55 protein-coding genes, 1 tRNA gene, 1 pseudogene and 1 riboswitch are annotated in these 56,180 nt (G+C 69.6%); of the genes and pseudogenes, 40 read left to right on the top strand and 17 right to left on the bottom strand.

What is annotated here, in order from left to right; translation table 11 throughout:
* Positions 1-93: 93 nt before the first annotated feature.
* The 3 genes from NMN56_RS14840 (at position 94) to NMN56_RS14850 (ending at position 3,647) form a co-directional block, all read left to right on the top strand.
* Entirely contained in the window at positions 94-1,893 is a 1,800-nt protein-coding gene (locus NMN56_RS14840) for a DEAD/DEAH box helicase (protein WP_274043718.1), read from the top strand.
* Between the two features lie 223 nt (positions 1,894-2,116).
* Positions 2,117-2,764: an IclR family transcriptional regulator gene (locus NMN56_RS14845; protein WP_274043719.1), complete on the top strand. Its 648-nt coding sequence runs from the start codon at positions 2,117-2,119 to the stop codon at positions 2,762-2,764.
* Between the two features lie 76 nt (positions 2,765-2,840).
* Positions 2,841-3,647, top strand: coding sequence for a S16 family serine protease (locus tag NMN56_RS14850; RefSeq protein WP_274043720.1), 807 nt, complete (start codon positions 2,841-2,843; stop codon positions 3,645-3,647).
* Between the two features lie 71 nt (positions 3,648-3,718).
* Here the strand turns inward: NMN56_RS14850 and NMN56_RS14855 are convergent, their stop codons facing one another.
* Complete coding sequence (locus tag NMN56_RS14855; protein ID WP_274043721.1) at positions 3,719-4,189, bottom strand: Lrp/AsnC family transcriptional regulator; 471 nt, start codon at positions 4,187-4,189, stop codon at positions 3,719-3,721.
* A 149-nt stretch (positions 4,190-4,338) separates the two neighbouring features.
* On the opposite strand from NMN56_RS14855, the gene hppD reads away from it, so the two are divergent.
* Both hppD and NMN56_RS14865 read left to right on the top strand, forming a co-directional pair.
* Entirely contained in the window at positions 4,339-5,487 is a 1,149-nt protein-coding gene (gene hppD, locus NMN56_RS14860; protein ID WP_274043722.1) for a 4-hydroxyphenylpyruvate dioxygenase, read from the top strand.
* A gap of 92 nt (positions 5,488-5,579) precedes the next feature.
* Positions 5,580-6,947 (top strand): FAD-binding oxidoreductase, encoded by a 1,368-nt coding sequence (locus NMN56_RS14865; RefSeq protein ID WP_274043723.1) that lies wholly within the window; start codon positions 5,580-5,582, stop codon positions 6,945-6,947.
* A gap of 91 nt (positions 6,948-7,038) precedes the next feature.
* On the opposite strand, the gene NMN56_RS14870 is transcribed toward NMN56_RS14865, so the two are convergent.
* Positions 7,039-7,569, bottom strand: coding sequence for a winged helix-turn-helix transcriptional regulator (locus NMN56_RS14870; RefSeq protein WP_274043724.1), 531 nt, complete (start codon positions 7,567-7,569; stop codon positions 7,039-7,041).
* Between the two features lie 132 nt (positions 7,570-7,701).
* On the opposite strand from NMN56_RS14870, the gene NMN56_RS14875 reads away from it, so the two are divergent.
* Positions 7,702-9,159: an MFS transporter gene (locus NMN56_RS14875; RefSeq protein ID WP_274043974.1), complete on the top strand. Its 1,458-nt coding sequence runs from the start codon at positions 7,702-7,704 to the stop codon at positions 9,157-9,159.
* Here NMN56_RS14875 and NMN56_RS14880 read toward each other — a convergent pair.
* The gene (locus tag NMN56_RS14880; protein WP_274043725.1) at positions 9,077-9,430 is read right to left on the bottom strand and encodes a hypothetical protein; all 354 of its coding nucleotides are present in this window, start codon (positions 9,428-9,430) and stop codon (positions 9,077-9,079) included. The two genes, NMN56_RS14875 and NMN56_RS14880, sit on opposite strands and share 83 nt — an antisense overlap.
* 92 nt (positions 9,431-9,522) lie before the next feature.
* Positions 9,523-10,080, bottom strand: a complete 558-nt coding sequence (locus NMN56_RS14885) for an SsgA family sporulation/cell division regulator (RefSeq protein ID WP_274043726.1) — start codon at positions 10,078-10,080, stop codon at positions 9,523-9,525.
* Between the two features lie 289 nt (positions 10,081-10,369).
* Between NMN56_RS14885 and NMN56_RS14890 the strand changes: the two genes are divergently transcribed.
* Positions 10,370-12,214, top strand: a complete 1,845-nt coding sequence (locus NMN56_RS14890; RefSeq protein WP_274043727.1) for an RDD family protein — start codon at positions 10,370-10,372, stop codon at positions 12,212-12,214.
* Between the two features lie 115 nt (positions 12,215-12,329).
* Positions 12,330-12,995, top strand: coding sequence for an RDD family protein (locus tag NMN56_RS14895; RefSeq protein WP_274043728.1), 666 nt, complete (start codon positions 12,330-12,332; stop codon positions 12,993-12,995).
* A 58-nt stretch (positions 12,996-13,053) separates the two neighbouring features.
* Here NMN56_RS14895 and NMN56_RS14900 read toward each other — a convergent pair whose 3' ends face one another.
* Positions 13,054-13,380 (bottom strand): hypothetical protein, encoded by a 327-nt coding sequence (locus NMN56_RS14900; RefSeq protein ID WP_274043729.1) that lies wholly within the window; start codon positions 13,378-13,380, stop codon positions 13,054-13,056.
* Between the two features lie 856 nt (positions 13,381-14,236).
* Between NMN56_RS14900 and NMN56_RS14905 the strand changes: the two genes are divergently transcribed.
* Positions 14,237-14,548 (top strand): hypothetical protein, encoded by a 312-nt coding sequence (locus tag NMN56_RS14905; RefSeq protein WP_430542588.1) that lies wholly within the window; start codon positions 14,237-14,239, stop codon positions 14,546-14,548.
* A 73-nt stretch (positions 14,549-14,621) separates the two neighbouring features.
* Here NMN56_RS14905 and NMN56_RS14910 read toward each other — a convergent pair whose 3' ends face one another.
* The gene (locus NMN56_RS14910) at positions 14,622-15,215 is read right to left on the bottom strand and encodes an isochorismatase family protein (protein ID WP_274043730.1); all 594 of its coding nucleotides are present in this window, start codon (positions 15,213-15,215) and stop codon (positions 14,622-14,624) included.
* 139 nt (positions 15,216-15,354) lie between these two features.
* Positions 15,355-16,728, bottom strand: coding sequence for a nicotinate phosphoribosyltransferase (locus NMN56_RS14915; protein ID WP_274043731.1), 1,374 nt, complete (start codon positions 16,726-16,728; stop codon positions 15,355-15,357).
* Positions 16,729-16,854: 126 nt separating this feature from the next.
* On the opposite strand from NMN56_RS14915, the gene clpS reads away from it, so the two are divergent.
* From clpS to NMN56_RS14955, 8 genes are all read left to right on the top strand, one after another.
* Positions 16,855-17,166 carry an ATP-dependent Clp protease adapter ClpS gene (gene clpS / locus NMN56_RS14920; protein ID WP_274043732.1) on the top strand — a complete coding sequence of 104 codons (312 nt, stop codon included), beginning with the start codon at positions 16,855-16,857 and terminating at the stop codon, positions 17,164-17,166.
* Positions 17,166-17,882 (top strand): DUF2017 domain-containing protein, encoded by a 717-nt coding sequence (locus tag NMN56_RS14925; protein ID WP_274043976.1) that lies wholly within the window; start codon positions 17,166-17,168, stop codon positions 17,880-17,882. Before clpS ends, NMN56_RS14925 begins: the two co-directional genes overlap by 1 nt.
* Positions 17,883-18,115: 233 nt before the next feature.
* Complete coding sequence (locus NMN56_RS14930) at positions 18,116-19,723, top strand: alanine/glycine:cation symporter family protein (RefSeq protein ID WP_274043733.1); 1,608 nt, start codon at positions 18,116-18,118, stop codon at positions 19,721-19,723.
* A gap of 262 nt (positions 19,724-19,985) precedes the next feature.
* Positions 19,986-21,506: an amino acid permease gene (locus NMN56_RS14935; protein WP_274043734.1), complete on the top strand. Its 1,521-nt coding sequence runs from the start codon at positions 19,986-19,988 to the stop codon at positions 21,504-21,506.
* 152 nt (positions 21,507-21,658) lie between these two features.
* Positions 21,659-22,084: a M67 family metallopeptidase gene (locus NMN56_RS14940; protein WP_274043735.1), complete on the top strand. Its 426-nt coding sequence runs from the start codon at positions 21,659-21,661 to the stop codon at positions 22,082-22,084.
* A 92-nt stretch (positions 22,085-22,176) separates the two neighbouring features.
* The gene (locus NMN56_RS14945) at positions 22,177-22,305 is read left to right on the top strand and encodes a putative leader peptide (RefSeq protein WP_280842780.1); all 129 of its coding nucleotides are present in this window, start codon (positions 22,177-22,179) and stop codon (positions 22,303-22,305) included.
* Between the two features lie 136 nt (positions 22,306-22,441).
* Positions 22,442-22,771, top strand: a complete 330-nt coding sequence (locus tag NMN56_RS14950) for a MoaD/ThiS family protein (protein ID WP_274043737.1) — start codon at positions 22,442-22,444, stop codon at positions 22,769-22,771.
* Positions 22,771-23,721 (top strand): PLP-dependent cysteine synthase family protein, encoded by a 951-nt coding sequence (locus NMN56_RS14955; RefSeq protein WP_274043738.1) that lies wholly within the window; start codon positions 22,771-22,773, stop codon positions 23,719-23,721. Before NMN56_RS14950 ends, NMN56_RS14955 begins: the two co-directional genes overlap by 1 nt.
* Positions 23,722-23,997: 276 nt before the next feature.
* Here the strand turns inward: NMN56_RS14955 and NMN56_RS14960 are convergent, their stop codons facing one another.
* The gene (locus NMN56_RS14960; RefSeq protein ID WP_274043739.1) at positions 23,998-24,438 is read right to left on the bottom strand and encodes a type II toxin-antitoxin system PemK/MazF family toxin; all 441 of its coding nucleotides are present in this window, start codon (positions 24,436-24,438) and stop codon (positions 23,998-24,000) included.
* Positions 24,439-24,633: 195 nt separating this feature from the next.
* Here NMN56_RS14960 and NMN56_RS14965 point away from each other — a divergent pair, with 195 nt between their 5' ends.
* Both NMN56_RS14965 and NMN56_RS14970 read left to right on the top strand, forming a co-directional pair.
* Positions 24,634-25,395: an MBL fold metallo-hydrolase gene (locus NMN56_RS14965; protein ID WP_274043978.1), complete on the top strand. Its 762-nt coding sequence runs from the start codon at positions 24,634-24,636 to the stop codon at positions 25,393-25,395.
* A gap of 111 nt (positions 25,396-25,506) precedes the next feature.
* Positions 25,507-25,989, top strand: a complete 483-nt coding sequence (locus NMN56_RS14970) for a hypothetical protein (RefSeq protein WP_274043740.1) — start codon at positions 25,507-25,509, stop codon at positions 25,987-25,989.
* Positions 25,990-26,219: 230 nt separating this feature from the next.
* Here the strand turns inward: NMN56_RS14970 and NMN56_RS14975 are convergent, their stop codons facing one another.
* Together NMN56_RS14975 and NMN56_RS14980 are read right to left on the bottom strand one after the other, a co-directional pair.
* Entirely contained in the window at positions 26,220-27,461 is a 1,242-nt protein-coding gene (locus NMN56_RS14975; RefSeq protein ID WP_274043741.1) for a PTS transporter subunit EIIC, read from the bottom strand.
* Between the two features lie 533 nt (positions 27,462-27,994).
* Positions 27,995-29,299 carry a PTS transporter subunit EIIC gene (locus NMN56_RS14980; protein ID WP_274043742.1) on the bottom strand — a complete coding sequence of 435 codons (1,305 nt, stop codon included), beginning with the start codon at positions 29,297-29,299 and terminating at the stop codon, positions 27,995-27,997.
* A 227-nt stretch (positions 29,300-29,526) separates the two neighbouring features.
* On the opposite strand from NMN56_RS14980, the gene NMN56_RS14985 reads away from it, so the two are divergent.
* From NMN56_RS14985 to NMN56_RS15015, 7 genes are all read left to right on the top strand, one after another.
* Entirely contained in the window at positions 29,527-29,760 is a 234-nt protein-coding gene (locus NMN56_RS14985; protein WP_274043743.1) for a PTS sugar transporter subunit IIB, read from the top strand.
* Between the two features lie 109 nt (positions 29,761-29,869).
* Positions 29,870-30,595: a ribonuclease PH gene (rph, locus tag NMN56_RS14990; RefSeq protein ID WP_274043744.1), complete on the top strand. Its 726-nt coding sequence runs from the start codon at positions 29,870-29,872 to the stop codon at positions 30,593-30,595.
* A gap of 118 nt (positions 30,596-30,713) precedes the next feature.
* Positions 30,714-31,094, top strand: coding sequence for a hypothetical protein (locus tag NMN56_RS14995; RefSeq protein WP_274043745.1), 381 nt, complete (start codon positions 30,714-30,716; stop codon positions 31,092-31,094).
* Between the two features lie 44 nt (positions 31,095-31,138).
* Positions 31,139-31,753, top strand: coding sequence for an RdgB/HAM1 family non-canonical purine NTP pyrophosphatase (gene rdgB, locus NMN56_RS15000; protein WP_274043746.1), 615 nt, complete (start codon positions 31,139-31,141; stop codon positions 31,751-31,753).
* Between the two features lie 350 nt (positions 31,754-32,103).
* Positions 32,104-32,535: a WXG100 family type VII secretion target gene (locus NMN56_RS15005; protein WP_274043747.1), complete on the top strand. Its 432-nt coding sequence runs from the start codon at positions 32,104-32,106 to the stop codon at positions 32,533-32,535.
* Between the two features lie 42 nt (positions 32,536-32,577).
* Positions 32,578-33,717 carry a hypothetical protein gene (locus NMN56_RS15010; RefSeq protein ID WP_274043748.1) on the top strand — a complete coding sequence of 380 codons (1,140 nt, stop codon included), beginning with the start codon at positions 32,578-32,580 and terminating at the stop codon, positions 33,715-33,717.
* 5 nt (positions 33,718-33,722) lie between these two features.
* Positions 33,723-34,223, top strand: a complete 501-nt coding sequence (locus NMN56_RS15015; protein ID WP_274043749.1) for a hypothetical protein — start codon at positions 33,723-33,725, stop codon at positions 34,221-34,223.
* A gap of 34 nt (positions 34,224-34,257) precedes the next feature.
* Here the strand turns inward: NMN56_RS15015 and NMN56_RS15020 are convergent.
* The 3 genes from NMN56_RS15020 to bcp all read right to left on the bottom strand — a co-directional run bounded on the left by NMN56_RS15020 (position 34,258) and on the right by bcp (position 36,439).
* A tRNA-Leu gene (locus NMN56_RS15020) sits at positions 34,258-34,342 on the bottom strand.
* A gap of 50 nt (positions 34,343-34,392) precedes the next feature.
* Positions 34,393-35,898: an MFS transporter gene (locus NMN56_RS15025; RefSeq protein WP_274043750.1), complete on the bottom strand. Its 1,506-nt coding sequence runs from the start codon at positions 35,896-35,898 to the stop codon at positions 34,393-34,395.
* A 58-nt stretch (positions 35,899-35,956) separates the two neighbouring features.
* Entirely contained in the window at positions 35,957-36,439 is a 483-nt protein-coding gene (bcp, locus tag NMN56_RS15030) for a thioredoxin-dependent thiol peroxidase (RefSeq protein WP_274043751.1), read from the bottom strand.
* A gap of 170 nt (positions 36,440-36,609) precedes the next feature.
* On the opposite strand from bcp, the gene NMN56_RS15035 reads away from it, so the two are divergent.
* Together NMN56_RS15035 and NMN56_RS15040 are read left to right on the top strand one after the other, a co-directional pair.
* A complete protein-coding gene (locus NMN56_RS15035; RefSeq protein ID WP_274043752.1) occupies positions 36,610-36,933 on the top strand; it encodes a DUF3618 domain-containing protein in 324 nt (107 codons plus the stop codon).
* A gap of 79 nt (positions 36,934-37,012) precedes the next feature.
* Positions 37,013-37,315, top strand: a complete 303-nt coding sequence (locus NMN56_RS15040) for a GroES family chaperonin (RefSeq protein WP_274043979.1) — start codon at positions 37,013-37,015, stop codon at positions 37,313-37,315.
* A gap of 108 nt (positions 37,316-37,423) precedes the next feature.
* On the opposite strand, the gene sugE is transcribed toward NMN56_RS15040, so the two are convergent.
* The gene (gene sugE, locus NMN56_RS15045; RefSeq protein WP_274043753.1) at positions 37,424-37,744 is read right to left on the bottom strand and encodes a quaternary ammonium compound efflux SMR transporter SugE; all 321 of its coding nucleotides are present in this window, start codon (positions 37,742-37,744) and stop codon (positions 37,424-37,426) included.
* Between the two features lie 30 nt (positions 37,745-37,774).
* Positions 37,775-37,843: riboswitch (guanidine-III (ykkC-III) riboswitch) on the bottom strand.
* Between the two features lie 113 nt (positions 37,844-37,956).
* Positions 37,957-40,302 (bottom strand): annotated as a pseudogene (locus tag NMN56_RS15050) (transglycosylase domain-containing protein).
* Positions 40,303-40,551: 249 nt separating this feature from the next.
* Between NMN56_RS15050 and NMN56_RS15055 the strand changes: the two are divergent.
* Genes NMN56_RS15055 through NMN56_RS15065 form a run of 3 tightly spaced genes read left to right on the top strand, consistent with a single transcriptional unit; the run spans position 40,552 to position 43,169 of the window.
* Positions 40,552-41,364: an ABC transporter permease gene (locus NMN56_RS15055; RefSeq protein WP_274043755.1), complete on the top strand. Its 813-nt coding sequence runs from the start codon at positions 40,552-40,554 to the stop codon at positions 41,362-41,364.
* Between the two features lie 55 nt (positions 41,365-41,419).
* Positions 41,420-42,184, top strand: coding sequence for an ABC transporter permease (locus NMN56_RS15060; protein ID WP_274043980.1), 765 nt, complete (start codon positions 41,420-41,422; stop codon positions 42,182-42,184).
* 7 nt (positions 42,185-42,191) lie between these two features.
* Positions 42,192-43,169, top strand: coding sequence for an ABC transporter ATP-binding protein (locus tag NMN56_RS15065; RefSeq protein WP_274043757.1), 978 nt, complete (start codon positions 42,192-42,194; stop codon positions 43,167-43,169).
* Between the two features lie 225 nt (positions 43,170-43,394).
* Here the strand turns inward: NMN56_RS15065 and NMN56_RS15070 are convergent, their stop codons facing one another.
* Positions 43,395-44,705, bottom strand: a complete 1,311-nt coding sequence (locus NMN56_RS15070; protein ID WP_274043758.1) for an SGNH/GDSL hydrolase family protein — start codon at positions 44,703-44,705, stop codon at positions 43,395-43,397.
* A 353-nt stretch (positions 44,706-45,058) separates the two neighbouring features.
* Between NMN56_RS15070 and NMN56_RS15075 the strand changes: the two genes are divergently transcribed.
* A complete protein-coding gene (locus NMN56_RS15075) occupies positions 45,059-46,639 on the top strand; it encodes a DUF445 domain-containing protein (RefSeq protein WP_274043759.1) in 1,581 nt (526 codons plus the stop codon).
* Positions 46,640-46,737: 98 nt separating this feature from the next.
* Positions 46,738-47,619 (top strand): fumarylacetoacetate hydrolase family protein, encoded by an 882-nt coding sequence (locus NMN56_RS15080; protein WP_274043760.1) that lies wholly within the window; start codon positions 46,738-46,740, stop codon positions 47,617-47,619.
* On the opposite strand, the gene NMN56_RS15085 is transcribed toward NMN56_RS15080, so the two are convergent.
* Positions 47,603-48,670, bottom strand: a complete 1,068-nt coding sequence (locus NMN56_RS15085; RefSeq protein ID WP_274043761.1) for a Gfo/Idh/MocA family oxidoreductase — start codon at positions 48,668-48,670, stop codon at positions 47,603-47,605. The two genes, NMN56_RS15080 and NMN56_RS15085, sit on opposite strands and share 17 nt — an antisense overlap.
* A gap of 114 nt (positions 48,671-48,784) precedes the next feature.
* Here NMN56_RS15085 and NMN56_RS15090 point away from each other — a divergent pair, with 114 nt between their 5' ends.
* The 7 genes from NMN56_RS15090 (at position 48,785) to NMN56_RS15120 (ending at position 56,163) form a co-directional block, all read left to right on the top strand.
* Positions 48,785-49,567, top strand: coding sequence for a GntR family transcriptional regulator (locus tag NMN56_RS15090; protein WP_274043762.1), 783 nt, complete (start codon positions 48,785-48,787; stop codon positions 49,565-49,567).
* A gap of 383 nt (positions 49,568-49,950) precedes the next feature.
* Positions 49,951-51,090, top strand: a complete 1,140-nt coding sequence (locus NMN56_RS15095) for a TIGR03364 family FAD-dependent oxidoreductase (protein ID WP_274043763.1) — start codon at positions 49,951-49,953, stop codon at positions 51,088-51,090.
* A gap of 5 nt (positions 51,091-51,095) precedes the next feature.
* The gene (locus NMN56_RS15100) at positions 51,096-51,809 is read left to right on the top strand and encodes a phosphonatase-like hydrolase (RefSeq protein ID WP_274043764.1); all 714 of its coding nucleotides are present in this window, start codon (positions 51,096-51,098) and stop codon (positions 51,807-51,809) included.
* A 254-nt stretch (positions 51,810-52,063) separates the two neighbouring features.
* Positions 52,064-53,089: an ABC transporter ATP-binding protein gene (locus NMN56_RS15105; protein WP_274043982.1), complete on the top strand. Its 1,026-nt coding sequence runs from the start codon at positions 52,064-52,066 to the stop codon at positions 53,087-53,089.
* Positions 53,082-54,209, top strand: a complete 1,128-nt coding sequence (locus NMN56_RS15110) for a 2-aminoethylphosphonate ABC transporter permease subunit (protein WP_274043765.1) — start codon at positions 53,082-53,084, stop codon at positions 54,207-54,209. Before NMN56_RS15105 ends, NMN56_RS15110 begins: the two co-directional genes overlap by 8 nt.
* Positions 54,190-54,987, top strand: coding sequence for an ABC transporter permease (locus NMN56_RS15115; protein WP_274043766.1), 798 nt, complete (start codon positions 54,190-54,192; stop codon positions 54,985-54,987). The genes NMN56_RS15110 and NMN56_RS15115 overlap by 20 nt, the downstream gene beginning before the upstream one ends.
* A 99-nt stretch (positions 54,988-55,086) precedes the next feature.
* Complete coding sequence (locus tag NMN56_RS15120) at positions 55,087-56,163, top strand: 2-aminoethylphosphonate ABC transporter substrate-binding protein (RefSeq protein ID WP_274043767.1); 1,077 nt, start codon at positions 55,087-55,089, stop codon at positions 56,161-56,163.
* Positions 56,164-56,180 lie beyond the last annotated feature (17 nt).

Consider the following 56,180-nt stretch of genomic DNA (forward strand, 5'->3'; position numbering starts at 1 on the left):
CTCTGGGGGTGGGGGCTTTTAGGGGTGGGGGTGGTGGGGTTAGGGGCACAGGTAGGCTGACGCGTTGCGTTGACCCCGACTGGTCCGGAGACCGTGACTACTACTCCCACAACCCCCAGCAACAACACCCACCTGTCACCCGCCTTCCCGGGCCGTGCCCCCTGGGGTACGGCCAACAAGCTGCGTGCTTGGCAGCAGGCGGCGATGGACGCGTATCTGGAGAGGCAGCCGAGAGACTTTCTTGCGGTGGCGACGCCGGGTGCTGGTAAGACGACGTTCGCGCTGACGCTGGCTTCCTGGCTGCTGCACCACCATGTCGTGCAGCAGGTGACGGTCGTGGCGCCTACGGAGCACCTGAAGAAGCAGTGGGCCGAGGCGGCTGCGCGGGTGGGGATCAAGCTGGATCCGGAGTACAGCGCGGGTCCGCTCAGCAAGGAGTACCACGGGATCGCGGTCACGTACGCGGGTGTGGGCGTACGGCCGATGCTGCACCGGAACCGTGTCGAGCAGCGCAAGACGCTGGTGATCCTGGACGAGATCCATCACGCGGGAGACAGCCGGTCGTGGGGCGAGGCTTGTCAGGAGGCGTTCGAGCCTGCCACCAAGCGGCTGGCGCTGACGGGGACGCCGTTCCGGTCGGATACGAATCCGATTCCGTTCGTGGAGTACGCGGAGGACTCGGAGGGGGTTCGCCGGTCGGTCGCGGACTATACGTACGGGTATGGGGACGCGCTCGCCAACGGCGTGGTGCGGCCCGTCATATTCCTCTCGTACAGCGGCAACATGCGCTGGCGTACCAAGGCGGGGGACGAGATCGAGGCACGGCTCGGGGAGCCGATGACCAAGGACGCGATCTCTCAGGCGTGGCGTACGGCGCTGGACCCGCGGGGGGAGTGGATGCCCGCGGTGCTGCGGGCCGCCGACCGGCGGCTGGTGGAGGTGCGCAAAGCCGTTCCGGATGCGGGTGGGCTGGTTATCGCGGCCGACCAGGACTCGGCGCGTGCGTACGCGAAGCTGCTGCGGGAGATCACGGGCGCGAAGCCGACGGTGGTGTTGTCGGACGACACGGGGGCCTCGCAGCGGATCGACGACTTCCGGCATTCCGAGGACCGGTGGATGGTCGCCGTCCGCATGGTGTCGGAGGGCGTGGACGTGCCGCGGCTCGCGGTGGGCGTGTACGCGACGACGGTCTCGACGCCCCTGTTCTTCGCGCAGGCCGTGGGGCGCTTCGTGCGGTCGCGGCGGCGGGGCGAGACGGCTTCCGTCTTCGTGCCGACGATTCCGACGCTGCTGACCTTCGCCAACGAGATGGAGGTCGAGCGCGACCACGTGCTCGACAAGCCCAGGAAGGGCGACGACGAGGACCCGTACGCGGAGGAGGCGGACCTGCTCAAGGAGGCTGAGCAGGAGCAGGATGAGGACACGGGTGACCAGGAACAACTTCCGTTCGAGGCGCTGGAGTCGGACGCTGTCTTCGACCGGGTGATGTACGACGGCGCCGAGTTCGGGATGCAGGCGCACCCGGGCAGCGAGGAGGAGCAGGACTATCTGGGCATTCCGGGCCTGTTGGAGCCGGACCAGGTGCAGATGCTGCTCCAGAAGCGGCAGGCCCGGCAGATCTCGCACAGCAGGAAGAAGCCGGACGAGGAGGCCGACCTGCTGGAGGTTCCCGCAGACCGGCGTCCCGTGGTCACGCACAAGGAGCTGCTGGCCAAGCGCAAGGAGCTGAACACGCTCGTGAGCGCCTACACCCACCAGAGCGGCAAGCCGCACGGTGTGATCCACAACGAGCTGCGCCGGGCGTGCGGTGGCCCGCCGAGTGCGGAGGCCACGGCCGGCCAGATCGAGGCACGTATCGCCAAGGTGCGCGAGTGGGCGACCCGGATGCACTGACGGGCTCCAGACCACTGGCCGACCTGCGGCTTCCTTCGCAGCGGAACGTGTCACTCCGACCTGTTTCGTGGGGACGTATGCGTCGAGAACGGGCGAGCGGAGACCGGATTCTGGACAAGCTCTTCCGGTCAGCGGTGCCGCTCGCTAGGTTTCCCGTCACACACGCCCCGTGGCGCAGTTGCCGCGCGCGGCAGCCGTCCGTCACCCGAGGGAGGGGGGCGTCGTGACCGCGGAAACCTCTCAGACGCTCGACCGGGGCCTTCGTGTCCTGAAATTACTGGCCGACACCGACCACGGTCTGACCGTCACGGAGCTGTCCAACAAGCTCGGTGTCAACCGCACCGTCGTCTACCGGCTGCTCGCCACGCTGGAGCAGCACGCGCTCGTACGCCGCGATCTGGGCGGCCGGGCACGGGTGGGTCTGGGCGTGCTGCGGCTGGGCCGGCAGGTGCACCCGCTCGTACGGGAGGCCGCGCTGCCCGCGCTGCGCTCGCTCGCCGAAGAGGTGGGTGCCACGGCGCACCTCACCCTCGTCGACGGGACCGAGGCGCTGGCCGTCGCCGTGGTCGAACCCAGCTGGACCGACTACCACGTCGCCTACCGCACCGGCTTCCGGCATCCGCTGGACCGGGGTGCGGCGGGCCGCGCGATCCTGGTCGGGCGCGGAGGCGCCGAGGGGGAGGAAGAGCCCGGCTTCGTGCTGACCCACGGCGAGTTGGAGGCGGGCGCCAGCGGCGCGGCGGCGCCCGTGATGGGGGTGGGCGGCATAGAGGGCAGCGTCGGCGTGGTCATGCTCGCCGACTCCGTGCCCGAACAGGTCGGCGAACGCGTGGTGCGGGCCGCACGGGATGTGGCCGAAGCGTTGCGGTGAGCGGCGCGTCCACTGGCACGTGTTCCCCTCCCGGTGGGATTCGTCCCGTCGGGAGGGCAGTGGATAGATTGCCGGTGTGTCCGACTCCTCTCGCCCGCGCCTGTCCCCGCGCCGCCGCACCCTCGCGTACTGCGCCGCGCCCGTCGTTCTGCTGTTCCTGCTGGTGCTGCTCGCGCCGCTGCCGTACTCGGTCGCACAGCCGGGCGAGACGGCGAACGTGCTGGGGAAGAAGGGCGGCAAGCCCGTCATCTCCGTCGAGGGCGCCAAGCCGCAGGGCAAGGACGACGGCAGTCTGCTCTCGGTGACCATCGCCGCGACCCAGCCCGACGCGTCGGTCGGGGTCGGGGACGTGGTGCGCTCCTGGTTCGCCGACGACCGTGCCGTGATGCCACGCGAGGCCGTCTATCCGGGTGGCGGCGACACCAAGGACGCCCGCAGGCGCATCGCGGACGAGATGAAGGAGTCGCAGGACACGGCCGTCAAGGCGGCGCTGCGCCAGCTCCACAAGTCGCCCGGCGACGTGGACATCACCCTGCGCCTGGGCGATGTGGGCGGGCCCAGCGCGGGGCTGTTCTTCTCCCTCGGCATCATCGACAAGCTGGACGGCGACGGCCACGGCGGCGGGCTCACGGGCGGCCGTACGATCGCCGGAACGGGCACGATCGACGGCAAGGGGAAGGTCGGCCCCGTCGGCGGCGTCCCCCTCAAGACCCAGGCGGCCCACCGCGACGGCGCCCGCGTCTTCCTCGTCCCCAAGGAACAGTGCGCCGAGGCCAACGCCCAACGCCCCAAGGGCCTCCAGCTCGTCCCTGTCACCACCCTCAACTCCGCCCTGGAAGCCCTCAAACAGATCCGCGAGGGCGGCGACGTCCCCATCTGTTGAGAGCGACCAGCGACAATGTGCCCGCAGCCCGCAGCGTACGGACAGGGGCACCCCCTCATCGGCGCGCGTGGTCACCCCTCGCGGGACGCCTGCCGTACCAGGGGAACGATCCGCAGGGGGACCGGATTCTCCATGACGATCGCCGTCGAAGCCCGAACGATCCCCGCGAACCCCACCACCAGGTCGATCACCCGCTGCAGGTCCGCGTTCGAGCGGGCGACCAGGCGGCAGAGCATGTCCCCGCTGCCGGTCGTCGTATGCAGCTCCAGCACCTCGGGAACGGTCGCCAAGTGGGCCCGTACATCGGCGCCCTGGCCCTGCTTGATCTCCAGTGTCGCGAAGGCCGTCACCGGGTAGCCGATCGCGGCCGGGTCGACCTCGGGGCCGAAGCCGCGTATGACGCCGTTGGACTTGAGCCGGTCCAGCCGTGCCTGTGCCGTACCGCGTGCGACGCCCAGCCGTCTGGATGCCTCAAGGACGCCTATCCGCGGTTCGTGGGCGAGCAGTTCGAGCAGTCGTCCATCGAGTCCGTCGATGCCCATGGCTTGCCTCTCGGTCGTCCGTGTGAGTCGCCGTGCAACGGTGAGCAGCTTGTGCAGATCGCCCGGTGGTTCCCGGCTCCCACTGCGCAGACTGCCTAGTGAATAGGCGAACTATTGCGCACCTTGTGGTTCAGCGGGAGCCTTCCGGCATGACTGAGACAACCCACGCGGCGACCCCGCAGACCGCACGGCAGGCCGGTCCCTTCCCGGTCAAGGGGATGGACGCGGTCGTCTTCGCCGTCGGCAACGCCAAGCAGGCAGCGCACTACTACTCCACGGCGTTCGGCATGAAGGTCGTGGCCTATACAGGGCCCGAGAACGGCAGCCGGGAGACGGCCAGTTATGTCCTCGAATCGGGCTCGGCCCGGTTCGTCTTCACCTCCGTCATCAAGCCCGCAACCGACTGGGCCCGCTTCCTCGCCGACCATGTGGCCGAGCACGGCGACGGCGTCGTCGACCTGGCCATCGAGGTCCCCGACGCGCGCGCGGCCTACGCGTACGCCGTCGAGCACGGCGCCCATGGCCTGGACGAGCCGTACGAACTCAAGGACGAGCACGGCACCGTGGTGCTCGCCGCGATAGCCACGTACGGCAAGACCCGCCACACCCTTGTGGAGCGCGGCGGGTACGAGGGCGTCTACCTCCCCGGCTTCGGCGCGGCCCAGCCCATGGTGGCGCCCCCGGAGCGCCGGGTGTTCCAGGCGATCGACCACTGTGTCGGCAACGTCGAACTCGGCAAGATGAACGAGTGGGTGGCCTTCTACAACGAGGTCATGGGCTTCACCAACATGAAGGAGTTCGTCGGCGACGACATCGCCACCGAGTACTCCGCGCTGATGTCGAAGGTCGTCTCCGACGGCACCCGCAAGGTGAAGTTCCCCATCAACGAGCCCGCCATCGCCAAGAAGAAGTCCCAGATCGACGAGTACCTGGAGTTCTACGGCGGCCCCGGCGTCCAGCACATCGCGCTGGCGACCAACGACATCGTCGCCTCCGTACGCGCCATGCGCGCCGCCGGTGTGCAGTTCCTCGATGTGCCCGACTCCTACTACGAGACCCTCGGCGAGTGGGTGGGCGACACCCGCGTGCCCCTCGACGAACTCCGCGAACTGAAGATCCTCGCCGACCGTGACGAGGACGGCTATCTGCTGCAGATCTTCACCAAGCCCGTTCAGGACCGGCCGACGGTCTTCTTCGAGATGATCGAACGCCACGGGTCCCTCGGCTTCGGCAAGGGCAACTTCAAGGCGCTCTTCGAGGCGATCGAGCGGGAGCAGGACCGCAGGGGCAACCTCTGACGGACCCTCGCGCGGGGCAGGGCTCCTTCCCGGGCGGCGCGGATCACTCCGACCGCTTCCCCTGCCCCGCGGCGGGCTGCGAGGCTACGTACATGAGCGAGCTGATCGAACGCCTGCGGGAAGAACTCCCGGCGGACGCGGTACTGACGGACCCCGACATCCTGGGTACCTACGCGCACGACATGGCCAGCTTCTGCGCCGCCGGCGCCCCGGCCGCCGTCGTTCTGCCCCGTACGGTCGAACAGGTCCAGCACGTCATGCGCACCGCGCAGGCGCAGCACGTCCCCGTCGTCCCGCAGGGCGCCCGTACGGGGCTCTCGGGTGCGGCGAACGCGACGGACGGCTGTGTGCTGCTCTCGCTCGTCAGGATGGACCGCATCCTGGAGATCAACCCGGTCGACCGCATCGCCGTCGTCGAACCGGGCGTCGTGAACGCCACGCTCTCCCGCGCCGTCAACGAGCACGGCCTCTTCTATCCGCCGGACCCCTCCAGCTGGGAGGAGTGCACCATCGGCGGCAACATCGGTACCGCTTCCGGCGGTCTGTGCTGTGTGAAGTACGGGGTCACCGCCGAGTACGTGCTCGGACTCGATGTCGTCCTCGCCGACGGCCGCCTGCTGTCCACGGGCCGCCGTACGGCCAAGGGCGTCGCCGGGTACGACCTCACCCGGCTCTTCGTCGGCCCCGAGGGCAGCCTCGGCATCGTGGTGCGCGCCACGCTCGCGCTCAAGGCCGAACCGCCCCAACAGCTCGCGCTGGCGGCCGAGTTCCCCTCGGCCGAGGCCGCCTGCGACGCCGTGTGCCGCATCATGGAGGCGGGCCACACGCCCTCGCTGCTGGAGCTGATGGACCGTACGACGCTGCGCGCCGTCAACGCCATGACCAAGATGGGCCTCCCCGAGACCACGGAGGCCCTGCTGCTCGCCGCGTTCGACACTCCCGATCCGGCGCCCCAGCTCGAAGCCGTCGGCGCGCTGTGCGAGGCGGCGGGCGCGAGCGAGGTCGTACCCGCCGATACGCACGCCGAGTCCGAACTCCTGCTCCAGGCCAGGCGCTCCGCGCTCGTCGCGCTCGAACAGGTCAAGGGCACCACGATGATCGACGACGTGTGCGTGCCGCGCAGCCGGCTCTCCGCGATGCTGCGCGGCACCGCCGAGATCGCCGCCAAGTACGACCTGACCATCGGCGTCTGCGCGCACGCGGGGGACGGCAACACACATCCGACGGTCTGTTTCGACGCCGGCGACGAGGACGAGTCCCGCAGGGCCCGGCTCTCCTTCGACGAGATCATGTCCCTCGGCCTCCGCCTCGGCGGCACGATCACCGGCGAACACGGCGTCGGCGTCCTGAAGAAGACCTGGCTCGCGGAGGAACTGGGCCCCGTTTCGCTGGAGCTGCACCGCGCCATCAAGGCCGCCTTCGACCCCACGGGCATCCTCAACCCCGGCAAGCTGTTCTGACCCCTGACCCCTGATCCCTGATCCCTGACCCCTGGCCGACCTGGGCGATCCGTCCGCGGCGACGGGACGGGGTGGCGGGGGTGGCGCGGGCTCAGGCGTCGGTTTCGAGCCGCTCCAGCAGCCGGTGTGGCCGCATGAGAGCGCGGCTCACGGGGTCCTGGCGTGCGCCCGAGCCGGGGGCGGGGTGGATCTCGATGTCGGCGGGCGGCACGGCGGCGACCTCGCACGACGGGCACCCGCCGTCGGGCGCGAGCCGTTCACCGCACGCGGCGTGTGCGTAGTACCGCCGCACCGCCGTGGCCCCCGAGGCGTGCACCTGCCCCCACATGAGCAGCGCGAACAGCGCCGGCCACAGTGCGCGGCCCTTGTCCGTCAGTACGTACTCGTCACGCGGCGGCGAGACCTCGTAGCGCTGCCTGGCCAGCACACCGGAGTCCGTCAGCGTCCGCAGCCGGGTGGAGAGCACGGCGCGCGGGATGTCGAGGTGCGCGAGGAAGTCGCTGTAGCGCCGTACGCCGTAGAAGGCGTCCCGGATCACCAGCATCGTCCACCGCTCGCCGACCAGTTCCAGCGTGCGTGCGAGCGAGCAGTCCTGCATCGAGTAGCCCTGCTTCAGCGCCATGCGCCCACCGTACCAAAGTGATGGTTCGTTCATTGAACTGACTGTGCTAGCGTCCCGCCAGTCTTCAGTTCATTCAACGAACCTAGGAGTTCCGCAGTGCTGACCCAGCAAGGTGCAGAACGCAGGCGAGGGCTGGAACGGCCCGAGCAGCGAGCACCGGTACGTACGCCAGGCGCGGTTTTGGCCACGACCAGCCTGGCGACGCTGGTCGTGCTCATGAACTACAGCGCGCCCATGCTCACCATCCCCGGCATGACCGCCTCCTTCGGCACCGGCCTCTCCGGCCAGGCGTGGCTGCTCAACGGCATCGCCCTCGGCCTCGCCGCGCTGCTCCTCGTCGCGGGCAGCTTCGCTGACGACTACGGGCGCAAGCGCGTGTTCGTCACCGGCATGGCCACCCTCGTGGTCACCATCGCGCTCGGCGCGGCAGCCACCAGCACCCTCACCTTCACCCTGGCCCGCGTCGCGCAGGGCGCCGCCAGCGCCGCGATCATCGCCAGCAGCCTCGGCCTGCTCGCCCACGCGTACCCCGCGGGGCCCGACCGCGTCCGTGCCACCGGGATCTGGGGCGCCGCACTCAGCGGGGGCACAGCGCTGGGGCCCGTCGTCTCGGCGGCACTCGGCACGCTCGACTGGCGGCTGAGCTACGTCCTGTACGCGGCGGCTGCGCTCGCCCTCACCGCGGTCGCGGTCCGTACGCTCACCGAGTCGCGGAACCCCCGCAGGGGCAGGCCCGACCTGTTCGGCGCCCTCCTGCTCGGACTGGCGCTGACCGCGCTGCTGGCGGCGCTGACCCTGGGCAGGGACGGCTGGCTGCGGCCCGCCGTGTGGGCACCTGCCGGGGCCGCCGTCGTGCTGGTCGCCGGGTTCGCCGCCGTGGAACGCCGGGCCCAGGCGCCCCTGCTCGACCTCACTCTCTTCCGCCGCCCGCTCTTCCTCGCCGCGACCAGCGGTGCGCTGTTCACCGGGCTCGGCGTCATCGGGCTGTTCAGCTACCTGCCCGCGCTCTTCCAGCAGTCCCTGGGCATGTCCGCATTCGACACGTCCTGGCTGCTGTTCTTCTGGTCGGGGATCGGCCTGTTCACCGCGCTCCAGGCCAAGCGGCTGGCCCGCCGCGTCTCCCCGCGCCACCAACTCGCCCTCGGCTTCGTACTGTCCGCGATCGGAGCGCTCACCATGCTGGGCGCGCTCACGGCCGGATCCTGGACGCGCGCCATACCCGGCTTCTTCGTCGCGGGCATCGGCAGCGGGCTGCTCAACGCCGCGCTGCCCCGGCTCGCGGTGGAGAGCGTGCCCGCCGACCGGGCCGCCATGGGCTCCGGCGCCAACAACACGGCCCGCTACATCGGCTCGTCCATCGGGCTGGCCCTCACGGTCGTGATCGCGACCTCGGCACACAGCGGCGACACGCCGAAGGGCGCAGCCGCTGCCCTCGCACACGGTACCGACACCGCGCTGTACGCCGGTGCCGGGCTGATGCTGGCCGGCGCGCTGGCAGCGCTCGTCTTCAGGGGGCGTCGGGCGGTGACAGCGGATGATCGTCCAGGCGCACGTGCTGTCGGGGAAAGCTCGCCAACTCCAGGAGCGTGACCAGCTCGCCCTGCAACTCCGGGGTGTAGAGCGCGCGTTCCTCCTCGGTGAGGTCGATCGCGACCTCCTCGTTCCGGTGGGCGAACGCCGCGTTCACGCCGCCCAGCACCTTCAGCAGTAACGCGAACGAGGGCTGGTCGAGGCGCTGCGCCAACTCCCGCAGGCGCTGCCCGACGCGGAGACGCACCGCTTCCTCGCCCGCCGTTTCTCCCCGCACCGCTTCCTCCCGTCGCGCGGTCTGGGAACCCGCGTGTGGTTCTTCCTGTGGCATGGGCGTGATGATGGTGGATTTCCGTTCTCAGTCGGTCGTATTCCGGTATTCGTTCAGCAGGATGAGGGTGCTTCCGCGCCTCCGCGCCGTCTTTACGAGGCGCCCTCGCCGCCTTCACCACTTCCCACCCCGCCCCCGCTCTCGGCGCCCTGCCCCTTCTCGCACCGCCGTGGCGCCCCGCCCTGTGTCTGCGGGCCGCCGTGCCGTCCGTGCGGTGTGCGGCCTTCGCCGGGTGCCGGGGCGGGGCGCAGCAGGGTGCTGAGGCCCTCCTCGATCGCCAGCGCTTCGCCCTCGCGTCCGGGGGCCACCTCCCGCAAGGTCCGCTCCAGCCACGCCGACAGCGCCAGTGACGGTGCCTCCAGCAGCGCGTCACCGTCGGGTGAACTGAGCGCCATGCAGATCACGTCCCGTGACTCCACCCGCGTCGGCCACACCCGTACGTCGCCCTGTCCTGTGGGCCTGAAGACACCCTCCACCAGCAACTCGCGGGCGAAGGTCCAGTGCACGGGGCACTCCGAACCGATGTGGAAGGCCATGTGGACCGCGTAGGGATCGTTCGAGCGATAGCTGAGCCGCGCCGGTACGGGGACGCTGCGCCCCGGCGAGAGCACCAGCTTCATCTCCATCTCGCGTTCGACAACCGTGTGCATGTGAGGGCCCTTTCGTCGCGACCGTGCCGCCTGTGGCGGCGTACACGGGAGAGAGCGCGCGGGGCCTGATTCCTTACACGGGTTCGTGTGGTGTCCTGGGATTTTTTTCCGGCGCCGAGTCCCTCGAACGCGGGTTTCCCCGCGGACTGCTTCCTCGCCTCGCCGTCTTCTTCGTTACTGTCCTCCTTGGACAGGCGGAGGTACCCGCCCGGGCCGCACGCGCGCGTACAACAGGGCCGCGGCGCCGCGGACAGGTCAAGTGTGTCGCTCATGATGGGAGTTGGGGGCATTGGGACCCTCCGGTGCTAATGGCGAGGTACCCCGTGCTGGGTATTACCCGGATCCGTCCATTCCCGGATACATCCGGTACTGGAACGGTTCGTCCTGGGTACCGGGGACCAGCCGTCCGGAACCACGCGAGGGCGAACCCATGCCGGCCCCGCCGCCCGTGGCCTCTTCCCCCTCCACGCCCGAAGCGCCCGCCAGCCCACCGGCGACACACCGGCCCACCACGCCCGAGGAGACGGGCCCCGTCTTCCTGGACGAGGACGACGAACCCCCGGCGCGGGGAAGCGCGGCACCCGCCTGGCACGCCGACACCTCCCGCCAGTCCGGCTTCGGCGCCCCGCTGAACGACCCGCGCGGCGGCAGCTGGCGTGCCCCCGACCTCCCTGAGACCCCCGGCGTCCACGACCCGGCCACGCCGCCCGCAGCGCCGGAGACCGGCCCGGCTCCCGACGCGGTCGACGCACCCGTCTCCGAGCGCACGTTCCGCGTACGCCGCCCACAGCGCGACGAAACGACCCCGGCGGCTCCGTCGTCCGAGGGCGGCAGCGGCGGGGCAGGCGCCGGCGCGGAGAACGAGCCCGGCGTCCCGGCCCAGGGCGGGCGCGAGTTCACGGTCGGGCTGCGCCGTTCGGACGTCCACCGCAGCGGCCCACCCGCTTCCGCCGGCCAGGACACCTCCGCGCCGGAACCCGCTCCTGGGAACGAGAGCCGGCTCCCGGGACAGCAATCCGGCAACGGCACCTCACCACCTGCCCAGTCCCCGCCCGGCCAGGCCCAGCCCGGCCAGAGCGTGCCGGCCCAAGGCCCGCAGCCCCAGCCCTCGTCCGGCCACCCCGCTCCGGCACAGGGTCAGCCGGGGCAGCAAGCTCAGCCGGGGCAGCAAGCCCAGCAGGACCAGCAGGGCCAACAGGTACAGCCGGGTCAACAGGCCGGTCCGGTCCAGCCGGACCGGCGAATTCCCGGGCAGGGCCGCCCCGTTCAGGCGCCACACGGCCAGAGCCCGCCGCTGACCGACCGTTCGGAGCAAGGGCAGGGACAGGACCAGGGTCAGGCGGGTCAGGCCGAAGGGTCCCTCCCCGGCCAGGCCCAGGGCCCGAACCAGGCGGCACAACAGGGCCCGGCACAACAGGCCCCGGCCCAGCAGGGCCCTCCGCCCTCCTGGGCCCAACAGTCCTCGGCTCCAGGCGCGTCCGGCGCCCCGGACAGCGCGCAGGCGCAGTCCCAGGCGCAGGTCCAACCGGCGGCGGGGCTCCCGGCGCAGCCGCAGACCGGCGGCCCCGACGCCGTCACGCCCTGGCGGCCCCCCGTCAACGACCCGTTCGCGCTGGCCGCACAGCAGCAGGCACGCCCCGCCGGCCTGGGCAGGAGGCTGGGCGCCAGGCTCGTCGACCTCGTCCTCACACTCGCGGTCGCCGGCGGTGTCGCTTTCCCCTTCGTCGGCAAGGTGACGGACCACATCGACGCCAAGGTGAACGCGGTCGAACGGGCGGGTGAGACCAAGCAGGTGTGGCTGCTCGACGGTACGACGGGCGGTTACCTCGGCCTCGTCCTCGGCGTGCTCGTGCTCTTCGGCCTCCTCTACGAGGTGCTGCCGACGGCACGTTGGGGCCGCACCCTCGGAAAGAAGCTGTTCGGCCTCTCCGTCGTCCACATCGAGAGCCACGGCAGGCCGGGCTTCGGCAACGCGCTCGTCCGCTGGCTCGTGCACGGCCTCCTCGGCCTCGCCGTCATCGGCCTGCTCAACGTCCTCTGGTGCCTCTTCGACCGCCCCTGGCGCCAGTGCTGGCACGACAAACTGGCCCGCACGTTCGTCGCCGGCACAGCCAGCACCGAGATCCGCCTCTGACCCACGGGCCGAAGCCGCGCGGAGCCGCCACGCCACGGAGTCCGTGCGACCCCGGGGGTCCCCCGGACGGGTCCTTCCGGATGCGGGGCGGGCGGGGGAGCGGTGCACTCGGGCCATGAGTACGGAGCAGCCGGAGAACGATCCGTTCCGGAAGCCGGAGCAGCCGCAGCCGGGAGCGTCCTCGGGGCCTCCTCCCGGCGGTGCGCCCGCAGGACAGCCGCCCGGCGCTTACGGGAACCCGCCACCGCCTCCACCGCCCCCTCCGAGCGCCGACCCGTACGGGACAGGGGGCGGGGGCCCGTACGGCGCTCCAGGGCCCGTGAACCCCGCTGCCGACCCTCTCGCGGGTATGCCGCCGCTCGCCTCGCGGGGCAAGCGGCTGCTCGCGCGCATCATCGACGCGCTGATCGTGGGTATCCCGGTGGGGCTCGTGGTGGGCCTGGCCGAGGGCGGTTACTCCACGAACTCCGGGCAGACGTACTGGCAGCAGGCCGTCTACACCCTCGTGTATCTGATCTACGAGGGGCTGATGCTGACGACCTCGGGGCAGACGCTCGGCAAGAAGCTGATGCGCATCAGGGTCGGCATGCTCCAGAACGGTGCCGTACCGGCGGGCCCGCCGGGCTGGTTCAGGGCGGCCACGTATTCACTGCCCGCGCTGGTGCCCTGCATCGGGTTCCTCTTCTGGCTGGTGAACGTGCTCTTCTGCACCTGGGACCAGCCGTATCACCAGTGCGTCCACGACAAGGCGGCGCGGACAGTGGTGGTCGCGGCGGACTGACCTGGCGGGGAGCCGGGCCGCCGCCGCGCGTTCTGTTCGCGCGTGTGCACGCGCGGGGTCAGCGGCGGGCTCCCGCTCCCGCGGGGGTCGCGGGCTTCGGGGCGGCTGAGGCCGCGGCGCGCTGAGTGGGCGCGGGAACAGTGGTGTGGTGGTGGGCCGGTGCTGCCGGTGCGCTCTCAACGGACCTGCGGCGACCGCGCGTTGAACGTGCCGCGTGGGCCGACGGTGCGGTGAGGGCGACGAGCAGGCCAAGTGCCAGCGCCGCAAACGCGATCACTACGATCCCGGGCCCCGAACGGGCCTGGGAGAGCAGCAGCATGGCGAGCGTCGAGCAAATGACCGTGGCCGATCCGTAAGCGATCTGTGCGGGGTTCGGACGCGGCATGGCGGATCCGTCCTCGGGGGGAGTGGTCAAGACTGTGGACGTCGAACGGGGCGTGGAGCGCTACTCGTTGACTCGGTACATACAGGGCGCCATCGAACGACTCTACGGTCCGGGATGCCCGAGCCGGAAGGACGCCAAGCGTGAGGTGACCCACGCCGCTGTTGCACAGGGGGCGCACTGGCGCACAGAGCCCCAGCCACCCCAACTGCCGGGCACCGCAGCCCTCTTGTGCGAGCGGTGCGGCGCCCCGTCGTCTCCCCCCGCGCGCTGGGAGTGTGGCGATGTTCGCAACCGTTATCTGATGGGGAGTTGGGAGTTCCGCTTGTATAAGCCTCCCGTAAAGGGTGGCGGGCGCTGAGGGTGCGGCACCGAGGGAGGGGCTGCGCATGTGAGCGAGCGGCGCTCCGGTGGAGCGGCGAGGATTTACGCAGCATATAGCCATGAACCCGGACAAAAGTGCCCTCGTGTACGCACCGTGAGCGTCTCGGAGGGGTCGTCAGATGGGTCTGGACCTGCACAAGATCGCTGGGCATGCAACCCAGGAATGAATTTATTTGCATCGTTGCAGGTCAAAACATGATCACCCGTTACCCCCTGGCGGTCAGCGCTCGATCGCGTTTAGATGCCTGGTGTGGGTCCCCCTCGTGGGGGCCTCACGCGTCCACCCGAAACGAGTCTCACGGGGGAGATGGTGATCATGTCTGGAGGCGGATTCGTCAGGCTGCCGGACGGCAGCGTGATCGTCGCGCTGACCCTGCCGCTGCCGCGCCCGCACGGTGCGCCGGCCGGTGCTGCCCCGCTGGCACCCGCGCCGCGGCGTGCCGAGGGCTCAGAAGAATGGGGGCCGACCGGCCCCTTGCGCTCCCGCCGCTGGTCAGCGGTGGCGGACGAGCCGCACACGGTGCGTGAGGCGGTCGCCCGCAGGCCGCGTGACGAGCCGCGCGTGCGTGTCCTCGTGCACGCGGGAAACCGTGCCCGCGCCCTCACACGGCTACGGAACCTCGGCTTCCGGGCCATCTACCTCAGGGGTAACGCCGAGCCCCCCACGGCTGACGAGATCACCGCGGTCCTGCACCACCCCGAGGGCCTCGTCTGGCGGGCTGTCCCCGGTGACGACAGGGAGTCCTGGCACCCCATCGCGGCACTCCTGCGCACCAGCCTCGCGTAGGCGTCGCCGCCACCGTGCGTAGGGGGCACGGCACGGAAGGAGCACGGCGGCCTGGCCGCCGCGAGAGGGGGCGCTACGCCCCGGAGACGATGGGCTTGCCCGTCGTCTCGACGCCCGCCTCTCGCAGCTCGTCCAGCGCGCGCAGGACGGTGTTCTCGGCTACGCCTGCCGTGAGGTCGAGCAGCACCTGGGTGCGGAAGCCCTCGCGGGCCGAGTCCAGCGCGGTCTCGCGCACACAGTGGTCGGTGGCGATGCCGACGATGTCCACCTCGGCCACGTCGCGTGCGCGCAGCCAGTCCGCGAGCGCGACGCCGTTCTCGTCCGCGCCCTCGAAGCCGCTGTACGCGGCGGTGTAGGCGCCCTTGTCGAAGACCGCCTCGATCGCCCCTGAGGCGACGACGGGGGCGAAGTTCGGGTGGAACCCGACCCCCTCCGTGCCCGCGACGCAGTGCGCCGGCCAGGAGTGCGCGTAGTCGGGGTGCTCGGCGAAGTGGTCGCCGGGCGCGATGTGCGCGTCGCGGGTCGCGACGACATGGCGGTATCCGGCGGAGGCGTCGCCGACGAGATCCGTGATGGCGGCGGCCACATCGGCTCCGCCCTGGACCGCGAGGCTGCCGCCCTCGCAGAAGTCGTTCTGTACGTCCACGACGATCAGTGCCCGGTGCATGGTGCACACCTTTCGGCTGGGTAAGGGGCGGGGCCGCAGCTGTCGGCCGTCAGTCCTGAGCCTAGACACTCGAAGGGACTTGCGGCAGTACGCACGGCTCCCGGCTCGTGCCGTCCGGCGGCCGGCGCACGCCCGCCGCTCACCTGTGCTCCGTGGGGAGCACGGGCTCGCCCCGCGAGAGCTGCATCGCGGACATGGGCAGCCGCCCCATGACGGCCTTGTGCCGCTCGCGGACCGCGTCCAGCGGTTCGCGCCCCACGACGGTGCCGTCCTTGACCAGTTCCACCTGGAGCAGGTGGTCGGCCAGTTCGGGCGGTACGGGTCCGCTGCCGACGACCTCGGCCTCGGCGACGCCCGCTGCGTCCGGCGGCCTGGCGGCCCACTTGGCGCCGCCCAGCGAGGTCTTGCCGCCCATCGACCGCTTGGCGACGGGCCGCATCGGCGCGTCCCGTTCGTCCGAGTCGGCGCGTGCGACCAGCTTGTAGACCATGGAGCAGGTCGGGTGCCCGCTGCCGGTCACGAGCTGGGTGCCGACGCCGTACGCGTCGACGGGGGCCGCCGCGAGGGACGCGATGGCGTACTCGTCCAGGTCGCTGGTGACCACGATCCGGGTCTTGTCGGCGCCCAGGTCGTCCAGCTGCTGGCGCACCCGGTGCGCGAGCAGCAGCAGGTCGCCCGAGTCGATACGGACGGCGCCGAGCCCGGGGCCCGCGACGTCGACTGCCGTACGGACGGCTTCCTCGACGTCGTAGGTGTCCACCAGCAGCGTCGTACCGCTGCCCAGGGAGTCGACCTGCGCGGTGAAGGCGCCCCTCTCGGTGTCGTGGAGGAGCGTGAAGGAGTGGGCGCTGGTGCCGACGGTCGGGATGCCGTAGCGGAAGCCGGCGGCCAGGTCCGAGGTCGTGTCGAAGCCGCCGACGTACGCGGCGCGCGAGGCGGCGACCGCTGCCAGCTCGTGGGTGCGCCGGGCGCCCATCTCGATCAGCGGCCTGCCCCCGGCGGCGACGGACATCCGGGAGGCCGCAGCCGCCACGGCCGAGTCGTGGTTGAGGATCGAGAGGATCACCGTCTCCAGCAGGACGCACTCGGCGAAGGTGCCCTCGACGCGCATGAGCGGGGAGCCGGGGAAGTACACCTCGCCCTCGGGGTAGCCGAGGATGTCGCCGCTGAAGCGGTAGTCGGCCAGCCACTCCAGGGTCGGTCCGTCCACGACGCCGTTCTCGCGCAGGAAGTCGAGCATCTGGTCGTCGAAGCGGAAGTTCTCCACCGCGTCGAGCACCCGGCCCGTGCCCGCGACCACGCCGTAGCGCCGGCCCTCGGGGAGCCTGCGGGTGAAGACCTCGAAGGCGGAACGCCGCTCCGCGGTGCCCGCGCGCAGCGCCGCCTGAAGCATCGTCAACTCGTACTGGTCGGTGAAGAGCGCCGTGGACGGCACGGTCACAGGCAGACCGGTCTCCGCTGGACGCTCCCCGTACGCCGGGCTCCTGTCGGTCCCCTCGCGCCCTTCATTCACTCTTCGCTCACCTCTGGTGTCGGTCGGCTCGGTGTGAGCGTACCCCTCATCTCGTCAGGCTGACGATATAAGCCCGGCGGGGGCCGTGTCCGGGCGGGTGCGCGGGTGACCGCTCCGGGTGGCAGCATGGGGACTGTGAGTGTCGCCCCCACAGAGATCGAGCGCCCCGAGTCCGCAGAAGAGCCCGTCGAGGTACCGGAGCCCGACGTGCCATGGGTCACCGTTGTGCACAACGACCCCGTCAACCTCATGAGCTACGTGACGTATGTGTTCCAGGCGTACTTCGGCTATTCGAAGGAGAAGGCGAAGAAGCTGATGCTCGATGTCCACCACAAGGGGCGTGCCATCGTCTCCAGCGGTACCCGCGAGGAGATGGAGCGCGATGTACAGGCCATGCACGGCTACGGCCTGTGGGCGACGCTCACGCAGGACCGCTGATGGCGGGGCACTTCGAGCCCACGGGTGACGGCGGCGCCGCCATCGCGCTGGACGAGGTCGAGGTCTCCATCCTGCGCAGCCTCGCCGTACAGCTCCTGGAACTGATCGGCCCGGGCAGCGAGCCCGCTCCGTCGGAGAACGGGGCCGCGGGCGACGGCTCCGGGCAACTGGAGGGCATGGACGGCATGGAGGGGGTCGCCTGGCCGCCCTTCGCCGACGGACCCACCGAGCCGCCCGCCGATCCGGCGCTGGCCCGGCTCTTCCCCGACGCCTACGGGCCCGGCCCCGAGACCAAGCCCGACGACTCCGCCAACGGTGCGTACAACGGCAACGCGTCGGACGCGGGAGAGAGGGCAGCGGCCTCGGCCGAGGAGGCGCGCGCCGCCGCCGCGGCTTCGGCGGAGTTCCGCCGCTACACGGAGAACGACCTGCGCGCCCGTAAGCGCGAGGACGGCCTCGCCGTGGTGCGTGCGCTGGACGCGCTCACGCCGGGGGAGAAGGGCGCGGTGCTCACGCTGGGCCCCGACGACTCACGCCGGTGGCTGGGCACGCTCAACGATCTGCGGCTCGCCATCGGTACGCGGCTTGAGCTGACGGACGACAACGACGGCAGTGAGCTGTACTCGCTGCCTGATTCAGATCCGCGCAAACCGATGGTAATGGCCTATCTCTGGCTCGGCGGACTTCAGGAAACGCTGATCGAGACCCTTTTGTGACGACAGCCTGTGTCCTGACCTCCGAATTACGTCAGCCGCATTTCTGGATCACGCCCCTGATGCGGCGCATTGTAGTGCACGTCAGGGCGGCCCTGTTATGCCTTCTTCATGGCACCGTTTCTCGAATGTGACCTGGTCAGCACGGGTCGGCATGGTAAAAATTCCTTAAAGCACTGAGGGAATTCGCCGGTTCTCGGTAAAACCGTGACCGCATTCGAGGCCAGAGGTATTTCATGGCAAGCCAATCCTGGACCGAACAGGTCGACAAGGCCGTCAGCGGTTTCTTCGACCCCATATCCACGCTCCTGAACGACATCGTCTTCTACGAGGTCAGTGTTTTCGGGACCAGCCTTCCGCTCATCGTCGCGTGGCTTGTCATAGCGGGCGCTGTTTTCTCCGCCTATTTCGGTTTCGCACAAATACGACATTTTCCCCTTGCGCTGAGAATCGTGCGCGGCAAGTACGAACAGCCGGACGCACTCGGTGAACTCACCCACTTCCAGGCGCTGACCTCGGCCGTCTCGGGAACCGTCGGACTCGGCAACATCGCGGGCGTCGCCATCGCCGTCTCCATCGGCGGCCCCGGCGCCACGTTCTGGATGATCCTGTGCGGCTTCCTCGGCATGGCGACGAAGTTCGTCGAGTGCACGCTGGGTGTGAAGTACCGCAAGATCAACCCCGACGGCACCGTTTCCGGCGGCCCCATGCGCTACCTCACCCGGGGCATGGCCGAGCGCGGACTGCCGGGACTCGGCAAGGTGCTCGCCTTCTGCAGCGCCTTCATGGTGCTGTTCTTCGCCTTCTTCGGCGGCAACCTCTTCCAGGTCAACCAGAGCCTTGAGCAGCTCGTCGCCGTCACGGGCAAGGACGACAGCCTCTTCAACAGCTCCGGCGGTTCGCTCTTCTACGGCGCCGTGCTCGCCGCGCTCGTCGGCCTGGTGCTGCTCGGCGGCGTTCGCGCCATCGGCCGCGTCACCAGCAAGCTCGTACCGAGCATGGCCGTCCTCTATGTGGCCGCCTGTCTGCTCGTCATCTGCTTCAACATCACCTCGGTACCCTCGGCGCTGTCCTCGATCGTCGTGGAGGCGTTCAGCCCCAAGGGGGTCGCCGGCGGTGCCATCGGCGCGCTGATCGTCGGCTTCCAGCGAGCCGCCTGGTCGAACGAGGCGGGTATCGGCTCGGCCGCCATCGCGCACTCGGCCGTCAAGACCCGGCGCCCCGCGACCGAGGGCCTGGTCGCCTCGCTGGAACCGTTCATCGACACGGTCGTCGTCTGCACCATGACCGCGTTGACGATCATCATCGCGGGCGGCCCGATGTACCAGAAGCTCCGCGACGACGCGGCAGCGGGACGCCCGGTCGACAGCAGCACCAGCGCCGGCATCTCCGTCACCTCGGACGCCTTCGAGACGGCGCTGCCGTGGTTCCCGTACATCCTCACCGTCGCGGTGCTGCTCTTCGCCTTCTCCACCGTGCTGACCTGGAGCTACTACGGCCTCAAGAGCTGGGCGTACTTCTTCGGCGAGGGGCGTGCCTCGACCCTGGCCTACAAGATCGTCTTCAGCGTGGTGACCATCGCGGGCGCGCTGCTCTCGCTGGGCACCCTGGTCTCGCTCTCGGACGCCGTGCTCTTCGGCGCCGCGCTCTTCAACATCATCGGGCTCTACTTCCTGATGCCCTTCGTCAAGAAGGAGCTGCGGAGGGTCCTCTTCTACACCCGGCGCAGGGACGCTGGTGACACGGAAGAGGAGATCGCCGCGGCCGAGGCCGAGGAGGAGGCCGCCGAGGCGGCGGCAAGGAAGGGCGCCGGTGAGGCCGGGAACAGAGCGACCGCCCGTTAATCGGTCGGCAAAGCCCGGTTAACAGACGTTCCAAGAATGCGGCCCGTACGCGTGTGATGTCCGCCGCTGACCGATGTGAAGAGGGCATCGGTCATCTATACAGCCCGGTTCCCCGTGGTACACCTTCACGATCCCTTTTTTCGGCGCCACCCTTGTCGGCACAGGGGTGGCGCCGGCCGACCGTCGGCACGCACAACTCCATCCGGGGGATCGGTACCCGATCCGGACGGGCCGGATCGGTATGGAGAAAGGCGCACCACACATGACCTCTGATCAGGTCGCGGAGGGCCGAGGTGACTCCGGGCCCACGGGACAGGACGGAAGCGGCGCCGCCGGGCCTTCCGACGAGGGCTACCAGCGAGGACTGGGGAGCCGCCAGGTCCAGATGATCGCCATCGGCGGTGCCATCGGTGTCGGCCTGTTCATGGGCGCGGGCGCGAACATCGCCAAGGCCGGGCCCAGCATCATCGTGATGTACGCGATGGCGGGCGTCGTCATCTTCTTCATCATGCGGGCGCTCGGCGAACTGCTGATGTACCGCCCGGTCTCCGGCAGCTTCGCGGAGTACGCGCGGGAGTTCCTGGGCCCGTTCTTCGGCTTCGTGACGGGCTGGACGTACTGGCTGCTGTGGATCGTCACCGGCATGGCCGAGCTGACGGCGGCGGCGATCTACATCCACTTCTGGTTCCCCGACATCCCGCAGTGGGTCAGCGCGCTGGTCTTCCTCGTGGTGCTGTTCGGCGTGAACCTGATCTCGGTGAAGGTCTTCGGCGAGGTCGAGTTCTGGTTCTCGATGGTCAAGGTCACCGCGATCATCGGCATGATCGTGATCGGCCTCGGCGTGCTCACCCTCGGCTTCTCGCAGGCCGGTGACACGGCGGCCGTCAGCAACCTGTGGTCGCACCACGGCTTCGTCCCCAACGGCATCGGCTCCAGCCTGATGACGCTCCAGGGCGTGATGTTCGCCTACATCGCGGTGGAGCTGGTCGGCATCACAGCGGGTGAGAGCAAGGACCCGCAGAAGACGCTGCCCAAGGCGATCAACACGCTGCCGTGGCGCATCATCATCTTCTACGTCGGCTCACTGACCGTGATCCTCACCGTGGTGAAGTGGACGGAGTTCCACGAGGGCGTGAGCCCCTTCGTGGCCGCCTTCGCCAAGATCGGCATCCCGCTCGGCGCCGGCATCGTCAACTTCGTCGTGCTGACGGCCGCGCTCTCCTCCTGCAACTCCGGCATGTACTCCACCGGCCGCATGCTGCGCGACCTGGCGGAGAACAGGGAGGCGCCGACGATCTTCGGCCGCCTCAACAGGCGGCAGTCCCCGGCGACGGGCATCACCCTGTCCGTGCTGTTCATGGGCATCGGCGTGCTGCTCAACTACGTCGTACCGGAGAAGGCGTTCACCTACGTCACCTCGGTCGCGACGGCGTGCGGTATCTGGACCTGGGGCGTGATCCTCGTCAGCCACCTCATCTACCGGCGCGGTGTGGTGGCAGGGCGGCTGCCGAAGTCCACGTTCCCCGCGCCCACCGGCAGCTTCTTCAGCTGGATCGCGCTGGCCTTCCTGACCATGGTCCTGGTGATCGTCGCGCTCGACCCGATCGCGCGGGTCTCGCTCTACATCGGTGCGGGATGGGCCGTGCTGCTCGGCGCGTACTGGCTGCTGCACGCCCGGCACACCGCGTACGCGTACCGCTCCACGCTGCCCCCGCGCACAGCGCCCGCCGACGCGAAGGGCGCAGGACCGCTCGTGCCGGAAGCCGCCACCGGCCAGGACTGAGCCCCCCCGCCCCACATGGCCCCGCGCCCGCGCGTCCCACGGCCCCGCGTGCCCGTACGTTCTGCGGTACCTGCCGCGTACGGGCACGCGGGGCCGTACACCGGTGTACGGGGCCATACGGGCGTGCGTACGCGCGTGCCTATCCTTGCTCCATGCTGACCATCACCCAGGAGCTGCACGACAGGATCGTCGCCCACGCCCGCAAGGACCACCCCGACGAGGCGTGCGGAGTGATCGCCGGTCCGGTCGGTGAGGGGCGTCCCGAGCGGTTCATCCCGATGCTCAACGCGGCACGCTCGCCGACGTTCTACGAGTTCGACTCGGCCGACCTGCTCAAGCTCTACCGCGAGATGGACGACCGGGACGAGGAGCCCGTCGTGATCTACCACTCGCACACGGCCACCGAGGCGTACCCCTCGCGTACCGACATCACCTACGCCAACGAGCCAGGCGCGCACTACGTCCTCGTCTCCACCGCCGAGACCGGCAACGAGGAAGGCCCGTTCTCCTTCCGATCGTTCCGCATTCTGGACGGCGAGGTGAGCGAGGAAGAGGTCAAGCTCGTCGAGACGTCCTGATCAGCGCCCTCGCTTCCCCACGCTGAGACAGAATGGTCCGCATCATGGAACGAGGATCCGATTACCCCGCCGGGAATCGTTACGATGAGCGCATGGTTGTCCACGACGTGAGCGCTTTCGACAAGACCCCGGGCATGCTGCTCGTGGCGCGTCTGCACGTCGACCTGTGCCGTCTCGCCAGCGCGATCTGTCCGCGCCGTGCCACCGGCACCGCCGCCTGAGCGCGGCCGAGCCGGTATCCCCGCAGCTCAGCAGCCCGCACAACCGTGCGGGCCGACTCCGCGCGCAGCGCACAGCACCGCACAGCACAGCGCAGAAGCCAGGCACCCTCCTCCTCTCCGACGGGAGCACACACCCATGGCCATCGAGGTCCGCATTCCGACCATCCTCCGCACCTACACCGACGGCCAGAAGGCGGTCGAGGGCACGGGCGCGACCGTCGGTGAGCTGTTCACCGACCTGGAGAGCCGCCACAGCGGCATCCAGGACCGCCTCGTCGACGGCGGCGAGCTGCGCCGCTTCGTGAACGTCTACCTCAACGACGAGGACGTGCGCTTCCTCGACGGCATCTCCACCAAGCTCAGCGACGGCGACAGCGTGACGATCCTGCCGGCGGTCGCCGGTGGCTCCGGTGCGGCTCCCGAGGCGGTTCCCAGTGGTGGCCGGAACAGGACGGGCATGCGCTGATGCGCTACGACTCACCGCTCGACGCCGTCGGCAACACCCCTCTCGTACGGCTTCCGCGCCTCTCTCCCTCCGAGGAGGTGCGGATCTGGGCCAAGCTGGAGGACCGCAACCCGACGGGCTCGATCAAGGACCGCCCGGCCCTTCACATGGTCGAACAGGCCGAGAAGGACGGGCGGTTGACCCCGGGCTGCACCATCCTGGAGCCGACCTCGGGCAACACCGGCATCTCGCTGGCGATGGCGGCCAGGCTCAAGGGCTACCGCATCGTCTGCGTCATGCCGGAGAACACCAGCGAGGAGCGGCGCCAACTCCTCACCATGTGGGGCGCGGAGATCATCTCCTCGCCCGCCGCCGGCGGCTCGAACACCGCCGTACGCGTCGCCAAGGAACTGGCAGCCGAGCACCCGGACTGGGTGATGCTCTACCAGTACGGCAACCCGGACAACGCGGGCGCCCACTACGCCACGACGGGGCCCGAGATCCTCGCCGACCTGCCCTCGATCACCCACTTCGTCGCGGGCCTCGGCACCACGGGGACCCTTATGGGCGCGGGACGCTATCTGCGCGAACACCGCGCCGACATCAAGATCGTCGCAGCCGAGCCGCGCTACGACGACCTGGTCTACGGGCTGCGCAACCTCGACGAGGGCTTCGTGCCCGAGCTGTACGACGAGGCCGTCCTCACCACCCGCTTCTCGGTCGGTTCCGAGGACGCGGTCACCCGCACCCGTGAACTCCTCACGCAGGAAGGCATTTTCGCGGGCGTCTCCACCGGAGCCGCGCTGCACGCCGCGATCGGCATGGGCCGCAAGGCCGTTCGCGCGCAGGAGAGCGCCGACATCGTGTTCGTCGTCGCCGACGGCGGCTGGAAGTACCTGTCCACCGGCCTCTACACCGCACCGACCACCGAAGAGGCGATAGCCGCCGTACGGGGCCAGCTCTGGGCGTAGGCCGCGCGGGCCCGTCCGGGCCCCGTGCCCGTGCAGGCCCCGTGCAGCGGGTGCCCCTGTCGGTGCGTCGCGGGCTGCCGCCGCGTTGTGGCCGGCCGCGCAGTTCCCCGCGCCCCTTTCAGGGACCCTTGAGGGGACGCGCCCCGAAGGGGCGCGGGGAACTGCGCGAGCGAGCACGGGGGCCCCGCGGCCCGCGATGTACGGGAAGGGGCACATTCTGTCCGGCAGCACTGCGGGGCAGGGACGCCGGACACCCTCTCCATGGGCCCAGTCGGCTCAATCGGCCAGGTGTCTGATCTGTTCCCAGGTCTCCGGGGCGACCTCGCCCATACGGTGAAGCAGCCGGGCGAGGCCAACCTCGGCCAGCCCGCCCTCCGCCGTGTAATAGACGGGCAACCGTGTGTCGTCCGGCGGCAGTACGGGCAGCGGCACCGGCAGCGCGGAGGACGAACGAGGAGCGGTGGTCAGCCGCGCCACCCGCGCCCCGTCGCTGCGTACGGCCAGCACGAGAAAGGGCTGTTCGTCGCCGTCGGGCAGCTCCGTGCGCCAGATCTCACCCGGCCTGGGCAGCGGTTCACCGTCGTCCCTGACGGCCGCCGCTGCCACGGCGCGGGCGCCCCGCCTGCGCGGGCCGAGCCGTCCTCGCGCGTCCACAAGTGCCGCGACGAACGCGAGCAGCACCACCCCGCCGAGCGCCAGCCACCACGACGTATCCATCTCCGCGCGCCTCCGTGATCCCCTTCGGCAGCTTCGAGATCCACAGGGTCACGACGCTACTACCCCGGGCTGGTGATTCCGCCCACACCAGCGCCCCACCGAGGAGCCAGCGGGAGTCCGGCGGCTTACGCTCGGAATCCCCTCGTCAACGACATGGGGACCACCCCGCAGGCCGCCAACGGAGGTTCCCGCTCCATGAAGCTCACCGTCGTCGGCTGTTCCGGGTCGTTTCCGTCCACGGAATCGGCCTGTTCGAGCTATCTGGTCGAGGCCGACGGCTTCCGGCTGCTCCTCGACATGGGCAACGGCGCGCTCGGCGAGCTGCAGCGCCACACCGGCCTCTACGACCTGGACGCCATCGCGCTCAGCCATCTCCACGCGGACCACTGCATCGACATGTGCGGATACTTCGTCGCGCGCTACTACCGCCACGAGGGCGGCCGTTGTGCCCCGATGCCCGTCTACGGACCCAGCGGAACCGAACAGCGCCTGACCACCGCCTACGCGGACACCCCCTCCGCCACCTCGATGAGCGAGGTCTTCGACTTCCGCCACCTCGCGCCGGCGGACACGTTCGAGCTGGGACCCTTCCGGATCGGTACCGAGCTGGTCGACCACCCGGTCGAGGCATACGCGTTCCGTGTCGAACACATGGACAGCGGCAAGACTCTCACGTACTCCGGCGACACGGGACCCTGTACGTCCCTCGAACTCGCCGCGCTCCAGGCCGATCTGTTCCTCTGTGAGGCGTCCTTCACCGACGGCAAGGAACAGATCCCCGGGCTGCACCTCAACGGCCGCCAGGCGGGCGAGATCGCCCAGCGCGCCGCTGCCTCGCGTCTCGTCCTCACCCACGTACCCCCGTGGACCGACTCCCAGATCAACCTCCGCGACGCGAAGGCGGCCTTCGAAGGACCGGTCGAGATGGCCCGTCCGGGCGCGGTCTACGAGATCTAGCTGCCTCAACGGCGCGTGCGAGCGCGGTCGGACGTCCGGAGCGTGCTCGGGTACCTGTTCTGAGTACGGCAACTCATGCGGCTCCCTCCGCTCGGGCCGATTCTGGGAGACGTGGCTACGAACACCAGAACCAGCAGGCACTCGCAACTCCTCCCGACAGCGGCCGTGCTGACGCTCGCCGTTCCGCTCGCCGTCTGGGGCCTCGTCGGACAGCAGAACGCGCAGGGGCTGCCCCCGTCCGAACTGGACTACTCCGTCAGGCCGTGGGACATACCGGCCGGGGCCGAGAACCTCATCGCCGCCCTCGCCACGCTCCTCGCGGTGGGATGCGGCGCGCTCCTCACGCACGCCACCCGTGCAGGCACCTTCGACAGGCGCTGGTGGCAGGTGCTCGGCCCGCTGCTGATCGCCGGAGCGCTCGCGGGCGCCGGCTGGCGTGTGCTGACAGCGGGCGTGATCGGAGCCAACATCGGTGCGGGGGCCGCGCTGCTCCTCGGCGCACCGCTCGTGGGCGCGCTGGTCCTATGGTCCCTGGGCCGCGGGGCCTGGCTGGCCACCCACCGCAGCGGCACCCGGGCCCTCGGCCACGCCTGACCCCGTGACCGCCCGTACGCGCACACGGAACGCGCACCCACGTGCGCGCATCGCGGACGCCCATGACGGCGGCCCATACGCGCAGACGGACGCCCGCAGTGGCGGGACCGTACGCGCACACGTGAACGCCGCCGTGGCGGACCGGAGTCCACCACGGCGGCGTTCGTCTGCGCGCTCCGCAGCCCCGTGCTGAGCGAGTCGTCAAGGACAGCGACGTCGCCGGCTCCCGGCTACTTCGTCAGATCCTCGACCTCTTCGTCGGGCTCGCGGCCCGGGGTCTTGATGTCCAGCTTGATGATCAGGAAGCGGAACAGCGCGTAGTAGATCGCCGCGAAACACAGTCCGATCGGGATGATCAGCCATGGTTTCTCCGCGAGGCTCCAGTTGATCGCGTAGTCGATGAACCCCGCCGAGAAGCTGAAGCCGTCATGCACCCCGAGCGCCCACGTCACCGCCATCGACACCGCGGTGAGAAGCGCGTGCACCACGTACAGCACCGGCGCGATGAACATGAAGGAGAACTCGATCGGTTCGGTGATACCGGTGACGAACGAGGTCAGCGCGAGCGAGACCATCATGCCCATCACGGCCTTGCGGCGGTGCGGCTTGGCGCAGTGGGCGATGGCGATGGCCGCGGCCGGAAGGCCGAACATCATGATCGGGAAGAAGCCCGACATGAACTGACCCGCCGTCGGGTCACCGGCGAAGAAGCGCGCGATGTCGCCGTGCACCACGTCACCGGCGGCGTTCTTGTAGTCGCCGAGCTGGAACCACGCGACGGTGTTGAGGAACTGGTGCATGCCGACGGGGATCAGCGCACGGTTGATCGCGCCGAAGATGCCGGCGCCCGCCGCTCCGAGCCCGGTCATCCACTCACCGAACGCGGTGATCGCGTCGCCGATCGGGCCCCAGATGAGCGTGAAGATCACACCGACGGCCAGGCCGACGAAGGCCATGATGATCGGTACCAGACGGCGCCCGTTGAAGAAGCCGAGCCAGTCGACCAACTTGGTGCGGTGGAAGCGCTGCCAGATGACCGCGGCTATCAGACCCATGATGACGCCGCCGAGCACACCCGGGTTGTTGTAGACGGCGGGGGTGTCCTCGCCCGCCTTGACCACCGCCTCCTCGACGGGGAACGCCTGAAGAACGTTGTTGTAGACGAGGAAGCCGACGAGCGCGGCCAGCGCCGTCGAGCCGTCGGACTTCTTGGCGAAGCCGATGGCCACACCGATACAGAACAGCAGCGGCAGGTTGTCGAAGATGGCGCCGCCGGCACCCGCGAAGGCAGCCGCCACGTCGTGCCACTTCAGCCCCTCGTCACCGAAGACGTCGGGCTGGCCCAGCCGGTTCAGAATGCCCGCGGCGGGCAGGACCGCGATCGGCAGCTGAAGACTGCGGCCGACCTTCTGCAGTCCTTGGAACAGTCCGGAGCCCCGCTTCTTCGCGGGAGCAGCGGTGTCCGTGCTCATGGGATTCCTCCAGGTGAAGCGGGCGCTGCGCAAGGAGGAGGCCCGCTCGATGGTCTAGTCCACGCTAGTGGTTTAGACCATTAGTAGCATGAGCACGCGGACAGATGGAATCTCTTCTTCCGAGTGACTTCGGCCGCGTTCGCCGCACGTCACGAACGCATATCGAAAAGCCCTCAAGTCCATGAACTCAAGGGCCTTTCCGCGACTTCGCCGAGACACTTCGCGGGCTCCGCCGAGAGCGCGCGCGGCCTTCGCCGCGAACGTCACCGGTCTTTCGCCGCACCCCACTCGGTCTTCGCCGGACCCGCCGGACTTCGCCGCGACCCACTCGGTCTTCACTGGACCCGCAGGACTTCGCCGCGGCCCTCGCAGCGTTCCGCCGAGACGCCTGCCCTGTCCGCAGGTCTCTCGCCGTCCTCTCCGGGGCGCTGCCGTCCTCCGGGGGACTTGCGGGCTCCCGGGGCGCGGCCGGGGAGGTCTCGGGGGCAGTCCCGGGGGCGCGGGTTCTTGCGTCTTTCCGCGGGTGGGTCCGGTCAGGGTTCGGTGTTCTCCTTCTCGATCTCCTCGGCGACCTCTTCCGGTTCGCGCCCCGGAGTCTTGAGGTCGAATTTGACGATCACGAAGCGGAAGAGCACGTAATAGACCACCGCGAAGCACAGTCCGATCGGAATGATCAGCCATGGTTTGCTCGCCAGGCTCCAGTTGATGACGTAGTCGATCAGTCCGGCCGAGAAGCTGAAGCCGTCGTGCACCCCGAGCGCCCAGGTCACCGCCATGGAGACGCCGGTGAGGATCACATGGATCACGTAGAGCGCGGGCGCGATGAACAGGAACGAGAACTCGATGGGTTCGGTGACACCCGTGACGAACGAGGTCAGGCCCACCGAGAGCATCATGCCGCCGACCACCTTGCGCTGCTCCGGCCTGGCCGTGTGCGTGATGGCCAGCGCTGCGGCCGGCAGCGCGAACATCATGATCGGGAAGAAGCCCGAGGTGAACTGGCCGGCCGTCGGGTCGCCCGCGAGGAACCTGTTGATGTCACCGTGTACGACCTCACCGCCGGGCTTGGTGAAGTCCCCGAACTGGAACCACATGAAGGTGTTCAGGAACTGGTGCATACCGATCGGGATCAGTGCGCGGTTGGCCAGACCGAAGATGCCCGAGCCCCACGCGCCCAGATCCGTCATCCACTTCGAGAAGCTGGTGAGCGCGTCACCGACGGGCGGCCAGACCCACTGGCACAGCACGGCGAGTACGAGCGCCACAAAGGCCATGACGATCGGCACGAGGCGGCGCCCGTTGAAGAAGCCCAGCCAGTCCACGAGTTTGACCCGGTGCAGGCGCTGCCAGAACCACGCGGACAGCAGGCCCACGACGATGCCGCCGAAGACGCCCGGGTTCTGGTAGGTCGGAGTGCCCGCCGCGTCCCCGCCCTTGCCCACGCAGGTGGTCAGCCCGCTGTCGTAGTGCGCGCCCGAGGGGCACTCGGGGAACTGGTGGAGGATGTTGTAGTAGACGAGGAACCCGGCCACGGCCGCGAGTGCCGTCGAGCCGTCCGCCTTTCTGGCCATCCCGATGGCCACACCGACGCAGAAGAGCAGCGGCAGCCCGAGCGCGGAGTCCAGCAGCGCCCCGCCGGCGCCCATGAACACCTTGGCGACGTCCGACCAGCCAAGTCCCTCGTCGCCGAAGATGTCGGGCTGGCCCAGCCGATTGAGAATGCCGGCCGCGGGAAGGACCGCGATGGGGAGCTGGAGGCTGCGGCCCATCTTCTGGAGGCCCTGGAAGAAGGAGGACGTCCACCTTTTTCCCGGGGACGCGGCGGCGTGGGAACTCACGAGCCTCCTCCTGACCGGTCGCCCCTGGGCCACCGTTTCCGAGCGGTTGTCGCATACTGGTGTAGACCTCTAGTGGTGCGAAGCGGGCGCAAGTGACCGGTTCGCAACGCCAGGTAACCGCCATCATTCGTCAGACAGTGGACATACGCCCGCGAACATGGGCTGAACGTGGGCTAACGTGATATCCCGCCCAGCGGTCCACCGGTCCGTCACACCAGGAGAAGCACATGGCCAGCAAGGCTGAGAAGATCGTCGCCGGACTCGGCGGGCTCGACAACATCGAAGAGGTCGAGGGCTGCATCACCCGCCTCCGCACCGAGGTCAAGGACTCCTCACTCGTCGACGAGGCCGCGCTGAAGGCGGCCGGAGCCCACGGAGTCGTGAAGATGGGCTCCGCGATCCAGGTCGTCATCGGCACCGACGCCGACCCCATCGCGGCGGACATCGAGGACATGATGTGAGCTGAAGCTCGCCGGTACACGCCGAACGCGGTGGCCGGGACGCCGGGAGAACCGGCCGTCCCCGCCACCGCGTTCGGCGTTACGCGGGACACGGCTTAGGCTCGCTCCCATGTCACGTATCGACGGCCGTACGGCCGAGGAACTGCGTCCGGTCACGATCGAACGCGGCTGGAGCAAGCACGCCGAAGGCTCCGTCCTCGTCTCTTTCGGCGACACCAGAGTCCTGTGCACCGCCAGCTTCACCGAGGGCGTGCCCCGCTGGCGCAAGGGCAGTGGCGAGGGCTGGGTCACCGCCGAGTACGCCATGCTGCCGCGCGCCACCAACACCCGCGGCGACCGCGAGTCCGTCCGCGGCAAGATCGGCGGGCGTACCCACGAGATCTCCCGTCTCATCGGGCGCTCCCTGCGCGCCGTCGTGGACTACAAGGCGCTCGGCGAGAACACCGTCGTCGTCGACTGCGACGTGCTCCAGGCCGACGGCGGCACCCGTACCGCCGCCATCACCGGTGCCTATGTCGCCCTCGCCGACGCCATCGGCTGGGCCCAGGGCAAGAAGCTGATCAAGGCCAAGGCGCAGCCGCTGACCGGCACCGTCGCCGCCGTCAGCGTCGGCATCGTCGACGGCGCGCCGCTGCTCGACCTGCGCTACGAGGAGGACGTGCGCGCCGAGACCGACATGAACGTCGTCTGCACCGGGGACGGCCGCTTCGTCGAGGTCCAGGGCACGGCCGAAGGCGAGCCGTTCGCACGCGAGGAGCTGAACGGCCTTCTCGACCTGGCCGTCAAGGGCTGCGCCCAGCTGGACGGAACGCAGCGCACGGCACTCGGCCGGTAGGTTCAGCGAACTTCTCGGCCCCCGAGGAAACTTTGCGACCGCTTTACGCGTCTGCATAGGTGCGGGCCGCACGTGTCGAATCGTGCGGCCCGACCAGTTTCCAGGAGGGGAAGAGACCGTGCTCCGTAGGACCACCGTCGCCGCGATAGCGGCCGTCGCGTTCACCGTGCCTCTCGCCGTGGGGTGCGGAGCAGTCGACAAGGCCCTTGACTGTGCCAATACGGCGACCGCCGTCGCGCAGGCCGCGGAGGACCTCCAGCAGGCGGCCTCCGATGCCTCCGAGGACCCCACGCAGGCCAAGGAATCGCTCGACAAGATCGACAAGAACCTGAAGAAGATCGAGAACGAGACCGACGAGGGCGACGTCAGCAAGGCCGTCGGCAAGCTGGGCGACGCCGTGGACAGCGTCCGCACGGACATCGACAAGGGCCAGACCCCCAAGACGGGACCGGTCGGCGACGCGGCCGAGGAGCTGACCAAGGTCTGCACCCCCGGCTGATCCCGCGCGACGGAGGCGGGGACAGGACGCGATAATCGGTGCCCATGAGCACCCAGCGCCTGATCCTCGCCACCCGCAACGCCCACAAGGTCACCGAACTCAAGGCCATTCTCGCCGACGCCGGCCTCGACCTGGACCTCGTCGGCGCCGATGCCTACCCCGAGATTCCCGACGTCAAGGAAACCGGGGTGACCTTCGCCGAGAACGCGCTCCTCAAGGCGCACACGCTCGCCGCCGCCACCGGGATCCCCGCCATCGCCGACGACTCGGGGCTGTGCGTGGACGTACTCGGCGGCGCACCCGGTATCTTCTCCGCGCGCTGGGCGGGCAGGCACGGTGACGACGCCGCCAACCTCGACCTGCTGCTCGCACAGCTCTCCGACATCGCCGACGCGCACCGTGCGGCCCACTTCGAGTGCGCCGCCGCGCTCGCCCTGCCCGCCGGCGCCGAGCGCGTGGTCAACGGCCAGCTTCGCGGCACCCTCCGGCACGCGCCCTCGGGCAGCGGCGGCTTCGGTTACGACCCGATCCTCCAGCCCGAGGGGGAGACCCGGACCTGCGCCGAGCTGACCGCCGAGGAGAAGAACGCGATCAGCCACCGCGGCAAGGCGTTCCGCGCCCTGGTCCCCGCCGTACGGGAGCTGCTGGACCTGCGCTGATGGGGCTTCGGGTCCGGGTTCTTCGGGTGCTTGGTCTCGCGGCCAGCAGACACAGGAGCACGCTGCGGAACGGCTTCATGGCTTTTCCTCATCGGTAGGAGGTGAACAAGTCCCCCTCATCACACCGGACATGAAGCAGCAGGTCACTCGTGGAAGCACCCGACCGCGGGTTCGGAATTCCGAACCGCGCACGTGTCTCCTGGCCCTGGCGCCCCCTCAGAACGCCGATGCGCCGTGCCAGGTGAGTTGCCTACCATCGATGGGACGTACTGGTGACAGCACGTACTGACGGCGACAGCACGTACTGACGGTGACGAAAGGCTGAGCGCGGGCGAGAAGGGGGCGGCAGCATGACGTTCGAGGAAGAGTGGGCGGCGCTCAAGGCCGGTGCGGGGGACGGGTCGCGCGTCCATACCCGGCTGAACGGCCCTCTCCCGCCGGACGGAGCCGGTCCCGGCCTCAAGGTGTCCGCGTCGGTGCTCCGGGCCAAGGCCGAGGCGACGGACAAGATCGCCAGGCGATTCATGGCCACGGACAACGAGGCGATGACGGAGACCCGGCAGATCAAGGGGAGCCTGTCGGGTTTCGCGTGTGCCTCGGCCTTCGACACGTTCGACGAACGCTGGGCCCGTCAGATGAAGTACGTGCGCGAGGTCCTGGAAACGAGAACGGCGGACAGCCTGCGCAAGGCTGCGAAGCTCTTCAAGAAGAACGACCTCGACACCGGGAACAGTTTCTGGCGCCAGCCGGGCCCCTGGAAGGACGGCCCGAACTTCGGATGACGTTCTGCGGTGTCCTCGGATTCCGAGGGGGAATGAGCCTTGTTGAGTTTCAAGAAGATCGTGTCCGTCGACTTGAAGCCTCTTGAGGAAGCCGTACGGAAATGGAAATCGGTCCCCGAGAAGATGCTGGGCGTCAAGACCGATTTCGATACCGAGATCCGGAAGTCGCTCACCGAATCGGACTGGCGTGGTGAGGCGGCGAACGCGGCAAAGGGCCGCTTCAAGGCGGCGGCGCGTGAGATGGAAGCGGCCTCCAGGGAGGCCCGTTATGTGCACGGATTTCTCCGTACCGCGTACAAGGACCTGCACAGTGCCCAGAAGCGCCTCAACGCGTGCGTAAGGGAAATCGGCGAGGACAAGTACCTGAAGATCGACGGGGCGACGGGAGAGGTCTCCCTCGACGAGGACAAGCTCAAGGGGCTGCCGGCGGGGCAGCAGCAGATGCTGTCCAAGGGCTACTTCGAGACCGTGAACGGGTACAACCGGCGCGTCACGCGCGCCATCGAGGACGCACGCAGGGCCGACAACACCCTGAAGTGGGCTCTGGAGTTCGACGTCAACGGCCGGTACGCGGGCTTCACCCAGGTCGGGAACCCGCCCCTGCTGCCTTCCGACCGAAGGCCCTACGGTAAGGAGAAACCCAACGGGACCGACAACAAGACGTGGTGGAAGGCGAATGCGCTCATCCTGTCCGGACTCGCCTACCAGGGCCACGGAAACGCCTACGACCTCCTCAGTCATTACCTGGAGAACTCGGGCAAGGACTACAAGGTGGACCCAGCGACGATGCTCCAGTCGCTTCCCCGGTTCCGCGGCAAACTGGGCGAGGACCTGAAGAGGTACAAGGGGGACAGTTCATTCGACACAGGATGGAAGTCGACCCGGGCCAACGAAAAGGACAGCCTCGACTGGTACTACGCGCTCAACGGATTCCAGTACCGCGTAAAGGGGCGCAAGGTGTACGACGCGTCAGGGAAAGAGAGAATGGTTGCCGAGCTGTCCGTCTACAAGCGCTACAACTGGGGGAACGGTTCGGAGTCCGTGCCCCGTAAAGATCTGCACAAGGGGCCGATCGAACTGAAGCAGAAGGACATGGCGCATCTGCACACCTCGGGAAAGGCCCGCGAATACAACGTCGTGGGTAAGACGAACTTCGTCATCGACAACTGGCCGAAGCGGTGAGGCGCGTGACGCGCGGGGCACGCGTCACAGGTGGGGTGGCGGGTGCGGTGCTGCTCCTCGCGTCCGTCGCCGGCTGTGGCGGGCAGGAGAAGGCGGCACCGGAGGAGAAGCCCAAGGCCGCGGCGCCCCGCCTCCAGCACGGAGCCCCACCGGCGAAGGTCCTCAAGCTGCACCAGCTCGCCCTGCCCCCTGAAGCGCGACGGGTCGCCTACGTCCAGGACAACGGCTGGTCCTCGTACGGCCTCGCACTCTCTTTCCAGATCCCCGAAAGCCGGCTCGCCGCCTTCCTCCGCGAGGCCCGGGTGCCCAAGTCCAGCCTCGAACCCGGCTTCTACCTTGAGGATGTCGGCACCGAGACCGCCGGCTGGAAGAAGCGGCCCGGCAGGAACTACCTCTCCGGCGTCTCCACCGGCACCCGCACGCCCGCGCCCAGCCACGACATCACCATCGACGTGACGGACCGCCCGGAGCGCGTGACGGTGTACGTGACGTCCGTACACGCGTGAGGGACCGTCTCCGCCGGGAGACCAGAAGATCCCGTGGTGCGCGAGGGGGGACTCGAACCCCCACGTCCGAAGACACCGGCACCTAAAGCCGTCCCGTCTACCAATTCCGGCACTCGCGCGCTGACGTATCGTACTGCGCGCGCCCTGTGCGTACGGGGGAGGGCCCGGATCAGAACGTGGGTTCGTTGGTCTGGGAACGTGCCATCTCCCTGGCCTCCTCGTCGGTGCTCACCGAGGGCGGTGAGCCCTGGAGCGGCTGCTGGGCCGTCTCCTTCATGCACAGGACGGAGACGATGCCGAGGACCGCCGCGCCGGAGGCGTAGTAGGCGGGGGCGAGGTTGTCGTTGGTGCTGTCGACGAGGTAGGTCATCACGCCGGGTGCCGTGCCGCCGAAGACGGCCGTCGCGACGTTGTAGCCGATCGACAGGGAGCCGTAGCGCACATCGGTCGGGAAGAGCGCGGGGAGCGTCGCGGACATCGTGCCGAGCAGGCACACGAGGCAGGCGCCGAGGATGAGCAGGCCGACGAGTACGGCGATGAAGCTGCCCTGCTGGAAGAGGGCGAAGGCGGGCACCGTCAGGAGCAGGAAACCGATCATGCCGGCGAGCAGCACGGGCCTGCGCCCGAAGCGGTCGTTGAGATTGCCCACGCGCTGGAGGACCGTCATCATCGCCACCATCGCGATGATCGCCGCGACCAGCTCCATGGAGTTCTCGTAACCCAGGGCGTCGGTGAGGTAGGCGGGCATGTAGGACAGCAGCATGTAGTCGGTGACGTTGTAGGCAGCCACCAGGCCGACGCACAGGAGCAGGGCCCGCCACTGTTCGGCGAAGACCGTCTTGAGTTCCTTCTGGGGCACGTTCTCGGACAGCTTGGGCGCGTTGGCCTCCTCCGTACTGGCTTCGGGGGAGTGCGACAGCTCGGCCGCGCGCTTCTGGAACGCCGGGGTCTCGTCGAGTTTCATACGCAGGTAGAGGCCGACCACGCCGATCGGGCCGCCGACGAGGAACGGGATGCGCCAGCCCCAGTCGAGCATCGTCTGCGGGCCGAGCGTGGTGTTGAGGAGCAGCACCAGGGCCGCTGCGCCCGTGTAGCCGGTGAGGGTGCCCAGTTCCAGGAAGCTGCCGAAGAACCCGCGCCGTTTGTCGGGCGCGTACTCGGCGATGAAGGTGGCGGCGCCGCCGTACTCGCCGCCCGTCGAGAAGCCCTGCACGAGCCGGCACACCAGCAGCAGGACCGGCGAGATGATCCCGACGGAGTGGTACGAGGGGATCAGGCCGATGCAGAAGGTGCCGGCCGCCATCAGCATCATCGTCAGCGCCAGGACCTTCTTGCGCCCGATACGGTCGCCGAGCGGGCCGAAGAACAGCCCGCCGAGCGGCCGTACCAGGAAAGAGGCGGCGAAGGCGGTGAAGGAGGCCAGGAGCTGGGTGCTGCCTGCGGGGAAGAAGACCTTGCCGATCGTGACCGCGAGATATGCGTAGATCCCGAAGTCGAACCACTCCATGGCATTGCCGACGGCGGCTGCCTTCGTCGCGCGGCGCACCGTCTTCTCGTCCGTGACCGTGATGTCGCTACGGCGGATTCTGGGCCGCAGCTGACGCTGGATGGCCCGGAAGAGGTTGCGGTGCCGTTTGAGGGCAGCCGGGTCCGGGGCCGGTTCCTCGTGATTCATGCACCCATGAGTACCGCACACAACCGCCGTTACACGGCATATGCGGAGGTGACGGCGCTCAGGCGCCGGACGGCTCCAGGCCCAGGTCCTTGATGAGCTTGGCCACGTGGCCGGTTGCCTTGACGTTGTAGAACGTGTGCTCCACCTTGCCGCTCTCGTCCACGACGACGGTCGAACGGATCACGCCCGTCACCGTCTTGCCGTACAGCTTCTTCTCGCCGAAGGCGCCGTACGCGGCCAGCGTCTCCTTGTCGGGGTCGCCGACGAGCGTGACCCGCAGGTCCTCCTTGTCGCGGAACTTCGCGAGCTTCTCCGGCTTGTCGGGGGAGACGCCGATGACGTCGTACCCCTGGCCCGCGAGCAGGTCGAGGTTGTCGGTGAAGTCGCATGCCTGCTTGGTGCAGCCGGGAGTGAGCGCGGCGGGGTAGAAGTACACGATCACCTTGCGTCCCCTGTGGTCAGCGAGCGAGACCTGCTTGCCGTCGGCGTCGGGCAGCGTGAAGTCGGGGGCGGTGTCGCCGGGCTGAAGTCGCTCGCTCATGGGGGCTCCTCTGCGTTCCTCACGGATGGTGCTCACTTACGGTCGGACGCTGCCTGAGCGTAGCCGGAAGGCGCCGATCGGGGGTGCCATGGGGCATGGGCCCCGGCGAGCTGACAGGATGTCCGTTAACCACGGTATGACGCACCACTGACAGCGATGGAGGCAGCGCGGTGCCGGAAGCCAGGACCCCCGCGGACATCGAGGCGGACATCGTCCGCAGGCGGCACGATCTGGCCGCAGCGCTGGACGAGATCGCCGTACGCGTCCACCCGAAGACGATCATCGGCGACGCCAAGGCCAAGGCCGCGGCCACGGTGGACAGGACGGCGGGGCGCGCGTACGTCGCGGCGAACCGCGCGGTCACGGACATGCGGGCGACGTTCGTTGCCGAGGACGGCGCTCCGCGCCTGGAGCGCGTCGTTCCGGTCGCACTGATCACGGTCGCCGTCGTCGGCGGTTTCTTCGCACTCTCGGCTCGGCGTCGGCGGCGCTGAGGGCCTGGGATACGGTCGTGCCGTGAGCCCTGAGACTCCCGCTTCCGCCGCAGCGGACCACGACAAGCTGCCCATCCGGATGCTGCACGACCGCGTACTCGTGCGGACGGACACCACCGAGGGCGAGCGGCGGTCCTCCGGTGGGATCGTGATTCCCGCGACCGCCGCTGTCGGCCGCAGGCTCGACTGGGCCGAGGTCGTCGCCGTCGGTCAGAACGTCCGTACGGTCGAGGTGGGGGACCGCGTGCTGTACGACCCGGAGGACCGGGCCGAGGTGGAGGTGCGCGGGGTCGCGTACGTGCTGATGCGTGAACGCGACCTCCATGCCGTCGCCGCCGAACGCCTCCAGGGCTCCGAGGACTCGACGGGGCTCTACCTCTGAAGCTCCCGCCCCTTGGGGATGCGGCCCCCGGGGCGCCTCATTTCTGAGGCGCCGTATCGGGGAGGGCCGGCGGGGCGCCGTACTTCTGCCGGGCGCCGGGCCGGCCGGTCAGTGGCCGGAGGTCATCTTGAGGCCGATGACGGCGACCAGCAGCAGGGCGATGAAGAAGATCCGGGCCGCCGTGGCGGGCTCTCCCAGCGCCACCATGCCGACGATCGCCGCGCCCGCCGCACCGATGCCGACCCAGACGCCGTAGGCCGTGCCGATGGGCAGGGTCTTGGCGGCGTAGGCGAGAAGGATCATGCTGACGGCGAAGCCGGCGATCGTGCCGACGCTGGGCCACAGCCGTGTGAAGCCCTCGGTGAACTTGAGACCGATCGCCCAGGTGACCTCGACGAGACCGGCGACGACAAGCAGGATCCAGGCCATGACGGCACCTCCGTAAACGTGACTTGCGGGGGTGCGTCGTCTTGTCTCGGCCCGGTACGACGCGTCTCGTCGGGACCGGCCCACTCGAACGAGCGACCGGTCCCAGAACCGTAGCAAACGGGACGCGCGAGGGTGGTGGCCCAGGTCACCAGCGGGTCATCGGCCCGGGAAAGGGCCTGCGTGCGGGACCCGGTGTCCCCTCGCGGGAGGGCCTACCCTCCGCCGGGAACTCCGTTGCCGCCGATTCCGCCCGGATCGCCCGGTCCGCCGTCGGCGCCGCCCACGTCGTTTCCGCCGTCACCGCCGGGATCACCGCCGTCGACCCCGCCGATCTCGGGGATGCTCGGGTCCGGAGGCTTCGTGGGTTCGGACGGCGGCGGCGTTGGGTGGGGGGGCGGGGGCGGGGGCTTCTCGGAGGTGGGCGGGGTCTATTCGCTGGGGGAGCCGGTCGAGGGGGGCTCGGTGGTGGGGGGCTCCGTTGTGGCGGGCGGCTGGGTGCTGGGCAGCTCGGCGTCGCCGTTGGTGTCCAGGTCGAAGTCCTTGACGGGCCGGCCGTCCAGGGCCTCCTTCATGTAGGCGCCCCAGATCTTCGCGGGGTAGCCGCCGCCGTTGATACGGGGCTGGCCTGCCGCGCCGTACAAGGGCTTCTGGGCGCCGCTGTCGGAGTCCTGGCCCATCACGCTGATCACGGTCGACAGTTCGGGGGTGAAGCCCGCGAACCAGGCCGCCTTGTCCTCCTCCGCCGTACCGGTCTTGCCCGCCGCCGGGCGGCCGACTGACTGCGCGGCCGTTCCCGTACCGGACTTGACGACGCTGCGCAGGATGTCGGTGGTGGAGTCGGCGGCGACGCGGGGTACGGCCTGCTTGGGGTCGTGGTCGGGCAGGTCGATGACCTCGTTGCCGCGGGTGGCCTTCTCGACCATGCGGTAGTGGCCGTGCTTGCCGTGGTTGGCGAGCGACGCGTACGCCTCGGCCATGTCCAGGGTGGAGGCGGTGGTGACGCCGAGCGCGATGGAGCCGTCCTCGGGCATGTTCGGGACGTTCTTGGGGATGCCGAGGTCGATCGCGGTGTTCTTGACCTTCTTCGGGCCGACGTCCACGCCCATCTGTGCGAAGACGGAGTTCACGGACTTGTCCATCGCCGTGGTGACGGGGATCTGGCCGTAGGACCTGTCGTCCTCGTTGGCGGGGGAGTAGTCGGTGCCCCGGCCGTCGCTCATGACCTCGCGCTTGTTGGTGCCGTCGTAGACGGTGCGCGCGTTGATGGACGAGCCGCCCTGGGTCTTGGACTTGTTCTGGACGGCGGAGGCGAAGATGAACGGCTTGAAGGTGGAGCCCACTTGGTAGTCGCGCCGGGTGGCGTTGTTCATGAACTGCTCGGTGAAACCGATGCCGCCGTACATCGCCACGACCTTGCCGGTCCTGGGATCGACGGAGGAACCGCCCGCCCGGACGTACTTGTCCACCTTGCGGTTCTTCTTGTCCAGTTGGGACATCAGCTTGTCGTCGACGGCATTGCGCATGGCCTTCTGCTTCTTGGGCTGGAAGGTGGTGGTGATGCGGAAGCCCCCGGCGCGGAGCCGCTGTTCGTCGACGATCCTGTTCTCGATGAGGTAGTTCTTGACCGCCTCCACCAGATAGCCGCGCTCACCCGCCATGTTCCCCGGCGGCTTGGCCTCGTCGGGCTCGGGGAACTTCATGCCCTCGCGGGTGGACTTCTTGAGCCAGCCCTCGGTGACCATGCCGTCGAGCACGTAGTTCCAACGCGCCTTGGCGCGTGCGCGGTTCTCCGGGTGGGCGCGGGTGTCGTACGCGTTGGGCGAGTTGACCAGCGCGGCCAGATAGGCGCTCTCGGCCGTGGTGAGCTTGCTGACGTCCTTGCCGTAGTAGGCGTGCGCCGCCGACTGGATGCCGTACGCGTTGCGGCCGAAGTAGCTGGTGTTCAGGTAGCCCTGGAGCACTTCGGCCTTGCTCACCTCGCGGTCGAGCTTGAGCGCGATGAAGAACTCCTTGGCCTTACGAGTGATCGTCTGGTCCTGGTCCAGGTAGTAGTTCTTCACGTACTGCTGGGTGATGGTGGAACCGGACTGGCGGCCACCGCCGGTGAGCATGTTCCAGCCCGCGCGGAGCATGGCCTTGGGGTCGACGGCCGTCTCGTGGTAGAAGTCCCGGTCCTCGGCGGCGAGTACGGCGTGCTGGACGGTCTTGGGCACCTTGCTGAGCGTGACGTTCTCGCGGTTGACCTCGCCGTCGCGGGCGATCTGCGTGCCGTCCGCGTACAAGTAGACGTTCGTCTGCGCAGCAGCCGCCTTGTTGGGCGAGGGGATGCTCACCAGCAGATATCCGGCCACCAGCGCGCCGGAGACGAGCAGGACGAACAGCAGGACTCCGCCCAGTACCATCCGCCAGGTCGGGAGCAGGCGGCGCCAGCCGGTGCGGCGCTTCTTCTTTTTCTTGCCGCCCTCGCTGCTCATGCCGTCCCCCTCCGAGTCATCGGACGGCGGGCCGTCGGACCCCGGTTCCCGTCCGTCGGATTCGGTGGTCGGCTCGTCACTCATGTCTCCAGGGACTCCTCGTCCAAAGTGGGCGATTCGCGATGTACGCCCCGTAGAACACTGTCGCACCCACCGCACCGGAGAACGAGTGCGGGGCACACCACGCGGGACCGGCCGATGGGCCGTTCGGCCCGGGCCTGTCACCCGTCCCGGTGAGTATTCGGTGGCTGTCCTCCGAGAAGGTGGACTAGGCTCCGGCGCTTGTTCTCGTACGGAAGTACTACTTGGAAGACGGTGGAGGGGCTCGAAAGGATGCGTCTGCCACGTCTCTATTTCGCTGTAGCCGGAAGTGGCTTCCGGCGTTATGCCACGTACCGCATGGCCACGGCCGCGGGCGTGTTCACCAACACGATTTTCGGCTTCATCCTCGCGTACACCTTCATCGCCCTGTGGAACGAGCGTCCGCAACTGGGGGGATACGACCAGTCCCAGGCACTCACGTTCGTGTGGATCGGGCAGGCGCTGCTCGCCAGTGCGGCCCTGATGGGCGGGGGGTTCCAGGACGAGTTCCAGGAACGCATCAGAACGGGCGATGTGGCCATCGATCTCTATCGGCCCATCGACCTCCAAATGTGGTGGCTCGCCTCCGACCTGGGGCGGGCCGCTTTCCATCTGGTCGGGCGCGGCGTCGTACCGCTGGTGGTGGGCGCCTTCGCCTTCGAACTGGCGCTCCCCGGCTCCCTTCTGGTGTGGGCGCTCTTCCTGCTGTCCGTGTTCCTCGGGGTCGTCGTCAGCTTCGCGCTGCGCTACTTGTTCGCGCTGTGCGGGTTCTGGCTGCTGGACGCGTCCGGGCTCGGGGCACTGAGCATGCTGCTGAGCCTCTTCTTCTCGGGGATGATGCTGCCGCTGAACGTGTTCCCCGGCGCGCTCGGCGAGATCGTGCGCTGGCTGCCATGGGCCGCGACCCTCCAGGTGCCGGCCGATGTGCTGCTGGGCGTGCGCCAGGGCGGAGCGGGGATCGCGGGCGCCTTCGGGTTCCAGTCCGTGTGGGCGCTGGTGCTCCTCGGCTGCGGGCGGCTGCTCCAGAAGGTCGCGACGCGCCGGGTGGTGGTCCAGGGTGGCTGAGGGTGTGCTGGCGCGGGCCGCGTGGGGGCTGCGGGCCTACGGGTTCATCGTCGCCATGTGGGTGCGCTCGACCATGGCGTACCGCGCCTCGTTCGCGATCATGCTGGCGGTCAGCTTCGCGACCACGTTTCTCGACTTCGCCGCGATCATGATCATGTTCTCGCACGTGGAGGCGCTGGGCGGCTTCTCGCTGCCCGAGGTGGCGTTCCTGTACGGCACGTCCAGTGTCGCCTTCGGGCTGGCCGATCTGTTCCTGGGTCAGTTCGAGCGGATCGGCGGGCGGGTGCGTGACGGGACGATGGACCTGCTGCTGATGCGGCCCGTGCCGGTGCTCGTCCAGGTGGCGGCCGACCGCTTCGCGCTGCGCAGGCTCGGCAGGATCTCGCAGGGCGCGATGGTTCTGACCTGGTCGCTCTTCCAGCTCGATGTGGACTGGAACGTGGGCAGCGCGCTGATGGTGCTGGTGATGATCGTCAGCGGCGGCTGCATCTTCGGCTGCGTGTTCGTACTGGGCGGCGCCTTCCAGTTCTGGGCGCAGGACGCCTCCGAGGTGCAGAACGCCTTCACCTACGGCGGCACCACGCTGCTCCAGTACCCGCCGACGGTCTTCGGCAAGGACCTCGTGCGGGGCGTGACGTTCGTGGTGCCGCTGGCCTTCGTCAACTGGATGCCCGCACTGCGCCTGTTGGGCCGCGACGATCCGCTGGGGCTGCCGGGCTGGGTGGACTTCGCCTCGCCGGCCGTGGCGCTGCTGTGCTGCGTCATCACGGGACTGGTGTGGCGCGCGGGACTGCGCGCCTACCGGAGTACAGGAAGCTGAGGAAGGGATGACCGGAGAGGAATCCGTGGACGACGACGGCTTCATCGACGTAAGAGAGCTGGAGAAGGTCTTCACGGTACGGCGCAGGAGCGGCTTCCTGCGGCGTACGACCAGCGAGGTGCGCGCGGTGGACGGCATCTCCTTCGCCGTGCCGCGCGGGGAGATGGTGGGCTTCATCGGGCCGAACGGCGCGGGCAAGTCGACCACGATCAAGATGCTGACGGGCATCCTCACGCCCAGCGGCGGACGGCTGCGGGTGGCGGGGGTGGACCCCTGGAAGGAGCGTACGCAGCTGGTGCGGCGCATCGGCGTCGTCTTCGGGCAGCGCACCACCCTGTGGTGGGACCTGCCGCTGCGCGACTCCTACGCGCTCGTGAAGCGCATGTACCGCATCCCCGAGGCCCGCTACCGCGCCAACCTGGAGCGCTGCGTCGAGCTGCTGGAGCTGGACGGGCTGCTCGAAGTACCGGTCAGGCAGCTCTCGCTGGGGCAGCGGATGCGGGGCGACATCACAGCGGCGCTGCTGCACGACCCCGACGTGCTCTACCTGGACGAGCCGACGATCGGGCTCGATGTGATCAGCAAGGCGCGGGTACGGGAGTTCCTGCTGAACCTGAACGCGGAGATGGGCACGACGGTCCTGCTGACCACGCACGACCTCAGCGACATCGAGTACCTGTGCAAGCGGGTCGTGGTCATCGACCACGGCCGCCTGATGTACGACGGCGTGCTCGCGGGTCTGCACGAGGTGGGCAGCAGCGAACGGACGCTCGTGGTCGACCTGGAGCGTGAGATGCCTCCCATCGAGGGCGTGCACGGCGCGCGCACCGTACGCACCGAGGGGCCGCGCCAGTGGCTCGCCTTCCCGGCGGCGGCGAGCGCGGCACCCCTGGTCTCCCAGGTCGCCGCCGGCTACCCGCTCGTCGACCTCTCGATCAGGGAGCCCGACATCGAGGACGTCATCGCCCGCATGTACGCACGTTGAGGGGGCCGTCGGACGAGTGCGGTGCCGAGGGCGGTGATTCCGGCTGACCCTCGCCGTCATGGCAGAGCGCCGTCATGGCAGAAGGGAGCCATGGCAGCCCGTCGCCATGACAGAAGGGGGCCATGACAGAGCAGAGCCGCAGGGGCCAGGCCCCTGCGGCTCTGCGGAGTCGGCCTCACAGCTTGGCCGGGCTGGAAGCCTCACAGCTTGGCCGGGCTGGAAGCCTCACAGCTTCGCCGGGCTGGAGCCCTTCAGCGTCTTGAGGTCCAGGGCCTGCGCCATGGCGCGGTAGCCGTTGTCGCTGGGGTGGAGGTGATCACCCGAGTCGTAGGCGACGCGCAGGCGTTCGGGGCGCGCGGGGTCGCGGAGGGCGGCGTCGAAGTCCACGACGGCGTCGAAGACCTTGCCCTGCCGTATCTTCTCGTTGACTCCCTGGCGTACCGCGTCCAGCCGGGGCGTGTAGCCCCGGTGGCCGCCGAAAGGCGTGAGCGTGGAGCCGATGACGCGCAGGCCGCGCGCGTGCGCCTGGCGCACGAGGTCGCGCAGACCGTCGACGATCCGCTGCGGGTCCCGCTGGCGCGGGGGCTTGATGACGTCGTTCAGGCCCATCTCGATGACCACGGCCTTCACTCCCGTACGGGAGAGGATGTCGCGGTTCATGCGGGACAGCGCGCTCGGGCCGTTGTTGGGCGAGTACTTGCTGCCGTCCACCAGGACACGGTTGCCGCTCACGCCGCCGTTGAGCACGCTCAGCCGGGGCGCGTCCCGCTCGGTGCGCAGCCGCTCGGCGAGGAAGTCCGTCCAGCGGCGGTTGGCGCCGGGGCTTGAGGTGATGCCGTCGGTGATCGAGTCACCGAGCACGGCGACGGCGCCGTCGGTCTCGGCACTCCAGACGTCGACGCCGGTGAGGTAACGCCAGTACGGGCTCTGCTGGTTGAAGGCCGTGCCGCCGGTCTCCTCGGCCCTGTCGCCCTCGGCGACGTAGCTGGTCTGACGTGCGTACGGGTGGTACGTGACGGGGCCCGAGGTGCTGGGCGAGTAGGTGGTGATCAACAGGTCGGCGGCGTGCGGCACATTGAGCCTGACCGCGTCGCTGGTGACCTCGCCGCCGGCGGGGATGGTGACCGTGGGCTTGTTGCCGAAGCTGAGGCGGCGCATCGTGCCCGCTGCGGCCGTCGGGTTGCTCGGGGCAGCCGCGAGGGCGATGGACGCGTGCGTGACGGTCAGCGGGCGGTTGCCGAACAGGTTGGAGAGCCGGATACGGGCACCGCTGCCGCCGACGGAGGTGTGCACCACGTTCCGTATCGACATGTCCGCGTAGCCGTCGCGGGTGCGGGGCTCGGCCGCAGCGGGGGAAGCGGACCAGGTGCCGACCCAGTTGCCCGACGAGGCGGGTGCGGCGGAGTTGCGCGCCTGCGGGGAATCACCGTTCAGCCCGTCATCGCTGCTGCCGACGCCGATGAAGACCGCGGTCGAGACGAGGACCACGAGCGCCGCAAGGCCGGCGAGCAGGGCATAACCCATGTTCCTGGTCATGCGCGATGTTTCTCCTCGGGCTGACGGAGCCCGGGGCTCCGAGTGGTCGGCGGTCTCATGATCCCACGATCGGCGTGCTGCCCCCGGCCTGGGGGCCGTGGACCGGGCGGTCGGAGACGAGGGGTGTGCGGGCGCATCCTTGCCGGAGATCACCGTCACCCGAACACACAGACGCCGAAAAGGGCTGATCCGTTCCCTCCCGGTTACCGCGGGGGAGAATGGCCCGGGGACGCTCCGGGTGAAGATGACATTTGGGGCTGTGCTCTTCGATGAGCCTGTTGAACTGGCCTTTCCGGCGGCGACCCCCTGGAGGATGGGGGTACGCGGGGCGGTCCAGGGGACGGTTGGAGCGGATGGAACGGACAAATAAGGGCGAGCTGCCTAGGCGTGATGATGCCCACGTGAGAGCTGTCACACGCGGCGAATCCGATGCCGTGGACACCGAGAGAAATGGCTCGGACACGCTGGGCCATTCGGGGCCGGTGGGCCCCAACGGGCAAGGGGGGTACGGCGGATCGGGCTCAGGGGCCGGACCGGACTCCGGAGCCGGACCGGGCGCGGGGGCCGGTCCGGGAGCCGGCACCGGGTCAGGACCGGGGGGCGGGTCGGGCGACAGCACCGGTGGCGCCGGAGCGCCGGGCAGGGCCGGCGGCCCCGGACGCTTCGGCGGGCCAGGGGCGTTCACGCCGGCCGACGAGGAACGGCGGCGCGGCGTACGGCGGATGAAGACCATCGCGACCGGCGCGCTGCTGCTCATGGCGACCGTCTTCGTCCTGGCCAAGTGGGCGGGGCACGCGGGCGCCGGGACCTGGACGGGTTACGTCGCCGCAGCCGCGGAGGCCGGGATGGTGGGCGCGCTCGCCGACTGGTTCGCGGTCACCGCGCTCTTCCGGCACCCCATGGGCATCCCGATCCCGCACACCGCGATCATCCCCACCAAGAAGGACCAACTCGGCCAGAGCCTCGGCGACTTCGTGGGCGAGAACTTCCTCTCCGGCGAGGTGGTCCGGGTACGGCTGCGTGCCGTCGGTATCGGCAGCAGGCTCGGCGCCTGGCTCGCTGAGCCCGCGCACGCCGACCGGGTCACCGCCGAGCTGGCCACCGCGCTGCGCGGCGCGCTGACCGTACTGCGCGACTCCGACGTCCAGGCCATCGTCAGCGAGGCCATCACGCGGCGGGCGCACGCGCAGGAGATCGCGCCGGGGCTCGGCGCGATGCTGGAGAAGATCGTCGCGGACGGCGGGCACCGGCGCATCGTCGACCTGGTGTGCGTACGGGCGGCCGACTGGCTGGACGAGCACGGCGACTCGGTCATGGACGCCGTCGCGGGGGGTGCGCCCGGCTGGACACCGAAGTTCGTCGACCGCAAGGTCGGTGAGCGCGTCTACCGTGAACTGCTGCGCTTCGTGCAGGAGATGCGGGACATGCCCGACCACCCCGCGCGGGGCGCCGTCGACCGCTTCCTGTCCGACTTCGCCGGTGACCTCAAGTCCGACCCCGCCACCAGGGCGCGCGTGGAGCGGCTCAAGAACGAGGTGATCAGCAGGGGCGAGGTGCAGGACCTGATCGCCTCGGCGTGGAGCGCCGTACGGGCCATGCTCGTCGCCGCGGCCGAGGACGAGCGCAGCGAGCTGCGGGTACGCGCACGGGCTGCGCTGCTGTCGCTCGGCAAGCGGATGTCCGAGGACGGGCGGCTCCAGGGCAAGGTGGACGGCTGGGTGGAGGGGGCCGCCGTTTACCTGGTGACCACCTACCGGGACGAGATCACCTCACTGATCTCCGAGACGGTGGCCTCCTGGGACGCGGAGCACACCTCGAAGAAGATCGAGGCCCACATCGGCAGGGACCTCCAGTTCATCCGCATCAACGGCACGGTCGTCGGCTCCCTGGCGGGGCTCGTCATCTACACGGTGGCGCGGCTGCTGGGCGGCTGAGGCACGGCGTACCGGGTCGCGGTCCAGTAGGTGAACCGGGTCTTGTGGATCTGAACGGCCTCTTGGAGGATCGTCTGATTCGCCTGGAGGGGAGACACGTGAAACTGCTGCGCGTCGGATCGGCCGGGGCTGAACGCCCCGCGCTGCTGGACCAGTCAGGAACGCTGCGTGACCTGTCGGGGATCGTGCCCGACATCGACGGTGCCCTGCTCAGTGACGGTGCCGCGCTGGAGCGGGTGCGCGCGGTCGCCGAGTCGGGCACGCTGCCCGAACTGCCCGCTCTCCCGGGAGCGGAGGCGGGACCCGAGAGCCTGCGCATCGGGGCGCCCGTCGCCCGCATCGGCAAGATCGTGTGCATCGGGCTGAACTACCACGACCACGCACGCGAGACGGGGGCGGCCGTCCCCGGGGAGCCGATCCTCTTCATGAAGGCCCCCGACACCGTCGTGGGCCCGCACGACACGGTGCTCGTACCGCGCCGCAGCCAGAAGACCGACTGGGAGGTCGAACTGGCCGTCGTCATCGGCCGCACCGCGCGCTATCTGGACTCCCACGAGGAGGCACTGGCCTGCGTCGCCGGATACGCGGTCGCCAACGACGTGTCCGAGCGCGAGTTCCAGATCGAACGCGGCGGACAGTGGGACAAGGGCAAGAACTGCGAGACGTTCAATCCGCTCGGCCCCTGGCTGGTCACGGCCGACGAGGTCCCCGACCCACAGGCGCTCGCGATGCGTCTGTGGGTCAACGGCGAACTCCGCCAGAACGGCACGTCGGCCGACCAGATCTTCCCGGTGGCCGAAGTGGTGCGCTACCTCAGCCAGTTCATGACCCTCTACCCGGGCGACGTCATCAACACCGGCACCCCGGCAGGCGTCGCCATGGGCATGGACGAGCCCAAGCCGTATCTGCGCGACGGCGATGTCGTCGAGCTGGAGATCGAGGGCCTCGGCAGCCAGCGGCAGGTCATGAAGACCGCGTGAACGACCGCGCCGTCTCCAGCACCTGAAGAGCAGCCGCCGCCTCGTGCGCCGTCACGGGCGGCGGCGTGCCCTCGCGCAGTGCGGCGGCCACCGCGTCGTAGAACGCCGGGTAGTCGCCGTCCAGCGTCGGCACCGTACGCGTCTCGTCCAGGGCACCCAGCGTGCCCCACGCCGACTCAGGCTCCACGCCCCACGGCACGCCCTCAGCGGGCCGCGCGCCTTCCCGCAGCGCCGCCTCCTGCGGATCGAGCCCGTACTTCACGTACGCGGAGCGGCTGCCCAGCACCCGGAAGCGCGGGCCCAGCTGGGCTGCCGTCGCGCTCATCCACAGGTGGGAGCGCACGCCGTTCTCGTGGGTGATCGCGATGAACGTGTCGTCGTCCGCCTCCGCACCGGCGCGGCGTACGTCCGACTCCGCGTACACCGAGGCGGCGGGACCGAAGAGGGTCAGCGCCTGGTCGACCAGGTGGCTGCCCAGGTCGTACAGCAGCCCCCCGATCTCCTCCGGGTCGCCCGACTCGCGCCAGCCGCCCTTCGGCTTCGGCCGCCACCGCTCGAACCGTGACTCGAAACGGTGCACCTCACCCAGCGCGTCCTCGGCCAGCAGCGAGCGCAGCGTGAGGAAGTCGTTGTCCCAGCGCCTGTTCTGGAAGGGCGCCAGCAGCAGCCCGCGCGCGTCCGCCAGCTCGGCCAGCTCCCGTGCCTCGGCCGCAGTCGCCGCCAGCGGCTTGTCCACCACCGCCGGCAGCCCCGCCTCCAACGCACGCCGGGCCAGCGGCACATGAGTACGGTTCGGGGTCGCGATCACCACCAGATCGAGCCTGCCGGGCTCGGCGAACAGCTCGTCGGCCGACGCCACCACCCGTACGAGGCCGTCGGGCCCACCCGCTGTACGGGCCCTCTCCTGGCGCTCGGGATCGGAGGTGACGACGGTGTCCAGGGCCAGCCCCGGAGTGGAAGCGAGGAGCGGCGCGTGAAAGACGGAGCCCGCCAGTCCGTAGCCCAGGAGGCCGACGCGGAGCGGGGTGACGGAGGAGTCCATACGGTTCATGCGCCTACCCTCGCAAAGCGGAGCACCATGAGCACGGTCCGGCCCACACGCACGGCGTGCCCGCACCCACAGCTCACCGAGGAAGGCGCCCCGCGTGCCTGCGAAGATGCCAGCGTGGCTACCTCACGCGAAAGCACCGTGCCCTACGAGATCCCCGCCGACGGAGCAGCCCCCGTCCGTGCGGGCATACCCGAGCACGGGCGGGTTCCCAAGTACTACTGGCTGAAGGCCCGCATCGCCCCCCTCCTGGAAGAACTCGGCGAGGGCGAGCCGTTGCCCACCGAACGCGAACTGGCCCTGCGCTACGAAGTGGCGCGCGAGACCGTACGCCAGGCGCTGCGCGAACTCCTCCTGGAAGGCCGCCTGCGGCGCGCGGGACGCGGCACCGTCGTAGCGGGCCCCAAGCTGGAGCAGCCGCTCGCCCTCGCCAGCTACACCGAGGGCGTACGCAAACAGGGCCGCGTACCCGGCCGCACACTCATCGGCCTCTCCCGCCACGCCTGCCCCGGCGACCTCGCGCGCGAACTGGGCATCGCGCCCGGTGACAGCATCTGGCACCTGGAACGCGTGCTGTTCGCCGACGACGAGCGGGTGGGCCTGGAGAGCACGTACATCGCCGTCGCCCGCGTACCTGACCTGTCACGGGACTTCGACCCCGACTCGTCCTTCTACGGCTACCTGCGCGAACGGCTCGGCCTCCGCTTCGGCGACGCCGACGAACGCCTCGAAACCGTCCTGGCCACCCCCCGAGAAGCCCTCCTCATCGGCACACCCCCCGCCCTCCCCATGCTCCTCATCCACCGCCTCTCCCGAGACCCCGCCGGACTCCCCCTGGAACGCGTCCGAGCCCTGTACCGCGGAGACCGCTTCAGCTTCTCCGTCCACCTCCACGGCTGACCCCTGGCGGGGAGCACCCCGCCACGTGCCCCTCGCCACGGAGTAACCAACATTGCACCTCCCCTGAACAGGCCCTATTTCTCCCCACGTTGGAGCCCCAGCACTTCAGACCAGGCCCGGATACGGGCGGGGGAGTCCAGAGGGGGCGGAGCCCCTTTTGGCGGGGGGATTGCCGGGGGGCGGAGCCCCCCGACGCCCGGCCGGCGAGGCCAACGGGGAAAGGGGCGAAGCCCCATTAGGAACGGGAAGGGGCTTCAAACCACAGGAACCACAACGGGAAGGCCCGAGACGATCTCGTACTGGTAACGGGTCTAGCCCAAAGTTGCGACCCCGTTTACCCACCCGTCGCCACCCAGACACCCCCCACAGCGACCGTTCCCCCCATGCGAGTCATAGTTGTCGGAGGCGGCGTGCTGGGCACCATGCACGCCTGGCAGGCCATAGAACGCGGCCACGAGGTCATCCAGATCGAACGCGAGGACCAGGCACGCGGCGCGTCCGTGCGCAACTTCGGCCTGGTGTGGGTAGGCGGCAGGGCCGCCGGCCCAGAACTGGAGTCCGCACTACGAGCCCGCACCCTCTGGGAAGAGATCGGGACGCGAGTCCCGAACCTCGGCTTCCGGGCCAACGGCTCCCTCACCCCCGTCACCACGGCCCCCGAACTCGCGGTGGCCCGCGAGGCCGCGGACCGCGCGGACGCACCGGCACGCGGCTACAAGCTGCTGTCGCCGCAGGAGGTCCGCGCCCTCAACCCCGCACTCCGCGGCGAAGCCCTGCTCGGCGCCCTGTGGTGCGAGCGCGACGCGGCGGTCGAACCGCGCACGGCGCAGCGCGCCCTCCAGGACGCGCTGCGCACCATGGCCCCGGAGCGCTACACGTTCCTCGGCGGCCGAGAGGTACGCGACGTGCCCGCGTCCCGTACAGCCGTACGTGACGACAGGGGCGAACTGCACGAGGGCGACGCCGTCGTACTGTGCACGGGCGCCTGGCTGGGCGGCATGGTGCGCGAACTGGTACCCGAACTGCCCGTACGGCGGGTGCGGTTGCAGATGATGCAGACCGAGCCGCTGGACGAGCCGCTGACCACGTCGGTCGCGGACGCGGACAGCTTCCGCTACTACCCCGCCTACGGCGGCCCCGCACTCGACGCGATGACCTCGGCACAGGCCCAGGGCCCCGTGGCCGCCGAGCACAAGATGCAACTGCTGATGGTGCAGCGCAGCGACGGCTCGCTGACCATCGGCGACACCCACGAGTACGCGTCACCGTTCCGCTTCGACGTGGAGGAGGCGCCGTACGCCCACCTGGCCACCGTGGCAGAACGGCTGCTCGGGCGCCCCATCCCGCCCGTACGGAAGCGCTGGGCCGGGGTGTACGCGCAATGCACCGAGCCGGGACGCGTCGTGCACCGGCAGCAGCTCCAGGACCGGCCGGGGGTGTGGCTCGTGACGGGCCCCGGCGGACGCGGCATGACCTGCTCGCCCGCCATGGCCGAAGACACAGCGAACGAACTGGACTGGTGACCACCATGACCAACAGCACCGCACACGGCCTGGTCGTGCTCGACATGGCAGGAACGACTGTTGCCGACGACGGCCTGGTCGAACGCTCCTTCGCCGCAGCCGCCGCACGCCTCGGCACCGAGCCGGGAACCGCGCCCTTCGACGCGATGCTCGCCTATGTGCGCGCCACCATGGGCGAGTCCAAGATCTCCGTCTTCCGGCACCTGGCCGAAGGGGACGAGGCACGCGCCCGGGAGGCCAACGCCGAGTTCGAGCGCGCGTACGGAGCACTCGTGGCGGAGGGACACTGCGCGCCCGTACCCGGCGCGCGCGAGGCCATCGCCGCCCTCCGTGACGCGGGCCGCACGGTCGTCCTCACGACCGGCTTCGCACGCGTCACCCAGGACGCGATCCTCGACGCGCTCGGCTGGCGCGACCTCGTCACGCTCACCCTCTGCCCGGCCGACACGGGCCCGCACGGGCGCGGACGCCCCCACCCGGACATGGTGCTCGCCGCGCTGCTGCGTACGGGAGCGGCGAACGACGTGCGGGACATCGCGGTGGCGGGGGACACCGCGTACGACATGCGCTCGGGTGTAAGAGCCGGAGCTGGCGTAGTCGCCGGCGTCCTCACCGGGGCACACGCCGAAGACACGCTGCACGAAGCGGGCGCCACACACGTCCTCACCTCGGTAACCGAACTCCCCAAGCTACTGACGTCCTTGGAGACGGCCGCATGAGCGGCGCAGGCGCCGGCACAAGCACAAGCGCAGCCGCAGGCACAGGCACAGGTGCAGCCACAAACGCAGCCGCAGGCACAGGCACAGGCACAGGTGCAGCCACAAACGCAGCCGCAGGCACAAGCACAGGCACAGGCACAGGTGCAGCCACAAACGCAGCGGCAGGCACAGGCACAGGTGCAGCCACAAACGCAGCGGCAGGCACAGGTACAGGCACAAGCACAGACAAGCGCAAAACCGCCACCGCAGGTGGCATCCGCTTTGACGAGGTAACAGTCACCTACGGCACCCAAACGGTCCTCGACACCTTCGACCTCACCGTCGAACCGGGCGAGGTCATGGCCCTCCTGGGCCCCTCGGGCTCGGGCAAGACCACCGCACTGCGCGCCGTCGCCGGATTCGTACGGCCCGCGAGCGGGCGCGTATGGCTCGGCGACCGCGATGTGACGGACCTGCCGCCGTACGCACGCGGCGTCGGCATGGTCGTCCAGCAGTACGCGCTCTTCCCGCACATGCGCGTCGCGGACAACGTCGCCTTCGGGCTCAAGGCGCGCGGCACGCCGCGAGGCGAGGCCGCATCGCGGGTGGGCGAGGCGCTGGAGATGACGGGGATGAGCGCGTACGCCAGGCGCTACCCGCGCGAACTGTCCGGCGGCCAGCAGCAGCGGGTCGCGATCGCGCGTGCCCTCGCCATCCGCCCGGGCGTACTGCTCCTGGACGAACCGCTCTCCGCGCTGGACGCGCGGCTACGCTCCGGGATGCTGGCCGAACTCGCCCGCCTGCACCGCGAGTTGCCCGAGGTGACGGTGCTGTACGTCACGCACGACCAGGTCGAGGCCCTCACCCTCGCGGACCGGATCGCGGTCATGGACAGCGCCCGTATCCAGGGCGTCGGCACGCCGCACGAGCTGTACCGCGCGCCGCGGGACACGTTCACGGCGTCGTTCGTCGGCAACGCCAACCTGTTGCCGGTGACCGCGGCCTCGGGCACGGTGCGGTTCGGCGACATCCCTCTGCGGGTCGCCTCGCCGCTCCCCGACGGCGCCTCCGCGACCCTCTGCGTGCGCCCGCACCGCGTCGCCCTGGGCGATACGGGCCCCAACGTGCTGCGCGGCACCGTCACCTCCGTCCAGTGGCGCGGTGCGACGCACCGTGTGGTGGTGGACGTCGACGGCCACGAAGTCCTCGCCGACTGCCCCGAGTTGGCGACGCCGCCCGCGGTCGGCAGGCCGGTCGCCGTGTCCTTCGCCGAGGAGGACGGAGCGCTGATCCATGACTGAGCGCGAGGCGACGGGAACCTTGACGCCACAGACGCCCGCACCGCCGGGCGTGCCCGGTGACGACCGCTCGCACGACAACGGACCGAACAGCGCCGGGCCGCACGGCAGCGGACGCGGCGGCGGACCGCACGACAACGGACCGAACAGCGGCGGACCGAACAGCGACCGACCCCACAGCACCCGCTCACGAACCGGCCGTTCAGGCCACCGCTCGCGCGCCGGAGCCTGGGCGCTGCCGCCCATCGCCGTGCTGGGCGTCATCTTCCTCTACCCCCTCGCGCTCGTCGTCAAGGAGAGCGTGACCGGTGAGGCGGGGGTGGGCGCGTACGCGGACGTCTTCGCCTCGGACGCGTTCACCGACGCGCTGGTGACGACCGTGGGGATCGCGGTCGGCGCCACGGCGGGCTGCGTCGTACTCGGCTTCGCGCTGGCACTGATCGTCGCGTTCGTGCCGTTCCCCGGCAGCAGGGGCGTCGCGAAGTTCATCGACGTGTTCCTCTCCTTCCCCTCGTTCCTGATCACGCTGGCGCTGCTGTTCCTGTACGGAACGGTCGGCATGGCGAACGGGATGTGGACGGATGTCACGGGCGCGGCCGAGGGGCCTTTCGACTTCCTGACGACGCCGTGGGGCGTGCTCCTCGCGGAGATCACGTACTTCACACCGTTCGTGATGCGCCCGCTGCTCGCCGCCTTCGCGCAGTTGGACACGGCGCAGTTGGAGGCGGCGTCGTCGCTGGGTGCGCGGCCCGCGCGGATCGTACGGCGGGTGATCCTTCCCGAGGCGTATCCCGCGCTGATGGCGGGCGGCAGCCTCGTGCTCGTTCTCTGTTTGAACGAGTTCGCGATCGTGCTGTTCACCGGCGCGAAGGACGTGGTGACGCTGCCGATGCTCGTGTACAGCAAGGCGATCCTGGAGTCGGACTACGTCTCGGCGTGCGTCGTCGCCACCGTCAACGTCGTGATCTCGGTGGGGCTGTACGCGCTCTACCGCACCGTGACGGCGAGGACGACCGGTGCGGCACGTACCGGAACGTCCCGTACCGGCAGGAGCGGAAGGTCCGGGACACCCCGTACTGGCAGGACCGAAAGGAGAGGCCGCAATGCTGGTGCACACGCGTAAGGGGCGCTGGACCGCATGGGCGGTCTTCGCCGCGCTCTTCGTACCGCTGTTCGCGCTGCCGCTGCTGGTGATCGCCGTGGCCTCGTTCTCCACGAACTGGAGTGGCGCGTTCCCCTCGGGCCCGACAACGGGCCACTACGCGGCGGCGACCCGGGGCGAGTCACTGGCGGCACTGAGCGTGAGCCTCCAGACGGCGGTCGGCGCGAGCGTGCTGGCGCTGGTCGTGGGGACGTGGGCCGCACTGTCCGCCTCGTCGCTGGGCAGAGGCGGACGCCGGGTGCTGGACGCGCTGTTCATGCTGCCGGTCGCTGTGCCCTCGGTGGTGGTGGGGCTGGCGGTGCTCGTCGCTTACAGCCAGCCGCCCGTGCTGCTCAACGGCACCAGGTGGATCGTGATCATCGCGCACACGGTGCTGGTCACCGCGTTCGCGTACCAGTCGGTCTCGGCGGCGCTGACCCGCCTGGACCCGGCGTACGAGCAGGCGGCGGCATCCCTGGGGGCCCGGCCCTGGTACGTGCTGTGGCGGGTCAAGGTGCCGCTGCTGCTGCCGTCGCTCACGGCGGCGGCCGGGCTGTGCTTCGCGCTCTCCATGGGCGAGTTGAGCGCCACGATGATGCTCTACCCGCCGGACTGGATGCCGTTGCCCGTCCAGATCTTCGCGGCAACCGACCGTGGCTCGCTGTTCACCGGATCGGCGCTCGCCGTCGTGCTGATGGTGACGACCCTGCTGGTGCTGCTCGCGGTCTCCCGCATCCGCACGAAGGCGTCCTACCGCTGACCCGCTGACCTTCCCCACCTCAAAGCCTCGGCGCCCCAACGCCTCAAAGCTCGAACGCCCCAACTCCCCCTCCCTCCCCAGAACTTCGAGAGGTCCCCCATGTCCCTGTCGTCTCCGCAGCTCCGCAGGCCGGCCGCCGCCGCTTCCTGCGCGCTCGCCCTCTCCCTCACGCTCGCCGCCTGCGGCGGAACGGGCTCCGCCGCCTCGGGCGACAAGGTCGTCACCGTCTACAGCGCCGACGGGCTCAAGGGGGAGATGGGCGACGGCTGGTACGACGAGCAGTTCTCCGCGTTCGAACGGAAGACCGGCATCAAGGTCAAGTACGTCGAGGGCGGCTCCGGCGAGATGGTGCAGCGTGCCGTACGCGAGAAGGCCAACACGCAGGCCGATGTGCTGGTCACGCTGCCGCCGTTCATCCAGCAGGCCGACAGCAAGGACCTGCTGCAGAAGTACGAGCCCGAGGGCGCCGACCGCGTCCCCGAGGCCGAACGCCCCGGGAACGCGCACTGGACGCCGGTGGTGAACAACTACTTCGGCTTCGTCCACAACAGCAAGGAGCTGCCCAAGGCGCCCACCACCTGGGAGGAGCTGCTGGCCCCGAAGTACAAGGGCAAGGTGCAGTACTCGACGCCGGGTGTGGCGGGCGACGGTACGGCGCTCGTCATCAAGGCGATCCATGACTTCGGCGGGCGCGAGGCCGCCATGGACTACCTCGGCAAGCTCCAGAAGAACAACGTCGGCCCGTCGTCCTCCACCAGCAAGCTGGCCCCGAAGGTGGACAAGGGCGAACTGCTCGTGGCCAACGGCGATGTGCAGATGAACTTCGCGCAGGCCAGGACGATGCCCAACCTCGACCTGTGGTTCCCGGCGGCCAAGAAGGGCGCCAAGCCCACCACCTTCGCGCTGCCGTACACGGCCGGGCTGGTCAAGGGCGGCCCGCAGACGGAGAACGGCAAGAAGCTGATGGACTTCCTGCTCAGCAAGAGCGCGCAGCGCGAAGTGTCCTCGGTGGGCGGCGGATTCAGCGTCCGCGACGACGTGAAGGCGACGGACGGCAACGCCGTGGAGCTGGAGGAGCTGATGAAGGGCGTGGAGGTCTTCCGGCCCGACTGGAAGGAGGTCGCGGGAAACCTCGACACCTACATCGCGGACTGGAAGAAGGCCACCGGCAGCTGACCGTCCGCGTCCGCACG

The organism is Streptomyces iconiensis (assembly GCF_028657195.3).
Classification (GTDB): domain Bacteria; phylum Actinomycetota; class Actinomycetes; order Streptomycetales; family Streptomycetaceae; genus Streptomyces; species Streptomyces iconiensis.

Bases quoted from the DNA above. Each gene is read 5' to 3' on its own strand.
- NMN56_RS14855 (WP_274043721.1), bottom strand. From the start codon at position 4,189: ATGGGCATCGACGGACTCGATGGACGACTGCTCGAACTGCTCGCCCAC.
- hppD (WP_274043722.1), top strand. From the start codon at position 4,339: ATGACTGAGACAACCCACGCGGCGACCCCGCAGACCGCACGGCAGGCC.
- NMN56_RS14865 (WP_274043723.1), top strand. From the start codon at position 5,580: ATGAGCGAGCTGATCGAACGCCTGCGGGAAGAACTCCCGGCGGACGCG.
- NMN56_RS14870 (WP_274043724.1), bottom strand. From the start codon at position 7,569: ATGGCGCTGAAGCAGGGCTACTCGATGCAGGACTGCTCGCTCGCACGC.
- NMN56_RS14880 (WP_274043725.1), bottom strand. From the start codon at position 9,430: ATGCCACAGGAAGAACCACACGCGGGTTCCCAGACCGCGCGACGGGAG.
- NMN56_RS14885 (WP_274043726.1), bottom strand. From the start codon at position 10,080: ATGCACACGGTTGTCGAACGCGAGATGGAGATGAAGCTGGTGCTCTCG.
- NMN56_RS14895 (WP_274043728.1), top strand. From the start codon at position 12,330: ATGAGTACGGAGCAGCCGGAGAACGATCCGTTCCGGAAGCCGGAGCAG.
- NMN56_RS14900 (WP_274043729.1), bottom strand. From the start codon at position 13,380: ATGCCGCGTCCGAACCCCGCACAGATCGCTTACGGATCGGCCACGGTC.
- NMN56_RS14910 (WP_274043730.1), bottom strand. From the start codon at position 15,215: ATGCACCGGGCACTGATCGTCGTGGACGTACAGAACGACTTCTGCGAG.
- clpS (WP_274043732.1), top strand. From the start codon at position 16,855: ATGGGGACTGTGAGTGTCGCCCCCACAGAGATCGAGCGCCCCGAGTCC.
- NMN56_RS14925 (WP_274043976.1), top strand. From the start codon at position 17,166: ATGGCGGGGCACTTCGAGCCCACGGGTGACGGCGGCGCCGCCATCGCG.
- NMN56_RS14930 (WP_274043733.1), top strand. From the start codon at position 18,116: ATGGCAAGCCAATCCTGGACCGAACAGGTCGACAAGGCCGTCAGCGGT.
- NMN56_RS14935 (WP_274043734.1), top strand. From the start codon at position 19,986: ATGACCTCTGATCAGGTCGCGGAGGGCCGAGGTGACTCCGGGCCCACG.
- NMN56_RS14940 (WP_274043735.1), top strand. From the start codon at position 21,659: ATGCTGACCATCACCCAGGAGCTGCACGACAGGATCGTCGCCCACGCC.
- NMN56_RS14945 (WP_280842780.1), top strand. From the start codon at position 22,177: ATGGTTGTCCACGACGTGAGCGCTTTCGACAAGACCCCGGGCATGCTG.
- NMN56_RS14950 (WP_274043737.1), top strand. From the start codon at position 22,442: ATGGCCATCGAGGTCCGCATTCCGACCATCCTCCGCACCTACACCGAC.
- NMN56_RS14955 (WP_274043738.1), top strand. From the start codon at position 22,771: ATGCGCTACGACTCACCGCTCGACGCCGTCGGCAACACCCCTCTCGTA.
- NMN56_RS14960 (WP_274043739.1), bottom strand. From the start codon at position 24,438: ATGGATACGTCGTGGTGGCTGGCGCTCGGCGGGGTGGTGCTGCTCGCG.
- NMN56_RS14965 (WP_274043978.1), top strand. From the start codon at position 24,634: ATGAAGCTCACCGTCGTCGGCTGTTCCGGGTCGTTTCCGTCCACGGAA.
- NMN56_RS14975 (WP_274043741.1), bottom strand. From the start codon at position 27,461: ATGAGCACGGACACCGCTGCTCCCGCGAAGAAGCGGGGCTCCGGACTG.
- NMN56_RS14985 (WP_274043743.1), top strand. From the start codon at position 29,527: ATGGCCAGCAAGGCTGAGAAGATCGTCGCCGGACTCGGCGGGCTCGAC.
- rph (WP_274043744.1), top strand. From the start codon at position 29,870: ATGTCACGTATCGACGGCCGTACGGCCGAGGAACTGCGTCCGGTCACG.
- rdgB (WP_274043746.1), top strand. From the start codon at position 31,139: ATGAGCACCCAGCGCCTGATCCTCGCCACCCGCAACGCCCACAAGGTC.
- NMN56_RS15005 (WP_274043747.1), top strand. From the start codon at position 32,104: ATGACGTTCGAGGAAGAGTGGGCGGCGCTCAAGGCCGGTGCGGGGGAC.
- NMN56_RS15025 (WP_274043750.1), bottom strand. From the start codon at position 35,898: ATGAATCACGAGGAACCGGCCCCGGACCCGGCTGCCCTCAAACGGCAC.
- bcp (WP_274043751.1), bottom strand. From the start codon at position 36,439: ATGAGCGAGCGACTTCAGCCCGGCGACACCGCCCCCGACTTCACGCTG.
- NMN56_RS15040 (WP_274043979.1), top strand. From the start codon at position 37,013: ATGCTGCACGACCGCGTACTCGTGCGGACGGACACCACCGAGGGCGAG.
- sugE (WP_274043753.1), bottom strand. From the start codon at position 37,744: ATGGCCTGGATCCTGCTTGTCGTCGCCGGTCTCGTCGAGGTCACCTGG.
- NMN56_RS15055 (WP_274043755.1), top strand. From the start codon at position 40,552: ATGCGTCTGCCACGTCTCTATTTCGCTGTAGCCGGAAGTGGCTTCCGG.
- NMN56_RS15060 (WP_274043980.1), top strand. From the start codon at position 41,420: ATGTGGGTGCGCTCGACCATGGCGTACCGCGCCTCGTTCGCGATCATG.
- NMN56_RS15065 (WP_274043757.1), top strand. From the start codon at position 42,192: ATGACCGGAGAGGAATCCGTGGACGACGACGGCTTCATCGACGTAAGA.
- NMN56_RS15070 (WP_274043758.1), bottom strand. From the start codon at position 44,705: ATGACCAGGAACATGGGTTATGCCCTGCTCGCCGGCCTTGCGGCGCTC.
- NMN56_RS15075 (WP_274043759.1), top strand. From the start codon at position 45,059: ATGGAACGGACAAATAAGGGCGAGCTGCCTAGGCGTGATGATGCCCAC.
- NMN56_RS15085 (WP_274043761.1), bottom strand. From the start codon at position 48,670: ATGAACCGTATGGACTCCTCCGTCACCCCGCTCCGCGTCGGCCTCCTG.
- NMN56_RS15095 (WP_274043763.1), top strand. From the start codon at position 49,951: ATGCGAGTCATAGTTGTCGGAGGCGGCGTGCTGGGCACCATGCACGCC.
- NMN56_RS15100 (WP_274043764.1), top strand. From the start codon at position 51,096: ATGACCAACAGCACCGCACACGGCCTGGTCGTGCTCGACATGGCAGGA.
- NMN56_RS15110 (WP_274043765.1), top strand. From the start codon at position 53,082: ATGACTGAGCGCGAGGCGACGGGAACCTTGACGCCACAGACGCCCGCA.
- NMN56_RS15115 (WP_274043766.1), top strand. From the start codon at position 54,190: ATGCTGGTGCACACGCGTAAGGGGCGCTGGACCGCATGGGCGGTCTTC.
- NMN56_RS15120 (WP_274043767.1), top strand. From the start codon at position 55,087: ATGTCCCTGTCGTCTCCGCAGCTCCGCAGGCCGGCCGCCGCCGCTTCC.